Origin of the sequence: Novacetimonas hansenii JCM 7643, assembly GCF_000964405.1 — a bacterium.
Taxonomy (GTDB): Bacteria; Pseudomonadota; Alphaproteobacteria; order Acetobacterales; family Acetobacteraceae; genus Novacetimonas; species Novacetimonas hansenii.
Genome location: NZ_BANE01000169.1, coordinates 1 through 49,277 on the forward strand (window position 1 = coordinate 1; position 49,277 = coordinate 49,277).

Here is a 49,277-nt window from a genome sequence, read left to right on the forward strand (position 1 = left end):
TCATTGATAAAAAATAAGAAAAGTTTTTGGGTGCCGCCTTTTTTTTAAAAGGCGGCGTCTTCTGAAGGTTTTTGGAAAAAGATTCACCAAAAACCTTTATGATTTCAGGATGTTATTGAGCCTGTCTTTTCAAGAAACCTGTAAAGACTTTCATCATCTTGGTGGGGGGATGATACAGAATATTTGCCAAAAATTTGTTATTTTAATGGGGTACTGACCCCAGCCGTTCAGGCTGTAAGCTGTTTTTCATTCACTGAAAAGAAACTGTCGGGTGGCGATCCCGGCTGCTCCCGTGGCCCAGTCGGTATGCTGGGTTTCCCGAAGGGTCAGGGTTGTTTCCCAATCGGGGCGGGGCATGACATTGGTTTCCATCGTCTGGCGCAGGACAGCACCGAACACGCCGTCGCGAAAGGGCTGGTCCAGCATGACGACCACCTGGCTGGGATCGAAAAGCTGTACAAGTTGTGCCACCGCCAGCCCCATCGCCCCGCCAGCGGTATGGAGGATACGCAGGGCGTCAGCATGTCCGTCACGCGCCAGCATCTCCAGCTCGGCCGGCGAACCAGGCAGGCCGCGTTGCTGTGCCATGGATCGTATGGCCTGAAGTGAGGAGACAGTGTCGAGGCATCCCCGCTTGCCACAACTGCATGGGCGTTCCGTTTCCCGCCCATCAGGCCAGAAAACGGTCGTGTGGGAAATTTCGCCCGCACCACCATGAAAACCGCGATGTAATTTCCCATCGACAATATGGGCACATCCGATGCCGCCATCACCCACGATAATCATGCTGAAATCCGGACAGTCACGCAGAATGCCAAACAGATGTTCGCCCTGTACCAGGGCGTTGGCGTCATTTTCTGCGAATACCGGCACTTTCAGCCGATCCTTGAGTGGTGTGACAATATCAACATTGCGCCATCCCAGCGCGGTGGAGCGCAGGCACATGCGCCGGTCACGTGCAACAAAACCCGGGATGGCGATACCAACACCACCCAGCGGTCCGGCCCTGTCGCCCGCCTGCACCAGCAATGCCTGTATGCCGCTGGCGATATGATCCACGCACAGGTCAGGATCGGACATGCGTGGCAAATCCATCTGGACCAGGATTTCACCATGCAGATCCGTCAACAGGATCTGGCCGGGGTCTGATTGCAGGGAAATGCCGGCAAAACAGGCCGAAACGGCATTCAGGCCCAAAAGGATGGCGGGGCGTCCCTGCCCGAAAACCAGTTCACGTTCAGACAGTATATTGCGATCCAGCAGTTCGCGCGTCAGGGTCGAAACTGTGGCCTTGCTCAGACCCGTAATATCCACCAACTGCGTCCGGCTTATATTGCCCATCATACTGATGGCGCGCAGTACCCGATATTGTCCTGACGTAAACATCTGCATCCTGCGCTGACTGTGCCCTATGGATTGTTTTTAATTGATACGAAGCCGGAAGACAATTAGTATAAAGGCCGAACTTAGTGAGTTAGCTGAATGATTCCGGACGTTTTTCTGCGGGCATGTCCTGCCATTGATGCCCTTTCCCCCCGTCAAAACCAGCCTGTCATACATAACCGCCAGGAGGAGGTCCGGTGATACTTTGCGCCGATATCGGTGGGTCCTATATTGATTTTGCCGAAGCCGACCACAGCCACGAACTGGCGCACCGGCAGCGGCAGCCAACACCTACGTCCGATCTGGACGCATTTGTTTCCGTGCTGAACAGTATGGCGGCCTCATATCCGGCCGCCGTTCCGCTGCATATGGCGATTGCCGGTGTATGTGCGCCCGATACAGGGCGGACATTCACTGCCAATATCCCCTGTGTCAATGACGTTCCTCTGCGCGAACTCCTGACGCAGCGTCTGGGACGACGTGTGCTGGTGGTGAATGACGCGCACTGTTTCGCCCTTAGTGAGGCCATGCAGGGCGCGGGGAAGGGGCACGACATCGTTTTCGGGATCATCCTGGGGACAGGGGTCGGCGGTGGCCTGATCATACATGGCCGTCCCGTCATCGGCCGGGATGGCCTTGGTGGGGAATGGGGGCATGGTCCCTTTATCGCGCAGGATGCGGGGGGGGATGGTATTCCCTGTCTGCCGTGCCAGTGCGGGCAGAGCGGTTGTCTGGATACGATCGGTGGCGCGCGCGGTATCGAACGCCTGCATTATCACCTCAGCGGGAAAGAAATTCATGCCCGCGCCTTGCTTGCCGACTGGCTGTCGGGGGATGCATCCGCGCGCCGCACGGTGGATGTCTGGCTGGATCGTATGTCCGCCGGGCTGGCTATGGTCGCCAATGTAACTGGGGCTTCCATCATGCCGGTGGGGGGCGGATTGGCGCATCAGGTGGAACTGATCGGGGCGCTGGATCTCAAGGTAAGGTCGCGCATTCTGCGACAGCAGGACGCGGCGCTGGTTGTGCCGGGCTGCCTGCCTGCGGATTCCGGCCTGATCGGGGCGTCATGGCTGAAGGACTGAAGGAAAGGCTTTCCCGGATTGTCCGGCAACAGAATTAAAGGGCAAAGCTGCTTTTAATGTCGCTGTGATAGGCAGTCGGATGAATTGTGACAAAAATGCTACGATCATATCGGCCCTGCAGATGCGCTTGGCATTATAAATAAACTATATAAAACAGTATATTATAGGTGGTTTTGGTTATTACCGGGTAGTTTTTGCGCTCAGAACAACTCGAAAAATACCGCATCCACTTTGTTTTCATTCTAAAACTATCATTGGACGGTTGTCGAACTATTGCCTTGCTTTCGGAAGGTCTGCCATTATCCATTAACGGAACAAAACGTTTGTTTCGCCGAATTTTCCACCTGAATGCAGGGATTCACGTTCATGAACGTTTCGTATCGTAATCTATCCCTCTGTTGTACTGTTTTGGCGAGTTTGGTTGTCGTTCCTGCTTTTGGGCAGGGTGTGGCCACAACGCGCGAAGGGGGAGCGAACGCTTCGTTACGTTCTAAGGCAGGACATGCATCGACATCCGCGACGGCCAGGTCTGGCAAGACGGCTGCCATTGCAAGGGGCACCAGCGCGCAGCCCCATTCCGATGTGGAACAGATCCATGTCACCAGCCACGGCATTACGACGTCCAACGGTGTGAACAACCTGACGCCCGGTGGCGGCCTGATGCCGCACCAGACCGCCGCGCGTTCACAAAGTGGCATCACCCGCGACTTTATTGCAAAACAGGCGCCAACAGCCAATATTTCGTCACTTGTTGCTGAACTTCCCGGTGTCAATTACTCCAGCCAGGACCCATTTGGCCTGACGGGTAACAACATGACCATGCGCGGCATGACGCAGGCGCAGATTGGTTATCTGTTCGAGGGCGCGCCAATGGCCGACCCGATCAATTACCAGCCCTATACCAGCATGATGGTGGATTCTGAAAACCTTGGTTCGGTGACTGTCTCTCAGGGGTCACCTGACATGGACGCGCCGTTGTACAACGCGGTGGGCGGGCAGATTTCTGCGCAGGAAATCAACCCTTCGCACCGACAGGGGGGATTTGTCGATCTTGCTGGCGGCACGCATAGCGCAAACAAGGAATTTATCCGTTATGAAACAGGGGATATCGGAAATACCGGTATCCGTGGTTTCGTTTCCTTCTCCCACACCAGCTATAATAACTGGCGTGGTCCGGGCGGCCTGTTCCGTTATCATATCGATTCGAAGTTTGTGAAGGAATGGGGGGATGGCAACAGCGTCTCTGCCATCTTCTCCTATAACCGCCAGCAGCAGACCTCGTGGCGTTCGCCCACCATGGCGCAGTGGAAGCAGTATGGCGACAGCTTCAACTATCATGGTGACTTTACGCAGAATGACCCGCTTTTCTATGGCCTGAACATTACGAACCTGAATGCGCAGACCATCATTTTGCCGTCGCACTTCACGTTGACGAAAAACCTCAAGCTGCATGTCACGCCGTATTATGAACATCAGTTCGGTCCGTCGAACGGCGGTGAAAGTATCCCGACCACGGGTGGGTATATGGGCACGCAGCAATATAGCGGCCTGGTCGGTGTCCCAACCGGTACCGGTTCGATCCTGACGGAAGGTATCGACCCATGGGACCAGAAGAGCGCGTCAATCAATACGTCCCTGGACTGGACAATGGGTCATAACAAGCTGTCGATCGGGTACTGGTATAACTATACCACCCATCAGGAGCTTTCGACCTTCAATGAAGTTTATGCCAACGGTTCCTATTCCAACAGTCCGCTTCGTGTTGCGGATACGGGGCGGATCCTGACCGGCTATGACCTGAATTTCAAGCAGCAGGTCAACACGCTGTTCATTGCCGATACGCTGAAGCTGCTGCATGACCGTCTGACGCTGAGTGCGGGTTTCCGTGCGGCGATGGTCAGCCGGACGGGCACCAACAATGTTCCGGGTGCTGATCCGTATTACAAGGCGGGCAATTATTTCGAGCCGCTGCCGCAGTTCTCCGCCAGTTTCAAGATCACACCGCACGACCAGATCTATATCAATGGCACCACCGCCTTCCGTGCGCCTGCATCGGTGGAAGCATATAGCCAGATCTTCGACCCCAATTCGTCGCATGCGGTGGAACAGCCCGGATCGCTCAAGCCTGAATATTCCATTGGTGAGGAAATCGGCTTCCGCCATTCTGGTTTCTATAACGTTGCATTCTCGCTGTTTAACCTGAACATGACCAACCATCAGGTGACATCGATGAACTATATCCCCGGCACCAACCAGTTGATTTCCGAACCGATCAATATCGGTGGTCAGACGTCGCGCGGTGCGCAGATCGAATTCGGCCTGCGTCGCTGGCATCACATCAGCCCGTACCTGTCGGGGCAGTATCTGCACGCGACGATGGATAACAACTTCAATGCCGGTGGCGGAAACTACCTGCCCACGGCTGGCAAGGTCGCGGTTGAATCGCCCCGCTTCACGGGGGCCATCGGCCTGAACTATGACGATGGTCGCTTCTTCGGCAACTTCGCGCTGCGTTACGTCGATTCCCAGTACACGACCTTCATGGATGACCAGAAAATCCCCTCCTACATTACGTCGGATATCGCCCTGGGCTATCGTCTGAAGAAGCTTGGCCCGGCCAAGGCACCGCAGATCCAGCTTAACATCATGAATATAGGCGATAATCATTACTTGTCCGGTGGGTCGAGCTTCACCACCAATGCCCATGCGACCCATACGGTTGCCGGGAATCTTTATGGAAGTAATGGTGTGGCGAAAACATCTTCACCCGTCTATCTTGTGGGTGGCGCATTCGCCGCGATGGTTTCTATATCGGCTGGTTTCTGATAACTGCCTGGCGTGGTGGCGGTGGTCCTTTTCGGGCCACCGTTGTCGCGTTCGGGCCAAGGAGGCTTCTTTGTCCGCACCACATCCCGAAAGTCCGGCTGGCGCATATGGTTGGCGACCGATCATCATCATTGCATGCCTGTTTTTCATTATCGGGTTCGTGACGTGGCTTAATGGCCCCCTCATCACCTTTGTTCAGGTGGCATTCAATCTGAGTACCGTCAGTGCATTCCTTGTGCCGATGTGTTTTTACCTGTCCTATCTCATCTTCCCCCTGCCTGCGACGTTGCTGGCGCAGAGGACGGGCTTGCGCAGTGGGCTTGTGGTGGCTCTGGTCATCATGGCTGTGGGTATAGCGATTTTTGGCGAATGTGTCAGCATGCGATGGTATCCCGGCGCATTGTCCGGGCTGTTTGTCATTGGGGCCGGGTTGTCGTTGTTACAGATCACGATCAATCCCTATGTGACATTGCTGGGCCCCACGCAGAAGGCGGCACAGCGCATCGCGATCATGGGGGTCGCGAACAAACTGGCGGGGATTGTGGCCCCGATCGTGCTGGCCATGCTTGTCATGCGCAATATCAATGACATCGCCGCGCGGGTGAAGGCGGCCCCGGATGCCACAACGCGCGATCATATCCTGGACCAGTTCGCCCATGCCGTGCAGGTGCCCTATCTTGCGATGGCGGTCATATTGCTGGTGACGGCGGTGGGGCTTGCACGTTCTTCTTTGCCCGAAATCGACATTTCAGGGGCAGGGCAGGGCACGGATTCCGATGATGATGGGCAGGACACCCGCCGGGGGCCGACCTATCTGTGGCTCGGTGTCCTGTGCATGTTCGTGTATGTCGGAACCGAAGTCATGGCGGGCGACGCCATCGGGGCCTATGGCGCAAGTCTGGGCCTGCCGCTGGACCAGACGAAGTTTCTTACGTCGCTGACGCTCGCGGCGATGATGGGTGGATACATACTGGGCATGTTCCTTGTCCCGCGCGTATTTTCCCAGGAACGCTACCTGGGGTTGTCGGCACTTTGCGGGTTGGTGCTGTGTGTGTTGACATGGCTGACGCAGGGATATGTGTCGGTCATGTGTGTCGCGTTATTCGGTTTTGCGAATTCCATGATCCTGCCGTCATTGTTTCCAATCGTCATCCGTGATGTGGAAGAGCGTGGAGCACAGGCGACGGCGCTTCTGGTCATGGCGTTTTCAGGGGGGGCGGTGCTGCCCCAGCTTTTTGTACAGTTCATGCCGGTAATGGGGGTGCAAAGTGCGTTTGTCGCGCTTATGGCGCCTGCATATGGCCTGATCGTGCTGTATAATGTGTTGATACACAGGCGGAACCGGGCGCGCCCGGTGCCGGTGATGATGGTTGAATCATGATCCCATATCACGGGTTGTATATTTATCCGTGGGATATCGAGGATCAGGACGACCTGCCTGGTTTCGCCGCCGGGTTGCGTGCGCTTGGCATCAATAGGTTATGCATGGCCACGGCATACCATACGGGGAAATTCCTGCGTCCCCACGGCAAGCATGGGCGTGTGGTTTTTCCGCAGGACGGGGCGGTGTACCTGCCCACCGATGCACGCAGGTATGGGAATATCCAGCCTGTCGTGGCAGCGCACATGCCGGGCATGGATGCGGTGCGGACGCTGCGTGAACATGGTCTGGCGCTTTCGGCGTGGACTGTCCTGTTCCATAATACCGCCCTTGGCACGCGCCACCCGCAGGCGGCGTGCCAGAATGCATTTGGCGACCGTTATCCCTACAGCCTATGTCCATCGAACGCGGATGTGCGTGCCTATGGCATCGCCCTGTGCCGTGATATTGCCGACCATCCCCATATCGACGATATTATTTTGGAAACACCGGGATGGCAGCCATCCCATCATGGTTTCCATCACGAAATGAGCCTGCTGGCTTCGAACCCATGGGCTGACACCTTGCTTGGGCTGTGCTTTTGCGACGCCTGCATGGATGGTGCAGCCCGTAAGGGTGTGGATATAGCAGGAGTGCGTACGCGTGTGCGCGGGCATATCTCCGCCTATCTGGCGCGCCGGTGCGATGGCACCGCAGCCGAAGGCGAGGACAGGTTGATGCATGCCATCGTCCATGATGATGGATTGCGTGACGTCCTGCGCTGGCGTTGTCAGCAGGTGACATCGTTGGTGGCGGATATCCGCGACGCCGTCCGGTCGGACGTGACGGTGCATGTCATCCCCTCGGTCCAGGCCAATCCGGTCCGGGCGTGGGTCGAAGGCAGTGACCTGGCTGCCCTGTCGGGTGTTTGCGACGGGTTGGAAGTCTGCCTGTACGGGCGCGACACACAGGCCCTGTTGGCGCGTTTCGAGGATATCCGGGACATTGTTCCCGCTGATCGGTCCCTTCGCGCTGTCCTGCGTCCGGCCCCGTGCGATTTCACCGATGCCGGGCCCTTCGTTGCGCAGGTGGATGAGCTGTCACGCCGTGGTGTGCGCGATTTTGCATTTTACAATTTCGGTCATTTGCGCCGGGAAAACCTCAACTGGATACATCAGGCGCTGTCTGTCTCTCCTGTCCCCCGATGAGGCGGGACAGATGATGTCAGTGCGCTGGGAATGGAGAATATCATGAAGGTTGTCATCTGTCCGACTGCTGAACGCGCGACCGCGCTGACGGCGCGTGTCATTGAACAGGCGTTGCGTCAGAAGCCGGATATCGCGCTCGGTCTGGCGACGGGACGTACGATGGAGGCTGTTTATGCCCATCTTGTACAGGCCCATCAGAACAGCGGACTGGATTTCGCGGCCTGCCGGACTTTCAACCTTGACGAATATGTTGGCATCGCGCCGGATTCAGCGCATTCATACCGCACTTATATGAATGCGCACCTGTTTTCCCGCGTCAATATCGCGCTGGAGGCAACGCATGTGCCCGATGGGGCGGCGACAGACCTTGATGCGCGGTGCGTGGCATATGAACAGGCCATCCGTGCAAGCGGCGGTGTGGGGCTGCAACTTCTCGGGCTTGGGGAAAATGGCCATATCGGGTTTAACGAGCCATTTTCCGCCTTTACGTCGCGCACGCGTGTCGTCACGCTGGACCCCGCGACGCGGCGGCAGAACGTGGGCATGTTTGACGGAGACCTCGAACAGGTTCCCTATCATGCCGTGACGATGGGGGTCGGTACGATCCTTGATGCCCATCGCAACGTCATGGTCGTAACCGGCGCGGCCAAGGCATCAATGCTGGCGCGTGTGATCGAAGGGGCCATGAGTGCATGTATCAGTGCGACGGCCCTGCAGATGCATGCGGATTGCCTGGTGATCGTGGACGAGGCGGCGGCAGGTGCGCTGTCATGTCGTCCATATCTTGAACACCTGATGCAGCACGATCCCGAACTCAAGGCGCTGCTGTCCTGATGGGGCAGGGCCTTATGGTATGGTATTCTGACAGGACGTCATGACGTGATGGATGATGCAATTCTTGCGGTTGATGGCGGGGGTACCAGGACACGCGCCGTTGTCGTCGCGCGTGACGGGCATGTCCTGGTGCAGCGGCATACCGGGGGCAGCAATCCGTATGACAAGGTTGACTGGGCGGAGACACTGACGCACCTGCTGCGTGACATCAGTCCCGTCCCCCTGCGCACGGCGATGATCGGCCTTGCTGGATACAGTGCGCAGCGTCCGTCTTCGCGTATGCAGGAAGAGGTCATCCGCACCGCCCTTGGGCCGGATGTGGCGATTACCATGTGTTCGGATGTGGAAATCGCCTGTATCGGCGCCTTTGCCGACGGCCCGGGCATCCTTGCACTGGCGGGAACAGGGTCGGTCATCTGGGCGGATGACCGGCGCAACCCGCCGTTGCGGATCGGGGGGTGGGGCTACATGCTCGGTGATGAAGGCAGTGGATACTGGATTGGCTCTGTCGCGCTGGGGCGCGTGGTGCATTTCCTTGACACCCGCCATCGGGAAGAGGCCGCGTTCGCCACCCGCATCCTTGAGGCGCTCGGCCTGCCGATAGATCCTGATGCGGCTGGAGAGGCCCTTTTGGAATGGCAGCGTGTGCAGGACCATCCCCGTTCGGCGATTGCGGCGCTGGCGCATGAGGTGAACCGCCTTGCCGACGGAGGCAGTGCCGAGGCGGTGCAGATCCTCAGGCAGGCGGCGGGTTTCCTGTCATCGCAGGTGATGACGGCGCGCGAACGCCTGGGGCAGCCTCTGCCATGGAGCCATAGTGGCAGCGTGTTCCTGAGCCGGACCGTCATCGACACCGTCAGTCACCATGTGGGGGAGGCCCCGCAGGCCCCGCAGTTTTCCGCCCTCGGCGGTGGGGCGATGCGCGCTGCACGCCTTGCAGGGTGGGATGTCGATGGGCCATGGCTTGCGCGGCTGCGTGCAGGGCTGTTGCGTGATTGACCGGTGCGGGGTCAAAATGAATGATGGATGTGATTTATGATCGGACCTAACCCATGAACATCAGTGGCCAGCTTGTCCTTGAGGATCGTATTGTCAGCGCGTCGATGTCCTTTGACGACCTGATCGGGGATATTACCCCGCAGGCCAGTGCGCCTGACCGTTATATCCTGCCCGGTTTCGTCGATGGTCACGTGCATGGTGGCGATGGCGCGGATACGATGGATGGGGTGGACGCCATCCACCATATGTCGCGCTTTCACCTGTCGCACGGCACCACGACCATCCTGCCCACCACGATTACGCGTCCGTGGGCGGATGTCATGGATGCCCTGCGGGCGGTGGCAGAGGTCTGGCGCAGCGGGATTCCCGATGGTCCGCAGGTCCATGGCGCGCACCTTGAAGGGCCATTCGTCAGCCCCCATCGCCTTGGCGCACAGCCGCCGTTCACAATCGCCCCGGACCCGGTGCATGTGGACGAAGCCCTGGCCACAGGTGTGGTGCGGGTTGTAACCCTTGCCCCGGAACTCGACCATGCGCAGACCGCTATGGAAACATTCGCACGTGCGGGTGTGCGCGTAAGCCTTGGGCATACGGTGACGGATTACGAAGGGGCTGACCGCGCGATCTGCCGCATCTGCGCCGCGGGTGGCGTGGCTGGGGCGACGCACCTGTTCAATGCCATGGCCCCGATTGAAAGTCGGCGTCCCGGCCCGGTGACAGCCCTGATGTGTAGTGACGTTGCCTATGCCGAGATGATTTTTGACACCCATCATGTTCATCCCGCGACCTTTCGTCTGGCGCACCGTGTCATGGGGTCACGCCTGCTGTTCGTGACCGACGCCATGCGCGGTACCGGGGGGGGCGATGGGATAAGCCAGCTTGGCGGACAGACCGTGCATATCAAGGATGGTGTGGCGCGGCTGGATAACGGGTCCCTGGCGGGCAGTGTCCTGACGCTGGACGCGGCGCTGCGCAATGCGGTCGATGCGGGGAAATCCCTGCCCGAAGCAGCGGCACTCGTCAGTACCAATGCCGCGCGATACCTTGGTCTGGATGATCGTGGTCGCCTGTCGGCGGGATGCCGTGCGGATTTCGTTGTCATGAACAGCGCATTGCAGGTTGAGGAAGTCTGGGTCGGCGGACGACGCCTGCGCTGATCATGGGCTGGCGGGGTATTCCAGGGGGCGGGGCATTGGGTTTTTCACGTATGCTGGGCGCCGGGTTTGTCTTAGCACTTCTGGCCGCGCCGCAGGTGGCGTCCTGCAGCCCGGCACTGATGCCCATGCCGACGTCCTATGTGGCGGGTTCCGGTGCCATTGCGCTGACCGGGCGGATGGAGGTTACATGGCTGGGCCTGCGTTCCGCATTGCTGGATCGGGTGGTGGGACGGTTTGAAAAACGCCTTGATACGTTGTCGGGGCGCACATATGCGCCGGAATATGGTCCCGTCACGGCATTGCGGCTTTCTATCGACTGCATGGCGGACGATACACGCATGCTGTCGGTGGATATGCATGAGCATTATCGCCTGCAGGTGGATACGGATGGTGTCCGGCTGACGGCAGATGGGCCGGCAGGTGTGATGCGTGGCCTTGCGACGCTTCTGCAACTGGTGGACCATACGGCAGATGGCCCCGTGCTTGATGCCGCCGTGATTGAGGACCGACCGCGTTTTGCATGGCGCGGTATCCTGATTGATGTCAGCCGCCATTTCATGACGCCTGCGACGCTGGAGCGTCAGATGGACGCCATGGAGCTTGCAAAGCTCAATGTCCTGCACCTGCATCTGTCTGATGGGCAGTCGTTTCGCGTTGAGAGCCGCCGCTATCCACGGTTGCAAAAGGTCGCGGCGCGGGGGGAATATTATACCCAAAAACAGATCCGCGCCCTTGTGGCCTATGCGGCGGAGCGCGCGATCCGCATTGTGCCCGAATTCGACACGCCGGGTCATTCCTTTGCCCTGCTGACGGCATATCCCCGTTATGCAGCGCAGCCCCCCGATGCGATGGACCTGCGTCAGGTCTATGTCGATGCGTTTGATCCGACACTGCCGGGAACCTATGATTTTATACGACATCTGTATCATGAGATGTCGCGCCTGTTTCCCGATGTCTATTTCCATGCGGGTGGGGATGAGGTGCGGGGATGGCAATGGACGCAAAACCCCCGTATCGCCGCCTCTATGAAGGCGCATGGTTATGCCGATCCCAAGGCGTTGCAGGCCGCGTTCACCACGCGTATCGCGCGGTTTTTGGAACATGATGGCAAGGTCATGATGGGCTGGGACGAGGTGAGCGAGGCGCCCGTACCGCAAGGTGTTATGGTGGAGGCATGGCGTGGCCAGAAATATGCCGCCGCCGCTGCATCGGCGGGGCATCCTGTTGTGGTGTCTGCTGGCTATTACCTCGACCTGTTGCAGCCTGCGGCGCAACATTACCGCGTGGACCCGACGGATACCCTTTCCGACATGCAGAAGGCGCATGTGGTCGGGGCAGAGGCCGCATTATGGACGGAAACCGTGACGGATGAGATGCTTGATGCGCGGTTATGGCCACGCCTTGCCGCAATTTCCGAACGTTTCTGGTCCCCGCAGGACATATGTGATCCTGACAGCATGTCTGCCCGCCTGCCCGCGATCCAGGCCGAATTGCAGGTGCTGGGTAATCAGGCCCAGTCGAATACATACCGCATGGCCGCGCGACTGGCACCCGCCGATCCGCAATCGCTGCTGACGTTATTGTCGGTGACAAGCCCGGTGCGCAATTATGCCCGTAATCATCAGGCATGGCAGTATCTGCACAAGGTTCCGATCACGGAACAGCATTTCGATACCCCTGCCGATATTGCCGCACCGGACAGCTTTGCCGCGCAGGCATTCAATCGTGACGTGCAGATATATCTTTCGGGCCAGTCGGCGTTGAAGCCCGACCTTCGCGCGCGGCTTGTCGCATGGCGTGACAATGATGTGGCGATCATCCGGCTGGCGGCGCAATATCCGGTGTTACAGCCCCTGTTGCCGGTATCGGCCGAACTGGCCGCGCTGGCGCGTGCTGGCCTTGGGGGGCTGGATGGCGGTGGCCATGGCTGGCAGGATGCCGCGCGTCATGCGCTTGCAACGGCGCATCAGCAGATCGAAGCATCCGCCACGACAAAGGCGGCGCATACCATGGCACAACCACCTGCTGATCTGGTGCAGGATATCGTTCCTGGCATCGAGGCCCTTATGGCGTCGGGTCGGAAGATCTGAGTTCGACCACGAAATCATACATGTCCGCGCGATAGGCGGAATATGTAACCTCCAGCACGCGACCATCGGCAAGAAACGCGCGCCGTTCGATCTGCAGGATGGCTGCTGGCTGTTTCAGGTGCAGCCACAATGCCTCCTGCGGTGTCGCCAGTCCGGCCCGCAGGCGTTGCAGAGCGCGTACCGCCATAAGCCCCCGTGCCCGCAGGACGGCATAAAATGAATCCTGTACCAGATAGGGATCAGGCAGGTCGCGTGCCGTTACAATGGCGGTTTCAACGGCCATGGGTTCATTATTGGCGGTGCGGATGCGTTTGAGGCGGATAATACGCGTGCCGGGCGCCACGCCAAGCGCCATGGCCTCGTCCGGTCCAGCCATGGCATGCTGCCGGTCCAGCCAGTGCGACCCTGGGGTAAAACCACGGGCCCGCATGTCCTGTGAAAAGCCGCTTAGTTCCGAAAGGGGTTGGCTGAAACGTCCCGACACGAACGTACCGGCCCCCGTTTTCTGAACCACGAGTCCTTCATGCACCAGCTTGGCCATGGCCTTGCGCACGGTGACGCGTGACACCCCGGTCATGCTGGCCAACTCACGTTCCGCCGGGATGGCATCGCCACGGCGCAACTGGCTGCTTTCGATCATATGGCGCAACCGCGCCTCCAACTGGAGGTAGAGCGGCATGTGGCTGGAGGGATCAAGCCGTAGTGATTCCTCAAACCGTGCGTGATGCTCCACCCGGTTCAACCTTTCTGATTGCCTGTGGCGTCCAGCTCTGCCTGGATCGTACGCAGGTTGCCGTCATGTGTTGCAAGCAGGGGATCAATCCGGTCCGCCGCGATTCCCCAGCGCAGCATGACCGCACGTTTGACGTTGAATCCCGTAGCCTCCAGCGCGGCGATGGCCTGTTCATGTGTGCTGGTGGTTAAATTGCGCACCATGCGACAGGCACGCTGGCGCAGTTTTTCATTCACGACACGCATGTCCACCATCTGCCCGCGATAGGCATGGCCCATGCGGATCATCAGCGTGGTGGAAATCAGGTTAAGGGTGGTTTTCTGCGCGGTCCCGGCCTTGAGACGTGTGGAGCCGGAGATGACTTCCGGTCCCGTCACGATCGCAATGCCGACGTCCGCAGCGTTCAGCAACAGGCATGATGGATTGCATGCAATGCCGATCGTCAGGCTGCCGGCGGCGCGTGCGGTGGCGATTGCGGCGCAGGTGTAAGGGGTGGAACCACTTGCCGCGATGCCCACAACCACGTCATTCGGGCCGGGGTCATGTGCCAGGATTTCCGCACGGGCGACATCCTCGCGGTCTTCGGCCCCTTCCGCCGCCTGGTAAATCGCATCATTCCCACCCGCCAGCAGCAGGACCAGACGCTCTGGCCCCCATCCGAAGGTCGGCAGCAGTTCAACCCCGTCCTGCATGCCGATCCGGCCCGATGTGCCCGCGCCAACATAAAACAGGCGTCCCCCCGCCAACAGGCGGGGCAGGGCCGCGTTGACCGCACGTTCCAGTTCCGGGACAGCGGCACGAACGGCAGCAACCGCACTCATCTGCGCCTCCACCAGCGCATCAAGGACCGATGACACAGGCCACAGGTCAACATCCGCATAGCGGGGGTCCTGTCCTTCGGTCAGTATGGGAAGGGCGGGGGCGGGGGATGGGGTCATGGATGCACTGTCTCCGGCGGCAGGGGGATGAAGGTCAGGCCCGGGGAATGGAAAGGGCGATGGCGGCGGCGGTTGCGACATCGTGGCGCAGCCTGATGACATTGCCGCGTCCATCAGGGTGGACGCGGTTGGTCAGGATCAGGACATAGGTATCGCTGTCGGGATCAAGCCAAAGGGATGTGCCGGTAAAGCCGGTATGTCCGAAGGAATTCATGGGAAAGCGGTCCCCGCGTGGGGAGGAATAATGTGTCGAGATGTCCCAGCCCAGCCCGCGCAGGTCCGTCTGGCCCTGTGGTTGCTGTGGCGTGGTCATCATCACCAGTGTGCGCGTCTGTAACGGGAATGCCGATGGCCTGCCCGCGCGCCTGTCCAGTAGCGCCTGCGCATATACACACATGTCGTCCGCCGTGGAAAACAGGCCCGCATGCCCCGCGACCCCACCCATGCGCCGGGCAGAGGGATCATGTACCTGCCCGCGCAGCATGTGTCCGTCATCATCGAACTGTGTTGGTGCAATCTGCGCACGCCATGTTTCCGGCGGCAAGAAGCGTGACATGCGCATGCCAAGCGGTGCCAGGATATAACGCGTGGCATAGGTGTCGAGTGTCATGCCCGACAGCTTCTCCACAAGGAAACCCAACGTGATGAAGTTGATGTCGCTATAGACGAACCGGCTGCCCGGTGGATGGTCCGGCACGGTATTCATCGCCAGCCGGAAGGCCGCGTCGCGACCATGCCATTTGTCAGTCAGGCCAAGATCGGGTTGCAACCCGGAATAATGGGTCAGCAGATGGCGGATCGTAATGCCGGATTTTCCCGCAGCCGCGAAGTGCGGCAGATAGCGGCAGACGGGATCATCAAGGTCAAAACGTCCCTGTTCCCACAACTGCATGACGCACGGCGCCGTTATGACCGCCTTGGTCAGGGACGCCATGTCGAACACGGTATCCCACGTCATGGTTTCGGCCACAGGCGCAATGGCGCGTTGCCCACGTACTGATCGGTAAACGACCTTGCCTGCATGCCCGATGGCGCAGACAACGCCGGGGGTCGCGTGTGTGGCGATGGCCTGTTCAAGCAGGTGGTCAATTTCCGCCATGTTTCGTGTCGTACGCTGTCCGTGGCTGGTGCGCGCACATGCGCCGAGTGTGGCTGCCGCCGTGGCAAGCAGCAGGGCATGGCGGCGGCGCAGATGTCGCGTGGCAGGGAGTGCGTGCATGGTGCAGGGGGTCCGCTGGTGAATGGGTATGGCAAGATCTGATACAGGAATAATACCATTATGAAATGGCAATAACAATGATATTTCGTCATCATTCACGTGGATGATTCGTATCACCCATGCGCTGACATGATCGTAAAAGAAGGTTTGTGAGGCGTCAGGAATGTTTTTGTCGGAATTTTATCGTTTTGGTCGTGAAAATATTTTGTTTCGGGGGCCTGATGATTTTTGGCTTTGATATGGTATTTCTTTGGTAATAGAATCCGTGTGTCTGAAATGATGGAATTGGCATGTCTCCCGTCGATCTCTCGATTATCTGCATTTATTGCCTGACGCTGCCGTTCATTGCATTTTTCCTGTCCGGACGGCAGGACTCAGTCTCTGCCTATGTGGGTGGGGGGCATGACCTGCCATGGTGGGTCATCTGCCTGTCGCTGGTGGCGACGGAAACCTCCACCCTGACGGTGATCAGCATTCCCGGTATCGCCTATGGGAACGGGCTGGTCTTTGTCGGGCTTGCGATGGGGTATGTCATCGGGCGCGCACTGGTCGCATGGCTGTTTCTGCCGCATTATTTCTCCGGGCAGTTCAGCAGCGTCTATCAGTATCTGGGGCAGCGTTTCGGAACGGCAATGGAACGCACGGTTTCCATCACGTTCCTGCTGATGCGTGTTCTGGCTGAAGGGATAAGGATGTTCGCGGGAATGTTGCCGGTTGCGGCCATCCTGACGGCCATGCAGTTTCCCTTGCCACATGTGGTGGTGATGCTGATAATCGTCGGGCTGACCCTGTTCTATACGCTTTTTGGGGGGCTGCGCGCCGTGGTCTGGTCCGATGCGATCCAGCTTGCGGTTTATGTCACCGGGGCCGCGGCCTGTGTCTTCCTGCTGTTTCATCACCAGACGGCGCAGCAGACGCATATGCTGGTGCATTCGGCACGCTTCCATCTGTTCCAGAAATCCAGCCTGTTTTTCCTTAATCCTTATACACCGCTTGCTGCCATTGTTGGCGGGGCCATCATGTCCATGGCGTCGCATGGCACCGACCAGTTGATGGTGCAGCGCATTCTGGCCGCGCGAAACCTGCCTGATGCGCGCAAGGCCCTGATTGGCAGCGGGTTTATGGTGGGGGGGCTGTTTGCATTGCTGTCGCTGGTGGGCGTCCTGTTATGGGCGCGAAATGGCGGCCGCTCCCTGGCGGAGGTGGGGTTGGGGTCATCGGACGAACTGTTTCCCGATTTCATTGTCCATGGCCTGCCGCATGGGCTTGCCGGATTATTGATTGCAGGATTGCTGAGCGCGACCATGGGGTCGTTGTCGGCCACGCTTAATTCCATGACCAGTGCGACCTTGCTTGATTTTTCCGCATTCTGTGCATGGATGACACGACACCTGCATGTGCGCCCGCTGGCGTTTGCGCGGCTGGTCACGCTGGTGTGGGCTGCGATCCTTGTGCTGGCGGCGTTGGGATTTTCACACAGCCATGGGCCTGCCGTCGTGTTTGGCCTGTCGGTGGCCGCCTGTTCCTATGGCGCAATGCTGGGCGCATTCGTGTTTGCCATGTTTATTGCCGGGGCGGATGTACGTGATGTCCTGCCTGCGTTCCTGCTGACCCTGGTGGTGGTGTGCTGTGTCATGATGTTCGTTCATCCCTATGGCCATGTCATCGCCTTTTCATGGCTGGTGCCATTCGGGGTGGTGCTGATGTTCGTCTTTGGCATGGTGTCGCGCCAGATCCGACGTTTCCATGCATGAATGCCATGTGATGACACAGATGTGACCGTAATAAGGGGCAGGGGGCGTGCTGTCACGTTTGTGAAGGGCGGCAGTCGCTCTATCCCTTTATTCTTTGGCAGTGTGGCCTTTATTAATGTTCGCCCGAAGGAAACGTCCATGTCCGCATGGATGTAAGAATAAAGAAGCGGACCCAATATATGGCCAAAATCAAGGTAAAAAATCCCGTCGTTGAAATGGACGGGGATGAAATGACCCGCATCATCTGGCATTTCATCAAGGATCGGCTGATACTGCCTTATCTGGACATCGACCTGAAGTATTTCGACCTGGGGATTGTCCATCGTGATGAAACGGATGACCGGGTCACGGTTGAGGCTGCCGAGGCTGTCCGCAAATACGGCGTGGGTGTCAAATGCGCCACCATCACCCCGGACGAGGACCGGGTTAAGGAATTCGGCCTTAAGAAGATGTGGCGTTCGCCCAATGGCACGATCCGCAATATCCTTGATGGTACGATTTTCCGCGAACCCATCATCTGTGCCAATGTGCCGCGTCTGGTGCCGCACTGGACCAAGCCGATCGTCATCGGCCGCCATGCCTATGGCGATATCTATCGTGCGGCTGAAACCCGTATTCCGGGACCGGGCAAGGTCACGCTGCGTTACCAGCCCGCTGACGGCGGGGAGGAGCAGGTGCTTGACGTGCATGACTTCAAGGGGCCGGGCGTGGCGCTGGGTATGCATAATACCCGTGCATCCATCGAAGGATTTGCCCGCGCCTCGCTCTCTTACGGACGCGACCGTCGGCTTCCGGTCTACCTGTCCACCAAGAACACGATCCTCAAGGCCTATGACGGGATGTTCAAGGACGTGTTCCAGGAGGTTTATGACCGCGAATTCAAGGCGGAATTCGAAAAGCTGGGCCTGACCTACGAACATCGCCTGATTGACGACATGGTGGCCTGTGCCCTGAAATGGCAGGGTGGGTATGTCTGGGCATGCAAGAACTATGACGGTGACGTGGAGAGTGATATTGTGGCACAGGGCTTCGGCAGCCTTGGCCTGATGACTTCCGTGCTGCTTAACCCCACCGGTGATGTGGTGGAGGCCGAAGCCGCCCATGGCACAGTGACCCGTCACTTCCGTGAACACCAGAAGGGACGCCCCACCAGCACCAACCCCATCGCCTCCATCTTCGCATGGACGCGTGGGCTGGCCTATCGCGGGCGCTTTGACGATACTCCTGATGTCATTCACTTTGCCGAGGCGTTGGAACGTGTCTGCATTGAAACAGTGGAAGGTGGCGAGATGACCAAGGATCTCGCCCTACTGGTCGGAAACGGGACGAAATGGCTCGATACGCAGCCCTTCCTTGATGTCCTTGATGCACGCCTGCGCAAGAAACTGGGCTGACGCATATCTTCAGGGGGCCTTTATGCAGGCCCTTGCCATGGCTGATGTTTCAGGAACGCCGTCACCTCTTTTAGGTGGCGGCGTTCGTGATTATGCGCATGCTCATCCCATCAGAACCGGGAGGGGGCGGAGGGGCGGATCACTTCATGCGACGCTGTTCGCAAGGGCGTGTTTGGGGAAGGTGCGGAAAAAGCGGTTTTACCCATTGATATTGAGAATTGTTCTCATATATGGTGATGCGGACTCGCGGCAATGAATGGGTGTTTCATGTTTGTTTGTTCGTGCAACATGCTGACGGATACAGATATAGATATCGCTGTAAGCAATGGGGCCACCCACCCGCGGGAGGTTTATGCGGCAAAAGGATGCAAGGCGCAGTGCGGGAACTGTGTTCCCGGGGTTCTGTGCCTGCTGCGCCGGGCGTTGCGCCAGGCGGCACATGAACGACAGGGAGCAGTGCTCAACCTGGCGGGGACTGGGGGTGGGTTTTCCGCTGGCATGACAGCCATGCCGCAGGAATTGCCCGGATAGGATATCGCCAGACAGGATATCGTCGGATAGAGGGGGCATCGCCATGCACCAGCCACCCTCGCGGGGTGGCTGGCACAGGCGGTGGCTTATGCTTTATGCGGCAGCTTACTCTTTTTCGGCTGAAGCGGAGTTGAGCTGGATATAGCGTTCAATTCCGATCATCTTGATCAGGTCGAACTGACGGTCGAGGAAGTCTTCGTGCTCTTCTTCATTATCGAGGATCTTGAGAAACAGGTCACGTGAGACGTAGTCGCGCACGCTTTCGCAATAGGCGATGGCTTCACGCAGGTCCGCGATCGCCTTTTCCTCCAGCTTCATGTCACACTTCAGGATTTCCTCGACATTCTGGCCGATGAGAACCTGATTGTAACGCTGCACGTTGGGCAGGCCACCAAGGAACAGGATGCGTTCAATCAGCCAGTCGGCATGACGCATTTCCTCGATCGATTCCTCATATTCCTTTTTGCCCAGCAGGGTGACGCCCCAGTGGTTGAGGGTACGGGCATGCAGGAAATACTGGTTGATGGCCGTCAGTTCGTTGGTGAGCTGGATGTTGAGATGTTCAATGACCTTGGGATCGCGGATCATGCCTGTTGTCCTTGTCGTGTGGTGGAGTGATCATGAAGGAATGCCCGCGCGGGGCATGGCGTTTCATGACAGGGGCGGCGCCAAGCCTATCGTCCCCCTCTTCCGGATAGGGCGTATCACCGATATCGCCCAAGGGGAAGGGTTTGCTCAAGTAGAAAGGTCCATGGCAGGCATGTGAATGCAAAATATTGAAATAAACATGCTGCAATGCAACACAACCCGGCGGATCATCTTTCATGTTGCCGATCATTTGCGATATATTCGCATTATTAATGTTTCATGATTGCCATGATGCGAAAATATCTATTGCTGAAACCTTTAAACTCGCATAATTTTTCCATCTGGCCCTACTAAAAACAACAATATGAAAAAATATGGTGCCGTGCCATTGCATTCCTTGCGCCAGAACAGGATGCAGGGCGTGATACCATCGCAAGTGGGAACGAGCAGACATGACGAAGTGGGTATACAGTTTCGGAAACGGCCTTAACGAGGGTCGCGCGGAGATGCGCAACCTCCTGGGCGGAAAAGGCGCGAATCTGGCGGAAATGGCGTCGATCGGCCTGCCGGTCCCGCCGGGCTTCACCATAACGACGGAAGTCTGCTCGGCGTTTTATGACAACGGGCGCAAATATCCTGACGACCTGCATGCCCAGGTCGGTGCGGCGATGCAGCGGATCGAGGAGGCCATGGGCCTGCGTTTTGGCGATGCCGACGCGCCGCTCCTTGTTTCCGTCCGGTCTGGCGCGCGGGTATCCATGCCGGGGATGATGGACACCGTCCTCAATCTCGGCCTGAACGACACGACCGTGGAAGGGTTGGCCCGCTCTTCGGGCGATGAACGTTTTGCATGGGACAGCTACCGCCGTTTCGTGCAGATGTACGGTTCCGTCGTCATGGGCGTCGCCCATCACCATTTCGAGGACGTGCTCGACCAGTTCAAGCGGACGCTGGGTGTGGTGGATGATACCGCCATTTCCGCCACGCAATGGCGCGAAGTCGTGAAGGCGTATCACGAGATCATCAGCGAACATACCGGGCAGGAATTCCCCTCCGACCCGCAGGCGCAGTTGTGGGGCGCGATCGGGGCCGTGTTTGGTTCATGGATGAACCCGCGCGCCAATACCTATCGTAAGCTGCATGATATCCCGGCCTCATGGGGGACGGCGGTTAACGTGCAATCGATGGTATTTGGCAATATGGGCGATGACTGCGCAACCGGCGTATGTTTCACGCGCGATCCCTCCACCGGTGAAGACGTGTTCTATGGCGAATACCTCGTCAATGCGCAGGGCGAGGACGTGGTGGCCGGGATTCGCACCCCGCAACCGATGTCGCGCGCACGGGCGGAGGAAGGGCAGAATCCGATGGAAACGGTGCTGCCCGATGCCTATGCCGAATTGTTGCGGGTGCGCTCCTTGCTGGAGGGGCATTACCATGACATGCAGGACATCGAATTTACGGTGCAGCGCAACGTGCTGTATCTGCTACAGACGCGCAATGGCAAGCGCACGGCGGCAGCGGCGCTGAAAATTGCCATCGACATGGCGCGTGAAGGGCTGATTTCCAAGGAAGACGCCATCTGCCGCGTGCCAGCGACGTCACTGGATCAGTTACTGCATCCCGCCCTTGATCCCAAGGCGGAGCGTGTGCAGCTTACCCGTGGGCTGCCTGCGTCGCCGGGTGCGGCCTCTGGCGCGGTCGTGTTCACGGCGGAGGAATGCGAGGCCCGCGCCGCCCGTGGCGAGGATGTCATTCTGGTGCGTGTCGAAACCTCGCCCGAGGACGTGCATGGCATGCACGCCGCGCGTGGTGTGCTGACGGCACGTGGTGGCATGACGTCGCACGCGGCCGTGGTTGCCCGTGGTATGGGGCGCGTATGTGTTGCCGGTGCCGGCAGCGTGCATATCGATTACACCACGATGGTCATGACGATCGACGGCCATTCCATCGCGGAAGGGGAATGGATCACGCTCGATGGCAGCACGGGGGCAGTCTATCTCGGGCGTGTCGCGACCATTCCCCCCATCCTGTCAGATGATTTCAACACGTTAATGGGCTGGGCCGATGCCACCCGGCGCCTTGGTGTGCGTGCAAATGCCGAAACGCCTGATGATGCGAAGACCGCGCGTCGTTTCGGGGCGGAAGGGATCGGGCTGGCCCGCACGGAACACATGTTCTTTGGCCCCGACCGCATCGGTCTTGTGCGCCAGATGATCATCGCGGATGACGAGGCCGTGCGGCAGCGTGCGATCAATGCACTTCTGACGTTCCAGCGCGATGATTTCGTCAGCATCTTCCGCATCATGGCCGGCCTGCCGGTAACGGTGCGTCTGCTTGATCCTCCCCTGCACGAGTTCTTGCCGCACGCGGAGGGGGAAATCGCGGAAGTGGCCACGGCTCTGGGCCGGACGGTTGAGGAAATCCGTGCCCGTTGTGCTTCCCTGGCTGAAGCGAACCCGATGCTGGGCCATCGCGGGTGCCGTCTGGGCCTAACGAACCCGGAGATCTATGCAATGCAGGTCCGTGCCCTCATAGAGGCCGCGTTGCAGGTTTCTGACGAGACGGGCAAGGGCATCGTGCCTGAAATCATGATCCCGCTGGTCGCGACCAAGGCGGAACTGGAGGTCGCGCGACGGGCGGCAGAGGCGGAAATCATCTCCGTGCTGCAAGAACGTGGCGCCTCCCTTGATTACCGTATCGGCACGATGATCGAACTGCCCCGTGCCGCGATCCAGGCAGGCGAAATCGCACATCATGCGGATTTCTTCTCCTTCGGCACCAATGATCTGACACAGACGACGTTTGGCCTGTCGCGTGATGATGCGGGTTCGTTCCTGCCGTTCTATGTCGATCATGGGCTGTTGCCCAAGGACCCGTTTGTGTCCATCGATCGTGATGGTGTGGGGGCCCTGGTGCGTATGGGTGTGGAGCGTGGGCGTGCCACGCATCCGGGCCTGAAGCTGGGGATCTGTGGCGAACATGGGGGAGACCCGGATTCGATCGCGTTCTTTGAGGCGGTCGGGCTGGATTATGTATCGTGCTCGCCCTTCCGTGTGCCGGTGGCCCGTCTTGCCGCGGCGCAGGCGGCACTGGCCCATCGCAAGGAAAATGCGGCAGCGTAAAAGCGCGGAGGCAGGCGGTGCCGTCGTTATGGCGGCGGCACCGCACTGTATAGAGGCATATGAATAGTCAGCCGATTGTCCTGCATCTGGTGTCGGAGGCTACGGGCCAGACACTCGAAGCGGTTGTGCGTGCCTGTGGTGCGCAGTTTCGGGATTCGTCCTTTATCCAGCGCAACTGGAATCTTGTCCGTTCCCAGATACAGGTCGGGCGTGTTCTGGCGGGGATCGCGGCGGAACCTGGCCCCGTCCTTTCCTCTCTTACGACGCCAAGCCTGCGAGAAGCCCTGCGGACGGGATGTCGCAGCATGGGCGTGCAGGTGGAAAATATCCTCGACAGTACTATATATTTTCTGGAACGCGAAACCGGGACACGTGCGGAACGCCATCCCGGCGGTCAGTATGTCATGGATGATGAATACCGACGGCGGATTGACGCGATGCAATATGTCATCGGTCATGATGACGGACAGCGGGTCAAATCCCTCGAAGATGCGGATGTGGTACTGGTGGGGGTTTCGCGAACATCGAAAACCCCGACCTGTTTTTATCTTGCCAATCGTGGGGTGCGCGCGGCGAATGTTCCGCTGGTGCAGGGGGTGGCGCTTCCCGATGGATTGCTGGAATACAGGGGAACGGTGGTCGGACTGATGATCGACCCGCATACGCTGGTGGAAATCCGTAGGTCGCGTGTGGGGATGATGCTGCCGGGGCGTAAGTTCGCCCGACGCCGGGTGTCAGATGAATCCATGCGCCCATATGTTGACCCGACACGCGTACAGGAAGAATTGGTCTGGGCGCGGCGGTTATGTGCCCAGCATGGCTGGCCGGTCATTAACGTGACGCATCGTTCGGTGGAAGAAACCGCAGCGGCGATCATCGACATGATGTCGCATCCCCCGTTGCGCCGGATGACAAATCCCGTGGATGCAGAGCGCACAGGCGATATTCCCGGAAATTCCTGAAATCGCGCAGGGTATCTGCAATCATTCCTGATAATGCAGGGATGTATACAGGCGTGTCGTTTTATTCGGGCGGCATGCCTGTTTTCAAAGATCGCCTATTTACAAAAGCATTTACGGGATTCGTCGATGTATCTTTTGAATGAAAGTAATCGACCAGTCGCATTGTTTTATCACGAATATGTGATGATAAGAAGGGCATCCTCCCTGCGATCACGGGTGGCGCGGGTTACGGGCGTAAATGAAGAATTTGAAGTTATTTACTGAAACATAGATAAAACTAGTATCTTTTTTTTCTCTTTCGCACGCTTGGGACGGATGTTATGACGTCCATATGCGGATGACTTTACATACTGATTACGCCTTGCGGACATTATTTTATGTGGGACTGCATACAGACCGCAGGGTCTCGATACGCGAAGTCGCGAATGCATACGGCATTTCTGAAAATCACCTCGTCAAGGTCATACATAAACTTGGGCGTGGTGGCTTCATTCAGACGATGCGTGGACGCGGCGGCGGATTAACACTGGCACGTGCGGCGGATGAAATCCGAATTGGTGATGTTGTTCGCTATACCGAAGAAGATATGAACCTTGTCGCGTGTGAACCCACGACTGTTGATGGCCGTTCCTGCGTTCTGGCGCGACATTGCCGTCTGCGTGGATTACTGGGTCAGGCAATCGACGCGTTCATGATGGTGCTGGACGGGGCCACGCTGGGCAGTTTGCTGACCGATGAGGACTGCGTCGTTCTGCGGCAGATTTTCGCCATTACACAGGTTGTGGATGCAGAAAAACCTGATCATATGGCGCAATAGTATTTTATGGCATGTATTTTATTAATGATAATATAAAAAATCATAAATATGAAAATTTCAGAACATATTTTATAAATAAAATATATGAATGTGTTTTTTTAAATTTTGATATCAATAACTATCAGAGGTCGTTTGGAAATTTACAGAAGTCACATCAATGTATAATAAATTACATTAGAGAATTTTTTGTTATTCACCTACTAGGACCATAAAAATTTCTTGAGAGTATTTTTCAAATATATTTGGAAATACTTTACTTATTAAAAATAATGGTAAATAATAAAAAACCATCACCTGTCGATGGGTTGATTTCAGATCATTTCTTAAATTCAACGTGATTTCAGGTGATTTTTTCTAACGTCATACCCACGGCGGCCATGTTCTTGCGATTTGCATAATAGCCCATGGGCAGGCTTTGTGTTATCGGTCGTGTTTCCTTAATGTTCTGGGGGGCGGAACATGGCGCAACGGGCAGGCAGCGCGGATATGCCGCTGCATGGGGGACGGGTGCCCCAATGGCTGGGACAGCGTATGGCCCGTCTTGGCGGTATTATCGCGCAGGCCATCATCCATCATTACGGACGTGATGAATTCCTTCGGCGCCTTGCCCATCCCTTCTGGTTTCAGTCCTTTGGCGCGGTCATCGGCATGGACTGGCATTCCTCTGGCATTACGACAAGTGTGATTGGTGCGCTCAAGCGGGGGCTGGCTCCAGTATCGCATGAACTTGGGCTGCATGTCTGTGGCGGCAGGGGGCGGCATTCGCGCCGTACGCCCGATGAACTGTTGCTGGTGGGGGAACGGACCGGCGGGGATGCCGCTGCGTGGGTACGGGCCAGCCGGCTGGCTGCAAAGGTGGACAGCGCGGCTGTGCAGGATGGGTTTGACCTGTATCTGCATGGCTTTATCGTTACGGATGATGGAAACTGGACCGTCGTGCAGCAGGGTATGAACGGCACGCACCGCCTTGCACGGCGTTATCACTGGCTGTCAGAAGGATTACGCAGTTTCGTGGAGGCGCCGCATGCTGCCATAGAAGGACGGCGGCAGGGACAGATCGTCAATCTGACGGATCATCGCGCCGCGTCTTCGCGTTTGGGGCAACTCGAACTGCTTGGCAATCTGGGGCCGGATCGCATTGTGGACGAAGTCGCGCGTCTGCGTGGGACGGCAACGCCAGGCAGCATGGATATGCCATTTCTGCCTCATCTGCTGATGCCCGCTCATCATGACGTGCGACCGGCCGATGTTGTCCTGCGTCGCCTGCATGGCGCGCTGGCGGCGGCGGCACAATGCGGACCACAGGATTTTGCCGAACTGCTGTTGGTGCCCGGTGTCGGCGCACGCACCGTGCTGTCACTGGCGCAGGTGGCAGAGGTTGTGCATGGCGCGCCCTGCCGTTTTTCGGACCCGGCACGCTTTTCCCTTGCCCATGGGGGGAAGGATCGCGAACCCTATCCTGTGCCGGTTGCAGTTTATGACCGCACGATTTCGGTCATGAAAGCGGCGGTCGCTGCGGCAAAGCTGGGGAATGAAGAGCGTCTTGACGCCATCCGCCGCCTTGACCGGCAGGCCCGGCGCCTTGAACGTCACGTTACCGGCCCGTCGCTGCCGCAATTCATCGCGGGTGAACGCCATCGCTCCCACGCATATGGCGGGCGTTCCGTTTTCGGCCATGAGCCCCCACCGACATTGGGGATGGAGTGCGGAGGATGAACGCCCCTGTCACCGCACGTCGGTGCGCATGGGTGGGCAACAATGCGTTGCTGGCCACCTATCATGACGAGGAATGGGGACAGCCCGTACATGATGGACGCGCCCTGTGGGAGGGGCTGATGCTGGAGGGATTCCAGGCGGGCCTGTCGTGGGTCACGGTCCTGAAACGGCGTGAGGGTTTCCGCCGTGCCTTTGCCGGTTTTGATCCCGTATGTGTCGCGGCGTTCGATGAAGGCGACATCGCCCGCCTGATGGCTGATCCGGGCATCATTCGCGCACGGCGCAAGATCGAGGCCACGATTGGCAATGCCCGTGCCCTGTTGCGCATGCACGAACAGGGCGAGGATTTTGCGACATTCGCATGGAGCATGACACCCGACGGCCCTGTTCATAACCGTACAGGCCAGGTACAGGCGCAATCCCCCCTGTCCCAGGCGATGTCGGCAGCCCTGCGCGCGCGCGGGTTCCGTTTTGTCGGACCGGTCATCGTCTATGCCTGGATGCAGGCGATGGGGATGATCGTGGATCATGACCCCGGATGCATCCATTATCCAGACATGGCGCCGCCCGAATACGCGGCCCGAAGGAATTCGCGCGCCCGGGGATAGTCATCGGACCACTGGATCGGGCCATTGCGGTCAAGGAAAGCGGGGATATCCACGATGATCTGCTCGGCTTGCTCCATGCAGGCAAGGGCCTCCATCCGTCGTGGCGACAGGGTGGTCAGGGCTTCCCCCGCGCCAGACCTGGTGCAGATATTGTGCAAGGTGCGTGCGGTTGCCAATGGATCGCGCGTCAATGTTTCGAAAGCGCCCAATGCCGCAAGTAATTGCTGACGTTCAGGCAGCGATATATCGGCACGATCCGCCAGCCGATGCAGGCGTTCCACCAGTCGTCCCAGTGAAATTGCCGCAAGTGCCGCATCGACGTAAAGGTTCGTTACCTCCGCAGGGGCGCAGAATGACAGCCGCATGGCAAGGCGTGCGACTTTTTGCAGTTGCAGGTGTTCCCAGACGATCCACTGCCCCTGAAAGGAAGCCCGTGCAAGTGCGAGGCTGCGGACACTGCGGGAAAGTGACGCCACCAGCCGCGCCCCGTCCAGCCGATGGTTCGGCGGGAGGATGACGCGGAACGACAGGACCAGCATACAGCACCCCATCAGGATCGCCACCCATTCGTTCATGAGTGGGATGTCATTGTAATGGATCGGGTTATTGACCTGCAGCATGATTGTGGAAAACACGGAATACCCGAATGCGGCAATCCCCAGACGGGGGTTGAACTGCAACCATATGCCCGGCAGCAGGAACAGGCCAAGGCTGAGGCATAACAGGGGATAGCCATCAATCCGGGGCAGTATGAACAGGTGGCACAGCAGCCCTGCCGGCACGCCAAGTGCGGTCCCACTGGCCAGAAGCCCTGATGCCCGTGATGCGGATGGTGCGGTGGACAGCAGGCTGGAGGCTGCGACGACATACAGCATCATCATCGGCCCCCCCGTCCAGTGCAGGACATACCATGCAAGGCCAGCCAGCAGGGTTGTCAGTGCGCCTCGTGCGCCATTGCGCAGGGCCGTTGGCCACTCCATATAAGGTCGCAGGCGCAGGCTGCGGTCATTGCCCCCGCGATGGGCAAGGTCGCACAGCGCATGTTCCAGTCGCGACAGAAGATCACGCGCATCATCAAGGAAAAGCAGTTGCCGGGGGGACGGGCTGTGTTCCGCCTGTTCCAGCAGGGCTTCGCGCGTGTTGGCGATATGCCGGCAGGCAGGCGGGCACCCTTCGGACAGGGGCACATTCTCCATCGTCTGAAGCAACGTGCGCATCAGTTCCGCGATCCGCCCGTCGGCCGGGGGGGCGTCCTGTGACGCCGATACGGGAACGGCCCCCAAGGCAATGACGGCATGGGGATGATAGGACGCAACAATGCCCGACAGGCGTGCAAGTCCTGCGCGGATTTCGCGGTGACGGACGCTGATGTCGTAATTGTCCGTTGCGGCATATTCCACCGCATCGGACAGGCTGGCGATCCGCGCGAGCATGCCTGCGCGCTGTGCATGGAATGCGCCATCCGTCGTGGTGCTCGCCCCCCCGTCATGGCGTGACAGGACATAGCGGATGGTATCGCAGAACACGGTGCGGATCTGTTCCAGCAGCGGGTCGGAACGACGGGGGGACGTGACCAGAAAGACCGCCGCCGTCGTCACGATGCCAACCACCACGGCGGACAGGCGTGAAAGCGCGCTGAGGAAGATGCCATCGGGATCGCCAAAGGCGGGGGCCGCGATGATGACGATGGTATATCCCGTCAACACGGCGGCATAGGCGCGGAAAAGCCGCAGGAAAGTGGCCGCCATGCATGCCAGCCCCACCGTGACTGACAATCCCATGATGTAAAGGATGGGCGACTGTACAAAGGTTGCCATCAGCGCGACGCTGATGATCGCGCCCAGGACCGTCCCGATCATGCGCCAGATGCTTTTGGATACCAGCGCGCCAACCGTCGGGTTGGCGACAATCATGACGGTGGTGACGGAACTCATCGGGGACTGCAACTGGAAACTGAAGGCCAGAAACAGTGCGATGCTCATGGACACCAGTACGCGTGCGCTGAATGCCGCCGTGGCCATGAAGGATCGCCATTGCCCATCGTTGCGAAAGATGTCGTACAGGCGTGACAGGTATTTTACCAACGCGCGCCCCCATGCCGGATGCGGCAAGGGCGACCGGGAAATAGGGGGGGCGCGATGGACCGGGACATAAAGGAAGGGGACATGGACAGTCATCCGCTGGGAAGAGCCACATTAGTTTCATAACAATGATTGCCATGTCAATGTTATGTGTGCATTGGAAATGCCTGCGCCGGGCGTGCGGGGATGCCGTGCAGAATTCCGGCACCCCGGCCACCTTCCTTCATGATATCGAAGGCCCACCACGACAGATACGTTGGAGCATCATGTCAGTACGTTCCCCCATGCCCGATCTCGAAGGAAGCGGTTTTCAGGACATGCGCATAACGTTCCTGATGATGCGCCTGTCCAATACGTGGCGCCTTGTGCTTGATCGTGCCATCCGCCCCGAGGGGATGAGCATGGCGATGATGCGTCCACTGGCCTATCTGATGATGATGCCCGATGGTGTATCGCAGCGTGACCTGGCGCAGGCGATGAATACCGACAGTTCCGCGCTGGTGCGCGTGCTTGACCTGCTGGAGAAGGAAGGACTGGTCGAACGCCGTCCCGATCCGGTGGACCGGCGCGTCAAGAGCCTGTTCCTGACCCCTGGTGGCAAGCACAGATGCGCGCGCCTGCATGAAATCTGTGCCGAATTGGAGGGGCGCCTGCTGTGTGACATTCCCACCGACATGATGGGGCAGACGGTGCACGCGCTTTCGCGGATCTTGCGTTACGCGGAAATGCTGTCGCAGGAGGAGAACGAGCCCACATCCTGCACCAGTCTGCCGCGGGGTAAGCCATCGGAAAGGGGGGGCTGATGCCCGTGTTGTCATCTGCGGCAGGGATGATGTGATTTCCCCATGGACCATCGCGGAACACGTTAATGGCCCGGTTGTGGGATCGCCTGTGGGCATTAATCGATTTGAATATGTAATCGGCTGTTGCCCGATCCCTGTTATACACTGTAATGGCCGTTATAACGTTGTTGCCCGTACTGGTGGTGTCAGGGCAGGTCGCGCGTAAAAGATTGATGGGAGCAGGATATTTGTCGCGTCTTTGCACGAAGAATCCGCGCGTATGCACCGGTGTGTGCGCGTGAATACCCGTGACCTGCTGATTGGTGCCGGGCTTGCCATCATGATTGCTGGTGGCGGGGCGGCGTGGTTCTATATCGCGCATCGCGATGTACTCCCGATGGGCATTGCGCGGGCGAACGGACGGCTGGAACTTGCCCGTATCGACATCGCGGCAAAATATCCCGGTCGTGTCACCGAACTTGCGTTTTCCGAAGGAGATGATGTCACCGCGGGGCAGGTCCTCGCGCGTGAGGACGATGCAGAGGCCCGGGCGCAGCTTGCTGCGGCAAACGCGCAGGTACTCCAGGCGCATGAGATGATGCAGCGCGCGCAGGCCGAACGCATCGCGCAGCAGGCAGCAACCCATCTGGCACAGCTTGAACTTGACCATGTGCATGTAATGGCGCGCCAGCACCTTGTTTCTGATATGGAGGTGCAGCAGCGGCAGGCGGATTACGACGCCCATGATGCGGCGTTACAGGCGGCAGGCCATGCAGTGGCGGCAGCAGACGCGGCCATGCAGGCCGCGCAGGCACAGGCCGATCGCGCCGGGACGGTTGTTGGTGACATGGTCCTGCATGCCCCGGTATCCGGGCGCATTGAATATCGCATCGTCGAAAAAGGGGCCGTGGTGCCCGGTGGGGGGCGTATTGGCGCCATGCTGGACCCATCCGACATGTATCTTACGGTCTTTTACCCGGCAGGGGTCGCAGGGGGGCTGCATGTGGGCGACCAGGCGCGCATCGTGCTTGATGCGCTGCACCGGCAGGTCATCCCCGCCAGGGTTTCCTTTGTTGCACCCGAAGCGCAGTTTACACCGAAATATGTCGAAACGACGACTGAACGTGAAAAGCTGGTCTATCGCGTGAAACTTCAGGTCGCGCCGGAAACGGCACGGCAATATGGGACGATGCTGAAATCCGGTATGACGGGTGATGGCTATGTCCGTGCCGATCCCACCATCCGGTGGCCCGACAGCCTGTTTCTTGCCAATGCGAAGTGACCATGGGCGCGGGCACGCAACATGACACGGGAATTGTCATCAGGGGGCTGTCGCATCGCTATGGCGCGGTAAAGGCGCTCGATGACATCTCGCTCTCCCTTCCGACGGGCACGACCATTGGCCTTGTGGGGCCAGATGGGGTGGGCAAATCCACCTTGCTGGGCCTGATCGCGGGGGTGCGCCGCATGCAGGCGGGGCGGATCGAGGTGCTGGGTACCGACATGGCCGGGCGTGCGCAGCGCGAAGCCTTTTTGCCGCGTGTCGCATTCATGCCGCAAGGGTTGGGCCGCAACCTGTACCCGACCCTGTCGGTATGGGAAAATGTTGATTTCTTTGCCCGTCTGTTCGGCCTTGCAGCGCAGGAGCGCGAGGAGCGCATCACCCGCCTGCTGGAGGCGACGGGTCTTGCCCCGTTTCCCGACCGTCCGGCAGGTCATCTGTCGGGGGGCATGAAGCAGAAGGTCAGCCTGTGCTGTGCGCTGGTGCATGACCCGGACCTGCTGATCCTGGACGAGCCCACGACCGGTGTGGACCCGCTGTCGCGCCAGCAGTTCTGGACGCTGGTGAACCAGTTGCGTGGCGAACGTCCCACCATGACGGTCCTGGTCTCCACCGCATATATGGAGGAGGCGGAGCATTTCGCCTATCTCGTCGCGATGGATGCGGGGCATGTGCTGATTGCGGACCAGACGGCCAACGTGCTGGCGCGAACGCACACCACATCGCTGGAGGCGGCGTATATTTCCCTCCTGCCTGCGGAAAAACGCGCCAATGCCACCGGTTTTTCCATCCCGCCCTATCATGATCCCGGCACGGCCCCCGCCATCATGGCGCAGAACCTGACCAAGCGGTTCGGTGATTTTGTCGCAGTGGATAATGTCAGCTTCCGCATCGGGCGGGGGGAGATATTCGGCTTCCTCGGCTCCAATGGCTGTGGCAAGTCCACGACCATGAAGATGCTGACCGGCCTGCTTGACGCCAGTAGCGGGACGGCGGAACTGTTCGGTCGTGCCATCACACCTGGCGATATGTCCACGCGCATGCGCATTGGTTACATGTCGCAGTCATTTTCGCTGTATGAGGAACTGAGCGTCCGGCAGAACCTGCGGCTTCAGGCGCGGCTTTATCGGATCCCTGCGCGCGATGCGACGCGGCGTGTGACGCAGGCATTGTCGGATTTCGAACTTGATGGCGTGGCCGATGTCCGTCCATCCGCCCTGCCGTTGGGTATTCGCCAGCGCCTTCAGCTTGCGGCGGCGTGTATCAATAATCCTGAAATCCTGATCCTTGACGAACCGACCTCCGGCGTGGACCCGGGGGCGCGTGACATGTTCTGGCGGCATCTGATCAAACTGTCACGGCAGGATCATGTCACGATCTTCGTTTCCACACACTTCATGAACGAGGCTGCACGCTGCGACCGGATTTCGCTGATGCATCGTGGCCGTGTGCTGGCGGTGGGCACCCCTGCGGAACTGGTCCACAGACGCGGGGCAACGGACCTGGAGGCGGCGTTCATTGCCTACCTCAAGGAAGCGGAGGCCGAACCTGCCGGGACACCTGCGGCCGTCGCGCCGTCGCATCACGGGCATGCGTGGAAATGGCGGGGATGGCGTGGCGGGACGTGGCTGCCACGTGCATGGGCCTTTGCCCGGCGCGAGGCGGTGGAACTGCTGCGGGACCGTATGCGCCTGACCTTTGCCATCATCGGTCCGGTCGTGCTGCTGCTGATTGCCGCGTCGAGCATTTCCTTCGACGTTAATGGCGTATCCTTTACCGTGTGCGATCATGACCGTACCAGCATCAGCCATGACCTGATCGACAGTTTCCGTGGGTCGCCTTATTTCGTCGAAGCCGCACCATCCGAAGATCCGGCACGGATGGACCGTGCCCTGCATGACGGGCGTGCACAGCTGGGGCTGGATATCCCGCCCGGCTTTGCACGGGATATGGAGGCGGGGCGCCGTCCTGCCATTGGTGTGGTCATCGACGGTGCGGTGCCGTTCCTTGCGGCTGATGTGCGGGCCTATGTCGAAGGGGTGCTGGCGCAGTACGCGACGACGCTGGGGCGTGAACTGCCGCAGGCGGTGCGCGTGCCCGTCGTGCTGGAACCACGCTTTATCTATAATCAGGAATTCCGCAGTATCTATGCCATGACACCGGGGATGGTCATGCTGGCGCTGATCCTTATTCCCACGATGCTGACCGCACTTGGGGTCGTGCGGGAAAAGGAAATCGGCTCCATCGTCAATCTCTATGCCTCGCCCGCCACAGTGGGGCAGTATCTGGTGGGCAAGCAGGCCCCGTATGTTGCGCTGGCGACATGCAGTTATGTCGTGCTGGTGGTGCTGTCGGTTCTTGTGCTGGGTGTCCCGCTTAAGGGATCGTTCATCGCACTTAGTATCGGGGCACTTTTGTTCATACTTGGCGCCACGGGACTGGGGATGCTGATCTCCACCTTTGTCAATTCGCAGGTTGCGGCCATTTTTGGCACGGCCATCATCTGCCTGATCCCGGCGGTGAATTTCTCTGGCATGTTATATCCATCCTCCACCCTGATGGGGCTGAGCCGCCTTGTCGGGTTCGGGTTTCCGGCCGCATGGTTTCAGTTAATCAGCCTTGGCAGCTTTACCAAGGGCATGGGCGTTTTTGCCTTTATGCGGATGTATGCGGCGCTGGCGGGATTTGCCGCGTTCTACATGCTTGGTGCGCGCCTGCTGCTGAAGAAGCAGGAAGCATAGCCCCCGATGGGACGCTGGATCATCAATGTCGGCCTGCTGTGCGGCAAGGAGTTCCGCAGCCTGTTCAATGATGTCATCCTGCTCGGGTTGATTGTCTTTGCCTTTACGGCCGGGGTGCTGCTGGTGGCGAACGGGGTGCGTACGGATGTCTCCAACGCCACCATTGCCTTTGTGGATGAGGACCATTCCGCCCTGTCGCGTCGTCTGCATGATGCGGTGCTGCCACCTTATTTCAAGCCACCAGCCCTGATCGCGCGGGAGGATGCGTCGCGTCTGATGGACCGGGGCGATTATATCTTCGTCGTCGATATCCCCCCCCGGTTCGAGGCTGATGTGCTGGCGGGCCGCGCGCCTGCGGTGCAGATTCTGGTGGACGCCACGGCGATGACGCAGGCGGGGCTTGGCACGACGTATCTTGACGGAATTTTCATGGGAGAGGTCGAATCCGTCCTGCATTCGGCCTATCTGTCCGATGTCATCCCGTTTCGGGCTGAAAGCCGCATCCGCTTTAACCCCAACGGGGAATCGCAGTGGTTCACATCCGTGATGCAGATTGTGACGAACATTACCATCCTGTCGATCATTCTGGTGGGGGCGGCGGTCATCCGTGAGCGTGAGCATGGCACGATCGAACATCTTCTGGTCATGCCTGTTTCCGCCAGCGAGATTGCGATTTCCAAGATCGCGACCAACGGGTTCGTGATCTTTGTCGCCACCATGCTGTCATTATGGCTGGTGGTGCATGTGTGGCTTGGCGTGCCGCTGGCGGGATCGGTTCCGCTGTTTGCAGGATGCGCGCTGATCTATCTGTTCTCGGTGACGTCGCTTGGGATCATGTTGGCGACAGTGGCGCCGACGATGCCGCAGTTCGGGCTGCTGGCGGTGCCGGTCTATGCCGTGGCCTATCTTTTGTCGGGGGCGGCGACGCCGGTGGAAAACATGCCCACCGTGATCCGCATGATCGTGCGGTTCCTGCCCACGACACAGTTCGTGAACCTGTCGCAGGCCATTCTTTATCGCGGCGCGGGGCTGGGGACGATTGCTGTCCCATTGCTGACGATCGTGGTGACGGGGGTGGTCTTCCTGTTCTGTGCGCTCATGCGCTTCCGCTCCATGCTGGCAAGGCAGGGATAATGAAAAAGAGACTTTCGCGTAACATCAGCCTTGTGGCCGGGCTTGTGGTTACGGCGATGGCCGGTGGATGTTCGCCGTTCCATACCGCCGTGCCCTTATCGCGTGTGACACCCCCGTCGCATTTCGTGCAGGCCCCGGCCGGAACCGACCCGGCGACGGACCTTACGACATGGTGGCGATCATGGAATGACCCGGCCCTGACCCGGATGGTGGAGGCGGCACTTGCCGCAAATCCAGACATCCGTATTGCCCGTGACAATGTACTGCAGGCGCGTGCGGCGCATGTGATCGCGCGTTCGGCGCTGTATCCCACGGTCGGGGCGACAGGGAACATTGGCGGTGGCGGGATGAGCTGGCGCAATCCTGCCGCCCTGTCACAGATGTCCGACGGCGACCCGGCCAATGATGGCCATCTGGCAGGGATCGGGGCATCGTGGGAACCGGACCTGTTCGGTGGTCGCCATGCCGACAGCCGGGCCGCGCGTGCGTTGATGTTGGGACAGCAGGCTGCATATCATGGCATGCAGATGCTGGTTGCGGCGGATGTGGCGGAAAACTATCTCCGGGCGCAGGGGATACAGCGTCAGATCGACCTGCTTGATCGCAGTCTTGGTATATTGCAACGCCTGCGCACCTATACCCAGGCGCGTTTTGCGGCGGGGCAGGCGGTTTCGGCCGACATGCGCGCCGTGGATGAAAAACTGTCGCTTCAGCAGGCGCAACGTCCGTTGTTGGTGGCGGAATATGACCTGCATCGGCGCAGGCTTGCGATCCTGTCAGGCCAGGCGCCTGAAAGTGCGCCCTCACTGCCGTCACCAGGCGCGTTCTTTGTGCCAGCCGCCCCCGTGGGGGAGATGCCCGACAGCGTGCTGGCCCGACGTCCCGATGTGCTGGCACGACGTGACGAGGTGGACGCGGCGCTGCAACGGCTCAAAAGCGCCAAGACAGACCTGTTGCCCCGTTTCGGGCTGGAATTTTTCGGGGGGGACGGGCGATTGCGCTTTGACGGTATTCCCGGGCTTTCGGGTACCGGTGGCCTGATCGCGCTGACGACTTACCTGCCGATCTTTACTGCCGGGCGGGTGCATGCACGCATCCATGCCGCCCATGCCCGCCTGGATGCCGCCGTGGCCGGGTATGACCGCACCGTCCTCAATGCTCTGGCAGAAGTCGAAGATGCGTATGAGGCCCGCACCAGTGCAGATGCCCGTGGCCATGACCTTGCCATTGCCGTGTCACAGGCGGGAAGTAACGTGCGCGATGTGACAGGCCTGTATGAAGGGGGGCAGCGCATGATGCAGGACATCCTGCGTGCCCGCCTTGATGAACTTGATGCGCGTGAACAGGTTCTGCGTAATGAGGAGATGCAGACATTGGCGAGCATCCATCTGGCGCGGGCGCTGGGTGGGGGCTGGGCACACGATGTCGGCGACGCCGCGCCTTTATCGTCGCAAGGGCATGCCCGATCACATGGGTAACGCGCGCCAGTCAGGGGAGGATGCTGGCGGATGCCGGTTTCACTGGCCTTCCTGACCGTCGGGGCCTCCATCGCCATGGCGGTGGTCCTGATCCAGCGATGCAGGCTGCATCCGTTCATCGCCCTGTTCGTGACGTCGCTGTTCCTTGGCCTGTGCGCCGGCATGTCGCCCACGCATGTGATCGCTGCCTTTGAAAATGGGGCGGGGCAGGTTTTGGGGCAGGTCGCGTCGGTCATCGCGCTTGGTGCGATGTTGGGAAAGATGCTGGAGGTTTCAGGTGGGGCGGACCAGATTGCACTGACGGTCGTGCGTCTGTCGGGGCGGCGGCACATGGCATGGGCCATGATGGTGATCGGGCTGCTGGTCGGGATTTCTGTCTTCTTTACGGTCGGTTTTGTCGTTCTTGTCCCCCTGGCGATGTCGGTTGCGCGGCGGACCGGGTTGCCGATGCTGCGCGTGGCGCTGCCGATGACGGCGGCCCTGTCGGTGGTGCAGGGGCTGGTCCCGCCGCATCCCGGGGCAATGTTCGCGCTTGCGGCCTATCATGCGGATATCGGTCATCTGATCATGCTGGGTATTGCACTAAGTATTCCCATCGCGATCATATCCGGCCCGCTTTATGCAGCATTCATCGTTCCACGTCTGGCGGCCAACCCACATGATGCGGTTGTGGTCGCACCATCGCCGGCCCGGCGGTCCATGCCATCGTTTGCTGTCACGCTGCTGACGATGGTGGCGCCTGTCGCGCTGATGATGGGGGGATCCGTCGCGCGATTGGCCTGCGCACCGGGCAGTATATCGGGCACGATCCTGCGTTTCGCCGGAGATGCCAATGTGGGGTTGGTGCTTTCGGTTATCCTGTCTTTCTATACCCTTGGCCTGCGGCAGGGGATGTCACGGCAGGAGATACTGCGGCTGAGTAATGACAGCCTTGGGCCACTGGCGTCATTGTTTCTGATGATTGGTGCAGGCGGCGGGTTCGGTCAGGAACTGATGGATAGCAGCCTGTCCACCACCATCACGACGGCTGCGATCGGGATGCATATTCCCGTCCTGCTGCTGGCGTGGCTGATGGCGGCGGCTCTGCGCCTTGCGGTGGGGTCGGCTACGGTTGCAATGGGGACCACCGCAGGTGTCGTCGGGCCGATGCTGTTGCATGGGCAGGGCGTGTCGCCAGAACTGATGGTCATCGTCACCGGCGCGGGGGCGGTGATGTTCGGACCATTGAATGATTCGGGCTTCTGGCAGGTCAAGGAGGCACTGGGCCTGAGCGTGCCGCAAACAATTGCCACGTGGTCGGTGATTGAAACGCTGATCGGGGTGAGCGGGCTGGTCCTGTGTGGCGTACTGTCGTGGGTCGGGCTGGGATAGGGGGGCTTTTTTTGAAACAGGTGGTGTTCCTGGCCTCTGGACGCCCTTGGATACAAATTTACCCGAATGCCTGTGCTATTGCCGCGATTGCTGGTTCCGGGAACCGGTGGCCGGACCTGGCCTGCCGGTTCCCGAAGGTTTCAGCGTCCGTACCGTACGAGGCCCAGATCCTCGAACGGGATTTCCGGCATGCGCCCGGACATGATATCCGCCAGCACACGGCCCGACCCGCAGGCCATGGTCCAGCCCAGCGTCCCATGGCCGGTATTGAGGAACAGGTTATCATAACGCGTGCGACCGATGATGGGCGTGCCATCGGGCGTCATGGGGCGCAGGCCCGTCCAGAATGTGGCATCCGACAGGTTGTTGCCACCGGGGAACAGGTCCGTCAGGGAATGTTCCAGCGTTTCGCGCCGGGGTTTGCGCAGGCGTGTGCTGAACCCGGCCAGTTCGGCAGTCCCGCCCACACGGGTCCGGTTGCCAAGGCGGGTGATCCCGATCTTGAACGTTTCATCCATCACCGTGGAAACCGGCGCGCGCGCCTCGTTAATGATCGGGGTGGTGATGGAATAGCCCTTGACGGGATAGATCGGCAGGTCCAGTCCCAGCGCGCGCACCATCGCGGGCGAATAACTGCCCAGTGACAGGACATAGGAATCCGCGCTCAGCAGGCCGCGGCTGGTCTGTACACCGGTGATTTTCCCGCCCTCGTTATGCAGGGCACGGATTTTCGTATCATACAGGAACGTCACCCCGGCCTTTTGCGCCATGGCGGCAAGGTTCTGGGTGAATTTGAACGCGTCTCCCGTTTCATCCCCCGGCAGGCGCAAGCCCCCGACGATCTTGTCACGTGCGCTGACCAGTCCAGGTTCCGCCGCGATACATCCGGCGGCGTCAAGCACTTCATACCCTACGTTATACTGTTCCAGCACACGGATATCGCCTGCGGCGGCATCCACCTGTTTTTGCGTGCGGAAAACCTGCAACGTACCCTGCTGGCGATCGTCATAGGTGATGCCGGTGCTTGAACGCAGGTCGCGCATGACATCGCGGCTATATTCCGCAAGGCGCACCATCCGCCCCTTGTTACGGTCATAGGCGGCGGTCGTGCAGTTTTCGAGCATCTGCACCATCCACGACCACAGGTGCGGGTCCGGCATTGGCCAGAACACGAACGGGCGATATTTCATCAGCAGCCACTTGACGGATTTCAGCGGCACGCCCGGCCCGGCCCATGGGGCGGAATAACCGGGGGAGACCTGTCCCGCATTGGCGAAACTGGTTTCCAGACCGGCGGCGGGCTGACGGTCCACGACCGTCACCTCATGCCCCGCCTGCGCCAGATACCACGCCGATGTAACGCCGACGACACCGCTGCCCAGAACGATGATTTTCATTGCGCTTGTGCTTTCGTGCAAAGGTAGGATTAAGGAAAAATATCAGCCCCCGGCCACATAGGCCCGGTGATAGCGATGGCCGAGCGATGTCAGGATCTCATAACCGATCGTGCCTGCGGCACGTGCTGCCGCATCGACATCATAATGCGGCCCAAGCAGGTCCACTGCCATGTCCGGACCCAGTTGCCCCACCGGGACGTCGGTGATGTCGATGGTGATCGAATCCATGGAAATACGGCCCAGGATCGGCAGGCGCGTCGCCCCGAACCATGCGGCGCCATGGTGTGCGCCCTGCCGCAGGCAGCCATCGGCATAGCCCGCCCCGATTGTTGCGATCCGGCGCGGGCCGGATGCACGATAGGTCAGGCCATATCCCACACCGTCACCGGCCACGATGTCACGGACCTGCAGGATACGTGCGCTAAGCCGGACGACCGGGCGCAGGGGATTGGCGGTGGCCTCGTTCGGGGCGATACCATACAGTGCCGCACCGGGACGGACCATGTCGAAATGATAGTCTGGACCAAGGAAAATGCCTGAGGACGCCGAAAGCGCCAGCGGGGCGGCAGGCAGCATGGCCGCCATTTCCAACAGGCGCGCGCGTTGTTGCGCGTTGGCCGGATTTTGCGGTGTATCCGCACAGGCAAGGTGGCTGATGACCAGATCCGGCCGGATCCCCGCCAGCAGGCCGGCATCATCAGCGATGGCGCGTACATCCGCCATCGACAGGCCAAAACGCGACATGCCTGTATCAAGCTGTATGACGGCAGGCAGCACCCTGTCCAGACGCCGCGCCAGCGCACGCCAGCCCGCGACCTGCCCGGCGGAGTTGAGGACAGGCGTCAGGTCGTGTGCGGTGAATTCCTCTTCCGTATCCGGCAGGGGGCCATGCAGGACGAAAATCCGCGTCGCGGGGGTGACATGACGACGCAGGGCGATCCCTTCTTCAAGGTGCGCGACATAGAAATGATCCGCGCCCGCGCGCTGCAATGCCGGGGCCACCTGCGTCAGGCCCAGCCCGTAGGCATCGGCCTTGACCACGGCGGCGCAGATCGTGGTGGGGCTGACCCTGTCGCGCACAAGGCGGTAATTGGCTGCAATCGCATCGAGGTCGATCCGCAGGGTCGCGCCAGCACGATGACGTGGCCAGTGCGAGGAAGCTGTGGTGGAAGGGGAAGGCGACACGGGCACGGATTCCGGCACAGTGGAAGGCATGAAAAATCCTATGCCGGATCAAAACGAAATGTCCTGCCATTCAATGGCAGAATATGCCAAGATATCGTCATGTTACGCACATAAATGCGAAGAATGGCGGAATATTGTATCATGATCGTGGACCGGGTGAATGATTCCATCCTGCGTCATCTCTCCCATGATGGACGGATGACGAACGCGGACCTTGCGCAGAAGGTCGGGCTGTCGCCCTCGGCATGCCTGCGACGGGTCAAATTATTGGAAAAGCAGGGCATCATCTGCGGTTATCGTGCCATGATCGACGAACGTTCGGTCCATGGCATGACCACCGTGATCGTGCATATCACACTGGAACGCCAGACCGATGAATGTCAGCGCCGGTTCGAGGCAAGGGTGCGCGATTGTCCTGATGTGCGCGAATGCTACCTGATGACCGGGGATGCGGACTATCTCCTGCGGGTGGAGGTGCGTGACACCGCCGATTATGAACGTATCCATAAAGAGGAGCTGTCACGCATGCCCGGCGTTGCCCGTATCCAGAGCAATTTCGCCATTCGCACTGTCATTCGCAAACCATCATGAAAAAACGTCGGGCCGGATGACAGGAATGTCACCCGGCCCGATATGTTCCTGATATGTCAGGGTATCAGGGGATATGCAGGATGTCTTCGTGGTCGGTGACCTGTCCCGCTGTTGCCTGTTGTGCCGTGGTGGCAGCGTAACGGGGAATGAACGGACGCACCAGGAACTGATAGGCACCAGCCCCGATCACCCCGCCACACAGGGGGCCGACGATCGGGACCCACCAGAAATTGTCTGGTCCCGGCAGGGCGGAATATTTCCACCCGCTGAGGAAACAGAACAGGCGCGGCCCGAAATCACGGGCGGGGTTGATGGCCCATCCCTCCAGATAGCCCGCGCAGGCGCCGATGGATGCGACAAGCAATCCGATGATCAGCGCGCTGGAGTTTGCTTGCGGGGCCTGCGTGTTATATTCGCACGTCACGGCAAAGATGCCGAACAGCAGCAGTGCCGTCAGGATGACTTCATCCGCGAACGCGTGCATGGGGGTTACGAATTCCCCCGGATGGGTAAAGAATACACCTGCCGCCCCGCCATCAATCGCACGATCAAGGTGATGTGCCAGATTGTAATGGTCGATGACCGGTTGATACAGCGTATAGACAAGAATCGCCCCGATCAGGCCCCCCATGACCTGCGCCATGCAGTAGGGAAGCACTTTTTTCCATGGAAAGCCGCGATACAGCGCAAGAGAGATGGAAACCGCCGGATTGGCGTGGGTGCCCGATACGCTGCCGGTGATATAGATGGCAATGGTAACGCCAAGCCCCCAGACGATACAGACCCCCCAATATGACAGTTTATAGGGGCTGGGGTCATATAACGTGTACATGGCGGCAACGGAATCGCCGATCAGGACGATAATCATGACGGCGAGACATTCGGAGATCAGTTCCCCGAAGAATTGTCGGTTTGTGAACATCGGACCTACTTTGTTCTTTTATTATTCGGTCAATGGGAAACGGTCGGCATGGACCGCTGTCACGCGATCTTTGTGATCTATCATGTTCTTAAACGAACATATGAACCTTAAAAATGATTATTTTTGGTTCATAAGGAAATGTGATGAAAAAATATTATATAATTTTTTATGAAACGCTGAATACATGCCCTTAACATGTTCTTATAAAGTATTTTGTGCATTGCAGCATTATATTGTGACATACGGGCGAATGCGCGGAATCGCGCATTCATGCCCGATGAAAAATGTCTATCTGCCTGATTTCTGCCAGAATAAGGTTTATATAGAATGGTTTTTATGGAATCCTTCACTTGATGTAGATCAATGAAATTAAGTGCGGGACTGATGTTGATAACCCCTAAATGTTCGTTTACGAACATGGCAGGAGGAATTACGCACATGCTGTCCATGGATGAAACGTCCCAGGCATCGTCCGGGATGCCGCGCGATAACGGCACGACTGTTGATATGCTGATCGTGGGGGGAGGGATCAACGGTGCAGGCATCGCGCGCGATGCCGTCGGCCGTGGTGCCTCCGTCCTGCTGGTGGAGCAGGATGACTTTGCAAGTCATACCTCGTCCGCCAGCACAAAGCTGATTCACGGCGGCCTGCGCTATCTGGAATATTATGAATTCCGTCTGGTGCGCGAGGCCCTGATCGAACGTGAGCGGTTGCTGCGCATTGCGCCGCATATTATCTGGCCGATGCGTTTCATCCTGCCCCATACGCCACAGGCGCGACCGGCATGGATGCTGCGGGTCGGGCTGTTCCTGTACGACCATCTTGCGGGGAAGCAGATGACCCTGCCGAAGTCGAAATCTATCGACTTCACCACCAACCCGGTCGGCGCGCCGTTGAATGGCACATGTGTCAAAGGGTTTTCCTATTCCGATGGCTGGGTGCAGGACAGTCGCCTTGTGGTGCTCAATGCCATGGATGCCGCGGCGCGTGGGGCCGACATACGCACACGTACCCGCATGCTTGGCGCGCGTCGCGTCGATGGCGTGTGGGAAGTGGAGATAGAGAACACCCGTGACGGCACGCGCGAAATCGTGCGTGCGCGCATTCTGGTCAATGCCGGTGGCCCATGGGTGAGCGAGATCCTGCGCGAGCGCGCCTGCATCCAGACCGATAAGCAGGTACGTCTTGTCAAGGGCAGTCACATCGTCGTGCCGCGCATATTTGAGGGTGACCAGGCCTATATCCTGCAGAACCCGGACAAGCGCATCGTATTCGCCATCCCGTATGAGCAGAAATTTACCCTGATCGGCACCACTGATGTCCCATGGACACAGGCACCGGGCAAGGTCGAGATCTCGGGCGAGGAAATCAGCTATCTGTGCGAAAGCGTCAGCCGCTATTTCAAGACGCCTGTGACACCCGCCGACGTGGTCTGGAGCTATGCCGGTGTGCGGCCGCTTTATGACGATGCTTCAAAAAATGCGTCGGCTGTGACACGTGATTATGTACTTGATATCGACGCCGCCAATGGGCAGGCCCCGTTGCTGTCGATCTTTGGGGGCAAGATCACGACCTATCGCCGCCTTGCCGAACATGCGATCGAAAAGCTGCGTCCTTTCCTGCCTGTCCTTTCGGCGTCCGGGTGGACGGCGGACCGGGTCCTGCCGGGCGGGGATCTTGGCGAAGGCGGGTTCGAAGGGGCGCTGGCGCGCTTTGCACGGGCGGCCCCGTTCCTGGATGCCAACCAGCACTGGCGCCTTGTGCGCAACTATGGATCGCGGGCGACGGACATCGTGGGCGATGCGAAATCGGCGGCGGATATGGGCGAAAGCTTCGGCGGGGGCCTGACTGCGCGTGAAATTGATTACCTCATGACGCACGAGCGCGCCGAAACTGCGCACGATATCCTGTGGCGCCGTTCGCGCATGGGTCTGCATGTCACGGATGAGGACGCTGCCCGCCTTGATGCCTATGTGCAGAAAAAGCTTCTGGCGCGTTGACATCCTTCATTGCGGCCTGACGTTGCCGCACTTTGCGATATCTGCATCCCGATGGGACAGGAGACGACAATGAACAAGAAGAACAAGATTCTCGCCATTGACCAGGGCACGACATCGACACGCAGCATCGTGTTCAATCGTGAAATTGCGGCACTTGCCACGGCGCGGGTGGAATTTCAGCAGCATTACCCGGACCATGGCTGGGTAGAACATGATCCCATCGAGATCTGGAGCAACGTCGTATCCACCGCGCGTGAGGCGATGGAACAGGTTGGCGGCGCGGAACAGATCGCGGCCATCGGGATCACGAACCAGCGCGAGACCATTGTCGTATGGGACCGCAAGACGGGCGAGCCGGTCCACCGTGCAATCGTGTGGCAGGACCGCCGGACGACGGCCCAGTGCGCGCGCATGCGCCAGGAGGGTCATGAGGCATTGGTGCGTGAACGGACGGGCCTGCTGCTTGATCCCTATTTTTCGGCGACCAAGCTTGCCTGGATTCTTGATAACGTCCCTGACGCCCGCCGCCGTGCAGAGGCCGGAGAGCTTGCGTGTGGTACCATCGACAGCTTCCTTCTGTGGCGGCTGACGGGGGGGAAGGTACACGCAACCGACATCACCAACGCCTCGCGGACATTGCTGTGCAATATCCATACCGGTGCGTGGGATGATGACCTGCTGAACCTGTTCCATATCCCGCGTGCGATCCTGCCGCGTATCCAGGGTAACAGCGAACCATTCGGCGAAACCGATCCCGCCCTGTTTGGCCACCCGATCATGGTGGCGGGGATGGCGGGGGACCAGAACGCGGCGCTGGTGGGGCAGGCATGTTTTGAACCGGGTATGGTCAAGGCCACATATGGCACGGGCTGCTTTGCGCTGCTTAATACTGGTGAGCGTCCGGTCATGTCGCACAACCGCATGCTGACGACCATCGGCTATCGCATCGGTGAGACCACCACCTATGCCCTCGAAGGGTCAATTTTTGTTGCAGGTGCCGCGATCCGCTGGCTGCGTGACGGGCTGAACCTCATCACCCATGCGTCACAGACGGATGACATGGCGACCCGCGTTCCACACAGCCATGGTGTTTATATGGTGCCGGGGTTCGTGGGTCTGGGCGCGCCGCACTGGGACCCGGATGCGCGCGGCCTGATCTGCGGGCTGACGCTGGATGCCACGGCGGCGCATATTGCGCGCGCGGCGCTGGAATCGGTGGCGTACCAGACGCTCGATCTGGTCGGGGCCATGTTCGAGGATGGTGGCGGGAAACTGAGCGCGCTGCGTGTTGATGGCGGGATGTCCGTCAATGACTGGTTCTGTCAGTTCCTTGCCGATATGCTCCAGACCCCGGTGGAGCGTCCCCGGCAGGTGGAAACCACCGCATTGGGTGCGGCATTCCTTGCGGGACTTGCCGTTGGGGTGTGGGATAGTATTCCTGAATTGGCCGGAACCTGGACACAGGGCCGCCTGTTTGAACCGGGGATGCCCGCCGATCAGCGCGATGTACTGGTCCAGGGGTGGCATCAGGCTGTGAAACGCACCTTGACCAGCACGGTCGCCGCTTGAGCGATCATAAGAAAATCATACAGGAAGGACTGTTTTAATGACCGTCACGCCAACCCACTATCAGGTCACCGACCGAAATCTTGCCCTTGAACTGGTGCGCGTGACGGAGGCGGCGGCTGTCGCGGCCTCTGCGTGGACCGGGCGCGGAAAGAAGAACGAGGCCGATGGCGCGGCGGTGGAGGCGATGCGACGCGCCTTTGACACAGTCGCCATCAACGGGACCGTCGTCATTGGCGAGGGCGAAATGGACGAGGCCCCGATGCTGTTCATCGGCGAGCGTGTAGGCGCAGGTGGTCCCGCGATGGACATCGCCGTGGACCCGCTGGAGGGGACCAACCTTTGCGCCAAGAACCTGCCCAACGCACTGACGGTGGTGGCGCTGGCGGAAGAGGGGCATTTCCTTCACGCGCCAGACATCTATATGGACAAGATTGTGGTGGGGCCGAACCTGCCGGAAAATGTCGTTGACCTTGATGCAAGTGTCGAAGCCAACCTCAAGGCCCTTGCCGCAGCCAAAGGCAAGGATATCCGTGAACTGATGCTGTGTACGCTGGATCGTCCCCGGCATGAGGACATTATCGGGCGGGCACGTTCGATGGGCGCACGCGTGACGCTGCTCAGCGATGGTGACGTGGCAGCCGCCATTGCCGCATGTCTTGAGAATAACGAGGTCGATATCTATCTCGGCTCCGGCGGGGCGCCCGAAGGTGTGCTGGCCGCTGCTGCCGTGCGGTGTGTGCATGGGCAGATGCAGGGGCGTCTTCTGTTTGAGGATGACACCCAGCTTGAACGTGCAAAGAAGATGAATCCCGGTGCGGACCCGTCGCGCAAGCTCGACCTGACGGACATTGCCAGTGGCGATGTGCTGTTTTCGGCAACCGGTGTTACGGGCGGCACGTTGCTGCGCGGGATTTCGCAGAACAACGGATGGACCATTACCCATTCGCTGGTCATGCGTTCAAAATCGGGAACTCTTCGCTTTGTCGAGGGGCATCACGATTTTTCCACGAAAACCTGGCGATAAAAAAACAAGAACAAAGAAAGGCTGGTTCGATCATGGCACATTCCGCACGTCCTTCCCTGCCTCCTGGGGTGGTTACGGGTGAAAACTATCGCAAGCTGGTCGCGACATGCTGTAGCGAGGGATATGCCCTGCCTGCGGTCAATGTCGTGGGCACCGACAGCATCAATGCCGTGCTGGAGGCCGCCGCCCGCAACCGTTCCGACGTCATTATCCAGATGTCGAACGGTGGCGCGCGTTTTTATGCGGGCGAGGGGATGAAGGACCAGCATCGCGCCCGTGTTCTGGGCGCGGTGGCTGCGGCGCGGCATGTGCATACACTTGCGGCGGCATATGGGGTGTGCGTGATCCTGCATACCGATCATGCCGATCGCAAGCTTCTGCCGTGGGTGTCAGACCTGATCGACGAGAGTGAGGCCGCCGTCCATGCAACCGGGCAGCCGCTGTTTTCGTCGCACATGATCGATCTTTCGGCCGAGCCATTGGACGATAATATCGCTGAATGCGCTAGATTCCTGCGCCGCATGGCCCCGCTTGGGATCGGCCTTGAAATCGAACTTGGCGTTACCGGGGGCGAGGAAGATGGTATCGGGCATGACCTTGATGACGGTGCGGACAATGCCCATCTTTATACCCAACCGGCCGATGTGCTGCGTGCGTATAACGAGCTTTCGCCGCTTGGGTTTGTCACGATCGCCGCGTCCTTTGGCAATGTGCATGGCGTGTATGCGCCGGGCAATGTGAAACTGCGTCCTGAAATCCTGCTGCATTCACAACAGGCCGTGTCAGAGGCGACGGGGCAGGGGGAACGTCCGCTCGCACTTGTCTTCCATGGTGGTTCCGGCTCCGAACAGCGCCAGATTGCCGAGGCGGTGTCCTATGGCGTGTTCAAGATGAACATCGACACGGACATCCAGTTTGCCTTTGCCGAAGGTGTCGGGGGATATGTGCTGGAAAACCCTGAGGCATTCCGTCACCAGATATCGCCTTCCACCGGCAAGCCACTGAAAAAGGTCTATGACCCGCGTAAGTGGCTGCGTGTTGGTGAAAACAGCATCGTCTCCCGCCTTGATCAGACATTCGCAGATCTTGGGGCGACAGGCCGGACGGTTGCATCTTCCTGATCTGATGGTGTGATTTCAGTGTGATTTCAGGGGCCGGGGCGCGGGAGATATGTTCCGATGATCCGGCCCGCTGTTTTGCATGTTCCTGAATTGCTATAGATTATGATGACACCGCTCCTGTGCTTTGGGATCGGTAAAGAATGGCAAGAGCGGGATCGACGACGTATGGCCAGCGTATCGGCGGAAGAACGGCATCGCGAGATCATGGAGCTCGTGCGCCTTCAGGGGTATGTCTCCAACGAAGACCTTGCCCAACGTCTGAATGTGGCGGTCCAGACCATCCGTCGTGATGTCAATGCCCTGGCGCGGCAGGGATTGGTGGCCCGTCACCATGGTGGGGCGGGGCTTGCGTCCTCGGTTGAAAATATTGCCTATGCCGAACGGCAGGTCCTGAATCGCAACGCCAAGGAAGCGATAGGACAGATCGCGGCACGCGCCATTCCCGACAATTCCTCCCTGTTCATCAGTATCGGCACCACGACCGAGGCATTCGCACGGGCATTGCGCCAGCACAGGTCACTGCGGGTTATTACCAATAACCTGCATGTCGCCTCCACCCTGTCTTCACGCACTGATTTTCAGGTGATTGTCACCGGTGGGCAGGTACGGTTTTCCGATGGGGGCATTACGGGCTCAACGGCCAGTTCCTCCATTGACCAGTATCGGACCGATTTCGCGGTGATCGGCATCAGCGGGATTGAGGAAGACGGTACGCTGCTGGATTTCGATGCGGATGAGATCAATATCGCGCAGGCGATGATGCGTAACGCGCGCAAGGTGTTTCTGCTGGCCGATCAAGGCAAGTTCGGGCGTCGCCCGATGGGGCGGTTGGGGCACCTGTCGAACATCCATGGATTTTTTACAGATCGTCCCCCATCGGCACGTATCCGGCAGGTTCTGCAGGACAATAAGGTACAATTGCATGTCGCGCAGGAGGCTGGATCAAAACCGGATTGATGCCATAAGGGGTGTTACTGCTTGCAGGAGGAGATTTTTCCGGTGCGTCCGGCCGTAAAGGCAGGCGTTTTTATGTGCTAGAATGTAAATATTATCGCACATTATTATGATAGTTTTATGGATATCTGATGATAGCCCGTATGGAATGGGAGCGTATTGAACGGGTTTGCAGTAAAGAGTCTGGAGGTGCCATTTCCAAAATGGCAACATTTTGAAAAGCCTTCCTAAGAGACTGTTTGAAAGCAACTCGTTGATAAAAAACAAGAAAAATTTTTGGGTGCCGCCTTTTTCCAAAAAGGCGGCGTCTTCTGAAG

General features: G+C 59.1%; 39 protein-coding genes. 28 read left to right on the top strand and 11 right to left on the bottom strand.

Annotated features, from left to right (window positions below; genetic code table 11):
- Positions 1-246 precede the first annotated feature (246 nt).
- On the bottom strand, positions 247-1,386 hold the full coding sequence (locus tag B7G66_RS11540) for an ROK family transcriptional regulator (RefSeq protein ID WP_003619387.1): 1,140 nt from the start codon (positions 1,384-1,386) through the stop codon (positions 247-249).
- A gap of 194 nt (positions 1,387-1,580) precedes the next feature.
- Between B7G66_RS11540 and B7G66_RS11545 the strand changes: the two genes are divergently transcribed.
- The 8 genes from B7G66_RS11545 (at position 1,581) to B7G66_RS11580 (ending at position 12,942) form a co-directional block, all read left to right on the top strand.
- Positions 1,581-2,468 carry an ROK family protein gene (locus B7G66_RS11545; protein WP_003619388.1) on the top strand — a complete coding sequence of 296 codons (888 nt, stop codon included), beginning with the start codon at positions 1,581-1,583 and terminating at the stop codon, positions 2,466-2,468.
- A 447-nt stretch (positions 2,469-2,915) separates the two neighbouring features.
- Entirely contained in the window at positions 2,916-5,294 is a 2,379-nt protein-coding gene (locus B7G66_RS11550; RefSeq protein ID WP_048859211.1) for a TonB-dependent receptor, read from the top strand.
- 70 nt (positions 5,295-5,364) lie between these two features.
- Positions 5,365-6,675: a glucose/galactose MFS transporter gene (gluP, locus tag B7G66_RS11555; protein ID WP_003619390.1), complete on the top strand. Its 1,311-nt coding sequence runs from the start codon at positions 5,365-5,367 to the stop codon at positions 6,673-6,675.
- On the top strand, positions 6,672-7,862 hold the full coding sequence (locus tag B7G66_RS11560; RefSeq protein ID WP_003619391.1) for a hypothetical protein: 1,191 nt from the start codon (positions 6,672-6,674) through the stop codon (positions 7,860-7,862). Before gluP ends, B7G66_RS11560 begins: the two co-directional genes overlap by 4 nt.
- Before the next feature lie 42 nt (positions 7,863-7,904).
- Positions 7,905-8,696, top strand: a complete 792-nt coding sequence (nagB, locus tag B7G66_RS11565; protein WP_040511862.1) for a glucosamine-6-phosphate deaminase — start codon at positions 7,905-7,907, stop codon at positions 8,694-8,696.
- Positions 8,697-8,744: 48 nt separating this feature from the next.
- Positions 8,745-9,695: an N-acetylglucosamine kinase gene (locus B7G66_RS11570; RefSeq protein ID WP_003619393.1), complete on the top strand. Its 951-nt coding sequence runs from the start codon at positions 8,745-8,747 to the stop codon at positions 9,693-9,695.
- 53 nt (positions 9,696-9,748) lie between these two features.
- The gene (gene nagA, locus B7G66_RS11575) at positions 9,749-10,852 is read left to right on the top strand and encodes an N-acetylglucosamine-6-phosphate deacetylase (protein ID WP_003619394.1); all 1,104 of its coding nucleotides are present in this window, start codon (positions 9,749-9,751) and stop codon (positions 10,850-10,852) included.
- Between the two features lie 35 nt (positions 10,853-10,887).
- Positions 10,888-12,942, top strand: a complete 2,055-nt coding sequence (locus B7G66_RS11580) for a beta-N-acetylhexosaminidase (RefSeq protein ID WP_003619395.1) — start codon at positions 10,888-10,890, stop codon at positions 12,940-12,942.
- On the opposite strand, the gene B7G66_RS11585 is transcribed toward B7G66_RS11580, so the two are convergent.
- The 3 genes from B7G66_RS11585 to B7G66_RS11595 are packed head-to-tail and all read right to left on the bottom strand — an operon-like array spanning position 12,917 to position 15,832.
- A complete protein-coding gene (locus B7G66_RS11585; protein WP_196760710.1) occupies positions 12,917-13,675 on the bottom strand; it encodes a GntR family transcriptional regulator in 759 nt (252 codons plus the stop codon). The two genes, B7G66_RS11580 and B7G66_RS11585, sit on opposite strands and share 26 nt — an antisense overlap.
- A 5-nt stretch (positions 13,676-13,680) precedes the next feature.
- Positions 13,681-14,613, bottom strand: coding sequence for an N-acetylmuramic acid 6-phosphate etherase (locus B7G66_RS11590; protein WP_040510689.1), 933 nt, complete (start codon positions 14,611-14,613; stop codon positions 13,681-13,683).
- 34 nt (positions 14,614-14,647) lie between these two features.
- Positions 14,648-15,832: a serine hydrolase domain-containing protein gene (locus tag B7G66_RS11595; RefSeq protein WP_003619399.1), complete on the bottom strand. Its 1,185-nt coding sequence runs from the start codon at positions 15,830-15,832 to the stop codon at positions 14,648-14,650.
- Positions 15,833-16,122: 290 nt separating this feature from the next.
- Here B7G66_RS11595 and B7G66_RS11600 point away from each other — a divergent pair, with 290 nt between their 5' ends.
- From B7G66_RS11600 to B7G66_RS11610, 3 genes are all read left to right on the top strand, one after another.
- Complete coding sequence (locus B7G66_RS11600) at positions 16,123-17,586, top strand: sodium:solute symporter (protein WP_003619400.1); 1,464 nt, start codon at positions 16,123-16,125, stop codon at positions 17,584-17,586.
- 179 nt (positions 17,587-17,765) lie between these two features.
- Positions 17,766-18,980 (top strand): NADP-dependent isocitrate dehydrogenase, encoded by a 1,215-nt coding sequence (locus B7G66_RS11605; RefSeq protein WP_003619402.1) that lies wholly within the window; start codon positions 17,766-17,768, stop codon positions 18,978-18,980.
- A gap of 267 nt (positions 18,981-19,247) precedes the next feature.
- On the top strand, positions 19,248-19,511 hold the full coding sequence (locus B7G66_RS11610) for a (2Fe-2S)-binding protein (protein ID WP_003619405.1): 264 nt from the start codon (positions 19,248-19,250) through the stop codon (positions 19,509-19,511).
- Positions 19,512-19,616: 105 nt separating this feature from the next.
- On the opposite strand, the gene bfr is transcribed toward B7G66_RS11610, so the two are convergent.
- On the bottom strand, positions 19,617-20,099 hold the full coding sequence (gene bfr, locus B7G66_RS11615; protein ID WP_003619408.1) for a bacterioferritin: 483 nt from the start codon (positions 20,097-20,099) through the stop codon (positions 19,617-19,619).
- Positions 20,074-20,337, bottom strand: a complete 264-nt coding sequence (locus B7G66_RS11620; RefSeq protein WP_141312747.1) for a hypothetical protein — start codon at positions 20,335-20,337, stop codon at positions 20,074-20,076. Before B7G66_RS11620 ends, bfr begins: the two co-directional genes overlap by 26 nt.
- 214 nt (positions 20,338-20,551) lie before the next feature.
- On the opposite strand from B7G66_RS11620, the gene ppdK reads away from it, so the two are divergent.
- From ppdK to B7G66_RS11645, 5 genes are all read left to right on the top strand, one after another.
- Entirely contained in the window at positions 20,552-23,224 is a 2,673-nt protein-coding gene (gene ppdK, locus B7G66_RS11625; protein WP_048859212.1) for a pyruvate, phosphate dikinase, read from the top strand.
- 59 nt (positions 23,225-23,283) lie between these two features.
- Positions 23,284-24,186, top strand: coding sequence for a pyruvate, water dikinase regulatory protein (locus tag B7G66_RS11630; RefSeq protein ID WP_003619418.1), 903 nt, complete (start codon positions 23,284-23,286; stop codon positions 24,184-24,186).
- A 331-nt stretch (positions 24,187-24,517) separates the two neighbouring features.
- Positions 24,518-25,003: an RrF2 family transcriptional regulator gene (locus B7G66_RS11635; RefSeq protein ID WP_040510694.1), complete on the top strand. Its 486-nt coding sequence runs from the start codon at positions 24,518-24,520 to the stop codon at positions 25,001-25,003.
- 459 nt (positions 25,004-25,462) lie between these two features.
- Positions 25,463-26,719 carry a DUF763 domain-containing protein gene (locus tag B7G66_RS11640; RefSeq protein ID WP_003619423.1) on the top strand — a complete coding sequence of 419 codons (1,257 nt, stop codon included), beginning with the start codon at positions 25,463-25,465 and terminating at the stop codon, positions 26,717-26,719.
- A complete protein-coding gene (locus B7G66_RS11645) occupies positions 26,716-27,327 on the top strand; it encodes a DNA-3-methyladenine glycosylase I (RefSeq protein ID WP_003619425.1) in 612 nt (203 codons plus the stop codon). The genes B7G66_RS11640 and B7G66_RS11645 overlap by 4 nt, the downstream gene beginning before the upstream one ends.
- Here B7G66_RS11645 and B7G66_RS11650 read toward each other — a convergent pair.
- Entirely contained in the window at positions 27,267-29,504 is a 2,238-nt protein-coding gene (locus B7G66_RS11650) for an FUSC family protein (protein ID WP_003619427.1), read from the bottom strand. The two genes, B7G66_RS11645 and B7G66_RS11650, sit on opposite strands and share 61 nt — an antisense overlap.
- Positions 29,505-29,674: 170 nt before the next feature.
- Here B7G66_RS11650 and B7G66_RS11655 point away from each other — a divergent pair, with 170 nt between their 5' ends.
- The 6 genes from B7G66_RS11655 (at position 29,675) to B7G66_RS11680 (ending at position 38,196) form a co-directional block, all read left to right on the top strand.
- Positions 29,675-30,211, top strand: coding sequence for a MarR family winged helix-turn-helix transcriptional regulator (locus B7G66_RS11655; RefSeq protein WP_048859213.1), 537 nt, complete (start codon positions 29,675-29,677; stop codon positions 30,209-30,211).
- A gap of 277 nt (positions 30,212-30,488) precedes the next feature.
- On the top strand, positions 30,489-31,472 hold the full coding sequence (locus B7G66_RS11660; RefSeq protein ID WP_141312746.1) for an HlyD family secretion protein: 984 nt from the start codon (positions 30,489-30,491) through the stop codon (positions 31,470-31,472).
- Positions 31,473-31,474: 2 nt separating this feature from the next.
- Positions 31,475-34,213, top strand: coding sequence for a ribosome-associated ATPase/putative transporter RbbA (gene rbbA, locus B7G66_RS11665; protein WP_003619433.1), 2,739 nt, complete (start codon positions 31,475-31,477; stop codon positions 34,211-34,213).
- 6 nt (positions 34,214-34,219) lie between these two features.
- Positions 34,220-35,347 (top strand): ABC transporter permease, encoded by a 1,128-nt coding sequence (locus B7G66_RS11670; RefSeq protein WP_003619435.1) that lies wholly within the window; start codon positions 34,220-34,222, stop codon positions 35,345-35,347.
- Complete coding sequence (locus tag B7G66_RS11675; RefSeq protein WP_003619437.1) at positions 35,347-36,825, top strand: TolC family protein; 1,479 nt, start codon at positions 35,347-35,349, stop codon at positions 36,823-36,825. The genes B7G66_RS11670 and B7G66_RS11675 overlap by 1 nt, the downstream gene beginning before the upstream one ends.
- A 30-nt stretch (positions 36,826-36,855) precedes the next feature.
- Positions 36,856-38,196 carry a GntT/GntP/DsdX family permease gene (locus tag B7G66_RS11680; protein WP_003619439.1) on the top strand — a complete coding sequence of 447 codons (1,341 nt, stop codon included), beginning with the start codon at positions 36,856-36,858 and terminating at the stop codon, positions 38,194-38,196.
- Between the two features lie 140 nt (positions 38,197-38,336).
- Here the strand turns inward: B7G66_RS11680 and B7G66_RS11685 are convergent, their stop codons facing one another.
- On the bottom strand, positions 38,337-39,593 hold the full coding sequence (locus B7G66_RS11685; RefSeq protein WP_003619441.1) for a D-amino acid dehydrogenase: 1,257 nt from the start codon (positions 39,591-39,593) through the stop codon (positions 38,337-38,339).
- Between the two features lie 42 nt (positions 39,594-39,635).
- The gene (gene alr, locus B7G66_RS11690) at positions 39,636-40,808 is read right to left on the bottom strand and encodes an alanine racemase (RefSeq protein ID WP_003619443.1); all 1,173 of its coding nucleotides are present in this window, start codon (positions 40,806-40,808) and stop codon (positions 39,636-39,638) included.
- Positions 40,809-40,919: 111 nt separating this feature from the next.
- Here alr and B7G66_RS11695 point away from each other — a divergent pair, with 111 nt between their 5' ends.
- Positions 40,920-41,369 carry an Lrp/AsnC family transcriptional regulator gene (locus B7G66_RS11695; protein ID WP_040511870.1) on the top strand — a complete coding sequence of 150 codons (450 nt, stop codon included), beginning with the start codon at positions 40,920-40,922 and terminating at the stop codon, positions 41,367-41,369.
- Positions 41,370-41,433: 64 nt separating this feature from the next.
- Here the strand turns inward: B7G66_RS11695 and B7G66_RS11700 are convergent, their stop codons facing one another.
- Positions 41,434-42,291 (bottom strand): MIP/aquaporin family protein, encoded by an 858-nt coding sequence (locus B7G66_RS11700; protein ID WP_003619446.1) that lies wholly within the window; start codon positions 42,289-42,291, stop codon positions 41,434-41,436.
- A 438-nt stretch (positions 42,292-42,729) separates the two neighbouring features.
- On the opposite strand from B7G66_RS11700, the gene glpD reads away from it, so the two are divergent.
- The 5 genes from glpD to B7G66_RS11725 all read left to right on the top strand — a co-directional run bounded on the left by glpD (position 42,730) and on the right by B7G66_RS11725 (position 48,963).
- On the top strand, positions 42,730-44,292 hold the full coding sequence (glpD, locus tag B7G66_RS11705; protein ID WP_003619448.1) for a glycerol-3-phosphate dehydrogenase: 1,563 nt from the start codon (positions 42,730-42,732) through the stop codon (positions 44,290-44,292).
- Between the two features lie 69 nt (positions 44,293-44,361).
- On the top strand, positions 44,362-45,861 hold the full coding sequence (gene glpK / locus B7G66_RS11710) for a glycerol kinase GlpK (RefSeq protein WP_003619450.1): 1,500 nt from the start codon (positions 44,362-44,364) through the stop codon (positions 45,859-45,861).
- 37 nt (positions 45,862-45,898) lie between these two features.
- Entirely contained in the window at positions 45,899-46,885 is a 987-nt protein-coding gene (glpX, locus tag B7G66_RS11715; RefSeq protein ID WP_003619452.1) for a class II fructose-bisphosphatase, read from the top strand.
- 32 nt (positions 46,886-46,917) lie between these two features.
- The gene (fbaA, locus tag B7G66_RS11720) at positions 46,918-48,006 is read left to right on the top strand and encodes a class II fructose-bisphosphate aldolase (RefSeq protein WP_003619454.1); all 1,089 of its coding nucleotides are present in this window, start codon (positions 46,918-46,920) and stop codon (positions 48,004-48,006) included.
- A 165-nt stretch (positions 48,007-48,171) separates the two neighbouring features.
- On the top strand, positions 48,172-48,963 hold the full coding sequence (locus B7G66_RS11725) for a DeoR/GlpR family DNA-binding transcription regulator (protein WP_003619455.1): 792 nt from the start codon (positions 48,172-48,174) through the stop codon (positions 48,961-48,963).
- Here B7G66_RS11725 and B7G66_RS18430 read toward each other — a convergent pair.
- The coding region (locus B7G66_RS18430) for a hypothetical protein (protein ID WP_206778195.1) at positions 48,949-49,277 on the bottom strand (329 nt) is incomplete at its 5' end. The two genes, B7G66_RS11725 and B7G66_RS18430, sit on opposite strands and share 15 nt — an antisense overlap.

Coding starts and splice junctions, on each gene's coding strand:
- B7G66_RS11540 (WP_003619387.1), bottom strand. CDS start 1,386: ATGTTTACGTCAGGACAATATCGGGTACTGCGCGCCATCAGTATGATG.
- B7G66_RS11560 (WP_003619391.1), top strand. CDS start 6,672: ATGATCCCATATCACGGGTTGTATATTTATCCGTGGGATATCGAGGAT.
- nagB (WP_040511862.1), top strand. CDS start 7,905: ATGAAGGTTGTCATCTGTCCGACTGCTGAACGCGCGACCGCGCTGACG.
- B7G66_RS11570 (WP_003619393.1), top strand. CDS start 8,745: ATGGATGATGCAATTCTTGCGGTTGATGGCGGGGGTACCAGGACACGC.
- nagA (WP_003619394.1), top strand. CDS start 9,749: ATGAACATCAGTGGCCAGCTTGTCCTTGAGGATCGTATTGTCAGCGCG.
- B7G66_RS11590 (WP_040510689.1), bottom strand. CDS start 14,613: ATGACCCCATCCCCCGCCCCCGCCCTTCCCATACTGACCGAAGGACAG.
- B7G66_RS11595 (WP_003619399.1), bottom strand. CDS start 15,832: ATGCACGCACTCCCTGCCACGCGACATCTGCGCCGCCGCCATGCCCTG.
- B7G66_RS11600 (WP_003619400.1), top strand. CDS start 16,123: ATGTCTCCCGTCGATCTCTCGATTATCTGCATTTATTGCCTGACGCTG.
- B7G66_RS11605 (WP_003619402.1), top strand. CDS start 17,766: ATGGCCAAAATCAAGGTAAAAAATCCCGTCGTTGAAATGGACGGGGAT.
- B7G66_RS11610 (WP_003619405.1), top strand. CDS start 19,248: ATGTTTGTTTGTTCGTGCAACATGCTGACGGATACAGATATAGATATC.
- bfr (WP_003619408.1), bottom strand. CDS start 20,099: ATGATCCGCGATCCCAAGGTCATTGAACATCTCAACATCCAGCTCACC.
- B7G66_RS11620 (WP_141312747.1), bottom strand. CDS start 20,337: ATGAAAGATGATCCGCCGGGTTGTGTTGCATTGCAGCATGTTTATTTC.
- ppdK (WP_048859212.1), top strand. CDS start 20,552: ATGACGAAGTGGGTATACAGTTTCGGAAACGGCCTTAACGAGGGTCGC.
- B7G66_RS11630 (WP_003619418.1), top strand. CDS start 23,284: ATGAATAGTCAGCCGATTGTCCTGCATCTGGTGTCGGAGGCTACGGGC.
- B7G66_RS11635 (WP_040510694.1), top strand. CDS start 24,518: ATGCGGATGACTTTACATACTGATTACGCCTTGCGGACATTATTTTAT.
- B7G66_RS11640 (WP_003619423.1), top strand. CDS start 25,463: ATGGCGCAACGGGCAGGCAGCGCGGATATGCCGCTGCATGGGGGACGG.
- B7G66_RS11645 (WP_003619425.1), top strand. CDS start 26,716: ATGAACGCCCCTGTCACCGCACGTCGGTGCGCATGGGTGGGCAACAAT.
- B7G66_RS11650 (WP_003619427.1), bottom strand. CDS start 29,504: ATGACTGTCCATGTCCCCTTCCTTTATGTCCCGGTCCATCGCGCCCCC.
- B7G66_RS11655 (WP_048859213.1), top strand. CDS start 29,675: ATGTCAGTACGTTCCCCCATGCCCGATCTCGAAGGAAGCGGTTTTCAG.
- rbbA (WP_003619433.1), top strand. CDS start 31,475: ATGGGCGCGGGCACGCAACATGACACGGGAATTGTCATCAGGGGGCTG.
- B7G66_RS11670 (WP_003619435.1), top strand. CDS start 34,220: ATGGGACGCTGGATCATCAATGTCGGCCTGCTGTGCGGCAAGGAGTTC.
- B7G66_RS11675 (WP_003619437.1), top strand. CDS start 35,347: ATGAAAAAGAGACTTTCGCGTAACATCAGCCTTGTGGCCGGGCTTGTG.
- B7G66_RS11680 (WP_003619439.1), top strand. CDS start 36,856: ATGCCGGTTTCACTGGCCTTCCTGACCGTCGGGGCCTCCATCGCCATG.
- B7G66_RS11685 (WP_003619441.1), bottom strand. CDS start 39,593: ATGAAAATCATCGTTCTGGGCAGCGGTGTCGTCGGCGTTACATCGGCG.
- alr (WP_003619443.1), bottom strand. CDS start 40,808: ATGCCTTCCACTGTGCCGGAATCCGTGCCCGTGTCGCCTTCCCCTTCC.
- B7G66_RS11695 (WP_040511870.1), top strand. CDS start 40,920: ATGATCGTGGACCGGGTGAATGATTCCATCCTGCGTCATCTCTCCCAT.
- B7G66_RS11700 (WP_003619446.1), bottom strand. CDS start 42,291: ATGTTCACAAACCGACAATTCTTCGGGGAACTGATCTCCGAATGTCTC.
- glpD (WP_003619448.1), top strand. CDS start 42,730: ATGCTGTCCATGGATGAAACGTCCCAGGCATCGTCCGGGATGCCGCGC.
- glpK (WP_003619450.1), top strand. CDS start 44,362: ATGAACAAGAAGAACAAGATTCTCGCCATTGACCAGGGCACGACATCG.
- glpX (WP_003619452.1), top strand. CDS start 45,899: ATGACCGTCACGCCAACCCACTATCAGGTCACCGACCGAAATCTTGCC.
- fbaA (WP_003619454.1), top strand. CDS start 46,918: ATGGCACATTCCGCACGTCCTTCCCTGCCTCCTGGGGTGGTTACGGGT.
- B7G66_RS11725 (WP_003619455.1), top strand. CDS start 48,172: ATGGCCAGCGTATCGGCGGAAGAACGGCATCGCGAGATCATGGAGCTC.